Origin of the sequence: Streptomyces sp. NPDC012769 (assembly GCF_042901205.1) — a bacterium.
GTDB lineage: Bacteria > Actinomycetota > Actinomycetes > Streptomycetales > Streptomycetaceae > Streptomyces.
Map to the genome: position 1 here is coordinate 1,832,275 of NZ_JBIBCP010000001.1, position 55,991 is coordinate 1,888,265.

Sequence of the window (55,991 nt, forward strand, 5' to 3'; positions counted from 1 at the left end):
AGCGGCGCTCGAATCGCGTCCTCAGCCGATCGCCACGACGTACACGCTGGCCCACTTACGCCTCGGGTTGGCCATCGTCGGGTCGAATTCCCACGGCTCGACGCTCTCGCGAAGCCGGCCTCCGCGAACAACTGGGGGATCTTATCCAGGACGTGGGCCCAGTGATGAGGCGTGTACGTCACGTCGTCGTCCTGGTCGCGGAAGACGTAGTTGATCAGGTCGAGGTAGGTGTTGATGTCCTCGCGGCAGGTGCGCTTCGTGTACCAACGCTTGATCATCTCCCGGGCGTCCTCCGGACCCGCCGGGTAGTGGCCGAGGACGAAGGCCGCATCCGGCACGCCCGTGATGAGCTGACCGCCGGGGGCGAGGACACAGTAGGAGCGGCAGGCCGCCGTAGTGCGCCAGGCGCTCCCCGGCCTGGCCGAGCAGATCCTCGCCGAACCCGCCTGGCCCACTCTCGCCACCACCCTCAACGACGCCATCACAGCCGGCCACGACCCCGCCGCGCTCCTCACCCAAGCCGCCCGCCACCGCGAACTCGACACCGCCCCCAACGTCACCGAAGTCCTCACCTGGCGCCTGGGGCGCCTTCCGGATCTGGCAGTCGGGAAGCCCCCCACACACAACAGGCCAGCAGACAGAGATCAGCATGGTCCTGCCACACCCACGCCAAGGGCGACGTGGTCGGGCTCCCTTCCAAGGAGCCGCTGACACAGACACTGCCCCGATCGGCACATCCCACGTTCACCCGGTGAACAGGTCGCAGCTCGCTCTCAGGGATGCCGTTCCGCACCGGAACAGCGAACCCGTTCCAAAACGGAATACGCCCGCCACGATGGTGAGAAGGGGGCGAGATCGCGTTCAGTCGAGCTTGCCCTCCAGCAGCTCCAACGCTTCCTCCCACCGGAAACGGTCCGCTCCCCCACCCGCCTTCGGCCGGTGCGGCTCGTACGCCCCGACCAGCACGCCCATCTCCCGCAGCTGCTCCAGGTTCCGGCCGTACGCCGGATGCGCGGCCATGGCTGCATTCACGTATGGCAGCACGACCGTCGGGATGCCCATCCCGTACGCCTCGCACAGGATGCCCAGCGCGAGGGTGTCGGCGATGCCGGCCGCCCACTTGTTGATCGTGTTGAAGGTGGCCGGGGCGACGGCGATGGCGTCGGCGGGCGGGAGGGGACGCGGGTCGCTGGGGCTGCGCCAGGCCGAGCGGATCGGATAGCCGGTCTGGGCCTCGATCGCCTCGGTGCCGAGGAAGCCGAGGCCCTGAGGCGTGGCTATGACGCCGACGCCCCAGCCCTGCTCCTGCGCGGCGGTGATCAGCTTGTGGGCGTCGCCCGCGATGCCGGCGGCGCAGACGACGACGTACAGGAACGGCTGTGCGGTCACGCGGGGACTCCCAGTCGGCGGCTGAAGTGGTGGAGTTCGGGCAGCGTACGTCGCCGATCGCGGGCGGCCATGTCGGCGACCAGGTCGCGGACGGCGGGGCGGCGGACGTCCTGGGCGGCACAGGTCTCGGCGATGCGGAGGGCCTGGTATCCCTCGGCGAGGCGGCCCTGCTGGTTGTAGGCGCGGGCGGCCTCGACCCACAGCGCTGCCCGGCGTTCGGGGACGGGGATGTGGCGGCGCATGAGGGGCGCGGCGGTGTTCAGGGCGATGCCAGCGTCGCCGAAGGCCACGGAGGCGCTCACCGAGTGGAGGGCGACGTTCGTGGGGCTGAAGTTGGCCCAGGCGTCGGGGCGGTCGAGTGCGACGTAGCGGGCGATGTCCCGTGCCTCGTCGAGGAATTCGCGGGTGGCGGCACGGTCGCCGGCCGTGCTGGCGGCAGTCACGCCTCGCAGGAGAAGGAGTCCTACTGCCGCGAGGTAGCGCGGGGAGCGTTGGTCGTATGAGCCTGCGAGCTGTCCTGCGGTGTGCCGGACCAGGGTGACGGCCTGGGCGGTGTGCTTCTCGCGGGTCAGGACGTGGGCGTGGACGCGGACGCTGGAGGCGAGAACGACGGGGTCGCCACAGCGTTCTGCTTCGGCCATGGCACGACCCACGGCGAGCCAGGCGTTGCCGTGGTCTCCCTGCTTGAGCAACAGGCTTGTGGAGGTCTGGTAGGCAGTGGCGAGGAGCCCGGCCATCGCCGCGTCGCCGTGGTGATCGCCGCCCGCAGCTTCGCGCAGGTCGGCGATGAGGCTGGGAAGAGTTGCCTCCAGCGCTGCGTAGTCGCAGGTGTAGAAGAGGCGCCGAGCCACGGCGATCCGTGATTCCAGGGACTCCTTATCCATGCCGTCCACTCGGGCGGAAGCCGTGCGTGGGCCGGGGAGGAGTGCGCGGACGAGGTCGTCGTGGGCAGCCGTGGCAGGTGCGGTGGGGGCCGCGAGGGACGCGATGCTCGCGGCGAGGAAGGTGCGGCGGCGCATGTCTTCTGTCTCGGGATCGTCTGTCGGTTCTGCGGACGGGCTGGGGCCGCTCAGGCCGAGGAGGTGGAGTGGGATGCCGAGTTCGGCAGCGACGGCGCGTAAGACCCGGGTGTCCTCCGTGCCCCGTCCGCTCTCCAGGCGGCTGATCTTCGACTGGTGGTAGCCGAGCGCGGTGGCGACGTCCGCCTGCGAGCGACTGGTGCGCAGACGAGCGCGTTTGATCGTCTCGCCGATCTTCTCGGCTTCGGTCTTCACGTCTGCCATCCATGCCCTTCCGTCCGCGTCGAGCATGCCCCTCCGGACGCAGCGTAGGCGAGTCGTACGAAGGCTTCATGCAGCTTCTGCATGAACGATGCAGTACGGGCACAGGCCGTCGCGAAGTGCGCTGGCGGCGCTGTTCCTTGGGGTGGTCGATCCGACTTCTGGAGGCCGCTCGTGGAAGCGCACCAGCTCATCTTCTCCCTCCCGCCGATTCCGGCCGCCGTGCCCGTGGCACGACGCCAGGTAAGGGAGGCCATAGCCGCCTGGCCGGCGGTGCCCGCGGCGTCGGAGGCCGTCCACACGGCCGAGCTGGTTGTCAGCGAGCTCGTCACGAACGCGGTCCGTTACGCCGGTCATCAGCCGATCAGTGTCGTAGCCCAGCTCTCCGACGCGGTTCTGCGAGTGGAGGTCAGCGACGCGAGCCCCACTCTGCCGACGGCCGCGCTGCCGGACGAGGACAGCGAGGGCGGACGCGGGCTCTTCCTGGTCGGCGTGCTCGCGGACCGCTTCGGTACGGCGCCGACGGGCTCTGGCAAGTGCTGCTGGGCCGAGATCGACGTCGCCGGCGCATCCCCGACCAGATCAGCCTCCGCCTTATCCGTTCCCACGCAGAGGAGTTGTACGTGAGTACCCACGTCCCCGCCGTTACGTCCCAGGTGATCGCGATCCGGCCCGGCCGGCCCCTCGCCGGTGCCGTGACGGTCGACGGTTCGAAGAACGCCGCGCTCCCGCTCGTCGCGGCTGCGGCCGCCCTCCTTCGCCCCGTACGTCTCAACAATGTTCCCGCCAGCTCCGACGTCCAGACGCTGCTCGACCTGCTGCGGCAGGCGGGATGGAACACCGCCCATTCGGTCGGTGACAGCCGCACCGTCCTCGTCCTCCCCGGCGAGGCGGCCCCGAAGGCCAACGGGCTCAACGAGGACGCTTCCAGCATCCGCGCCTCGTACTACCTCGTCCCCGCCCTGATCGCCCTGTGCGGTCGAGCCGGGCTCCCCTGGCCCGGCGGTTGCCGGATCGGCGACCGCGGGATGGAGCAGCACTTCAAGGTGTACGAAGCCTTCGGCGACCGCGTCCGCGTGGACGATCGCGGGTACGTGGTCGAAGCCGGCAAGGCGGTCCCTGGCACGGTGTCGCTGGCCCTGCCGTTCCGCTCGCGCGGGGCGACGATCGCCGCGGTCCTGCGTGCCGTGGTCGCAGGTGCGCCACTGCGGCTCGGGCGGCCGAACCTCTCCCCGGAGGTCCTCTGCGTTCTGGACGCTCTGACGGCCGTGGGGTACGCGTACCGTGCGGGCGAGCGCGTCCTCACGCTCGCCCCGCCATCTTCGGTCTCAGGGGACGCGCCCGTATGGAAAGTGCCGGGAGACAAGATCGAGGCCGGAACCCTGGCCTGTGCCGTGGCCGCCACCGGCGGCACCGCGCGGATCGAGGGCGTCCACGGATCTGACATCGGTCCGCTGATCGCGGCGCTGAACCGGATGGGCATCCCCACGGCCGAGGAGACCGAGGCGCTGGCCGTCCACGGTCGGGACACCCAGCCGACCGGTCGGCCCCTCCGGGCCATGGCCACCCTCGCCCCCAACGGCCTCGACGCCGACTTCGAACCACCGCTGCTCGGGCTCGCCCTGGGCTTCCCCGGCACGCACCTGTTCTCAGACCCGATCAACCCCGGGCGCCACAGCAACCTCATCCCCCAGCTCGTCCGCATGGGCGGGGAGATCACCGAACTGTCCTCGACCGAGTGCCGCTTCACCGGCCCCCAGAGGCTGACGGGTGCCGGAGTGGAGGCGACCGACATCCGCACGGGTTCCGCGCTGATGGTCGCTGGCCTCACTGCCCGTGGCGTCACCACGCTCGGCGGGGTCGACCAGATCCGCCGCGGCCACGCCGACCTGCCCGGCAAGCTCCTCGCCCTCGGCGCCGACGTCTGCGAGGTCACCCCATGACCGCAGCCAGACACCTCCGCCGGATCATCGCCACCACCGACTTCCACTCGGCCTTCGACGACGCCGTACCGATGCTCACGCACCTGCACGCCAGAAGGCACGACAGCCTCGTCGTCGACTGCGGGGACTTCTTCGAGGGCACGGGCTACTACCGGCTCGGACAGGGCCGCATCGAGCGGGACGTCCTGGTCCGCCTCTACGACGCCGTCGCCCCTGGCAACCACGGCTGGGTCCACCACTTCGAGTCCGACCTCCATGGCATCACGGTGTGCGCGAACGCCGTGGACGCCGAGACCGGCAATCCGCTCTTCCGTCCGGCCCGCCTCGTGAATGTCGGCACCCGCCGCGTCGCCGTCACGGGCGTCATCGGTCCCCAGGCGTTCAACGCCATCCCCGCCGACCAGCGCGCCGGACACCGTGTCACCGAACCGGTCCAGGCACTGCGCGAGCTGATGCTGACCCATCACCACCAGGCCGACTCCTGGGTGGTGCTCAGCCACTCCGGGTTCGACGAGGATCTCAAGCTGGCTGCTGCCTGCCCGTTCCTGGATGTCGTCTTCGCCGGGCACTGTCACAGCGAGCGGCCGGGGCCGGTGCCCGTGGGAGACACGCTCCTTCTCAAGGGGCGTGAACTCGCGGCCGGGTATGCGCTGGCCGAGCCCGTGGGCGCCGGCTGGGCAGCCCGGGTGGACTCCTTCCCGCCTACAGCCGACCTCCCCCGAGAACTCGCCCCCGTACGGGAGGCCATCGACGCCATCCGCGAGGAGCTGCGCACGCCGCTTGGTCCGCTCCGGGCCCCGTACGCGAACGGCCTGCTCGACCGTCGCGCCCTGCTCACCGACGTCGCCGGCCGCCTCCACAACGGTCTGGGCGCCGAAGCCGTCCTGCTGAACGAGACCGCACTTCGGTCTCCCAGATTGGGGACCGTACTCACGCAGGGCGGCCTCCTGGCCATCGAGCCCTTCAACAACGAGCTCGTACACGCCCTCGTGCCGGAGCGCTTCCTCGCAGATCCTGCGGCCCTCCTCGCCCACCTCACCGAGCAGGCGGGCCCGGTCGTGTCCGCGCCCCGTCCCCTGCCCGACCGCCTGCCGACCGTACTGACCACCGGCTATCTCGCCGACGCGTACCTCGGAGGCCGTACCCGGCAGGCCGGCGTCCGTCTCAGCCAGGCCGTGCAGCGCACGCTCACCGATGGAGAATCCCGATGATCCTCACCGGCCCCGAGATCACCCAGGCCACGGCCGACGGCCGCATCCGTATCTCCCCGTTCGAGCCGACGCAGGTGAACCCGAACAGCTACAACGTCCGTCTCGGCGGGACCCTGCTCACGTACACCGGACACGCCCTGGACGCCCACCGGCCGAACGCCACCGAGTCGATCGAGATCGGTCCGGACGGCTTCGAGCTTCAGCCCGGCCAGCTCTACCTCGGCCACACGATCGAGGAGGTCGGTTCGGACACCTTCGTACCCCTGCTCTTCGGACGTTCCTCAATCGGCCGCCTCGGCCTGTTCGTGGAGATCACCGCTCCCATCGGGGACATCGGCTTCCACGGCCAGTGGACGCTCATGCTCTCCCCGATCCGACCGCTCCGCGTGTACCCGGGTATGCGGATCGGCCAGATCATGTTCTTCGTGTCGGTCGGCCCGGTGGCCCTCTACGCGGGCAAGTACCAGTCGTCCGCCGGCCCCCAGCCCTCCGCGTACTGGCGCGACCTCGCCGCCCTCGGGGCGGTGGCCTCGTGATCCTCACCGGCCCCGCCATCGCCGCCGCCAGGGCCGCCGGCGAGATCACCATCGAACCGTACGAGCCGCGGAGAATCTCCCCCAACGCCTACGACTGGCGTCTCGGCGACACCCTGCGCTTACACGACGGCTCCCTGGACGCCGCGAGGCCGACCGAGTTCCAGGAAGTGCCGATCCCCGCCACCGGCTACGTGCTGCGGCCGGAGGTCCTCTACCTGGGGACGACGTACGAGCGGACCGGCTCGGAGGCGTACGCGCAGTTCCTCAACGGCGACCGGACGATCGGGGCGCTCGGCATCTGGGTCCACGTCTCCGCTCCCCTCGGGCACCAGGGCCACGCCATCCGATGGACGCTGGAGATCCGGGCGAGCCGACCGGTCCGGGTCTACCCGCGCATGACGTTCGGCAAGTTGGTCTTCCTCCAGGCCCTCGGCGCCACGGCCAGCTACCAGAACCACGGCCTCAAATACCGGGCCAGCCAGGGCATCGAAACGTCCCGCCTCTACGAGGAGAACCCGGGAGGCCCCGCGTGAACCCCACCGTCGTCACGGCCCTCGACCTGCCGTTCCCGAGCCCCGGCGGAAGCGTCGAGCTCTTCCTCGATCTGTACACCGGCCGCGCTCCCCTCCTCCCCGCCCGGGCCTTCATGCTTGCACCCGAGCACAGGGGACTGCAGCCGTCCATGCCGCCGGGTCTGGAGCTGGTGCATGCGCCAAAAAAGTGCCTGACGGGGTACGCCTTCTGCCGCTATGTCGTCGCCCTCCAGCAGGCACTGGCCGAGGCGGTGGATAGGGGCGACGCCGGAGTCCTGCATCTGCAGCATCTGGCCTTCGGCGCCACACCAGCTCTGCTCAGAGCCTTCCCGAAGCTCCCTCGGATCGCCCTGGTCCACGGGACCGACCTCCTCTTCGCCGAAACGTATCCCGAACAGTTGGCCACCCTGCGCGAGGCAGCCTGGGCCGCCGACGCGATCGTGGTACCGACCGGCGCAATGGCGGACCGACTGCTCCTCCTCGCCCCCGACACCCGACGCCGCAAGATCGAGAAGATCCCCTGGGGCATCCCCGACCACCTCATCGCCACCCCTCCCCCACGACGCCGGAACCAGCCCTCCAGCCACCTGCGGATCCTGTACGCCGGCCGCCTCACCCCCGAGAAGGGCTTCGACACCCTCCTCTCAGCCCTCCCGCTCACTCAGTCCGCCGAGCTGTCCATCGCCGCACCCCGAGCCGAATTCCATGCCCTTCGCCCCCGCCTTCACGAGCGCGGGGTACACGTCCACTACCTCGGCTGGCTACGCCGGCCACAGCTCTGGAGGACCTTCGCCGACCACGACGTCCTGGTGATGCCCTCCACGACGCTGGAGGCCATGGGCCTCGTCGCGCTCGAAGCCCAGGCATGCGGCCTCCCTGTCCTCCACCAACCCGTCCCCGGCCTCACCGAGGCACTGGGAGGCACCAGCCTCGCCACCGACTTCGCCGACCCGCACGCCGTCGCCCGCGAACTCGACCGCCTCCGCACCAGCCCCGGCCTCCTGCCGGCGCTCCGCGCGGCCGGCGCCACCAACGCAGCCCGGTTCCCTCTGAGCGCCACCGCCAAAGCCCTCGCCGAGCTCGGCAGGCGACTCGCCTGATCACCCGTGGCGCACCCCCACCATGACCGGCCCTCTCACTACGATCGGAACACCATGACGCTCGACATCCCGCGCATTGAGCAGCTCCTCCAGGACGGTGTCCGCGACCGGGTCTACCCGGGAGCCGTCTGGGCCGTCGGCAACGCCTCTGGCACGACGGCGAGCGGGGCGGTCGGCCTCCTCGACCCGACTCGTCCCGACGAGCCGACGCGGCTCGACACCGTCTTCGACATCGCCAGCCTCACCAAGATCGTCGCCGTGTGGGCCGTCATCGGCACCCTTGTCGAAGAGGGCAAGCTCCAGCTCCACACCCCGCTCGGCACCTTCTGGCCCGAGGTCACCGGCCACCCGCTTGCCCAGGTCACCACCCACGAGCTCCTGACCCACACGGCCGGCCTGCCTCTACGTGCCAACCTCAAGAACCTCTACGGCACCGATCCCCAGGACATCCGCGACGGCGTCCTCCATGAGAGCCTCCATCGCGCCCCCAGCGAGGCCGTCGAGTACACCGACCGAGCTGCCCTGACCCTCGGTTACCTGGCCGAGTACCTCGCCGACCAACCCCTCGGCCGCCTGGCCGCAAGCCGAATCTGGGACCCCCTCGGCATGACCGAGACCCGCTTCGGCCCCCTGCCTGCAGCCACGATCGCCCGCTGCGCCCCCACAGAACTCGACGAGGAGACCGGCGCTCACCTCAAAGGCACCGCCCACGACTTCTCCGCCCGCCTCCTCGGCGGCACCTGCGGCATCGCCGGCGCCTTCTCCACCCTCACCGACCTCAGCCGCTTTCTCCAGCACATGCTCGCCCCGACGCAGGCCGCCTTCGGCCCGACCTGGATCGCGGACTCCCTACGCATCCGCACCGGCGAACTCACCCCTGCACGCGGCCTCTTCTGGCACCCCGCTCCTGACACCGAACTACGCGAGGACATCTGGATCCACTACGGCTTCACCGGCACAGGTATGTGGATCAGCCCGAAGCAGCAGCGCTGGGCAATCCTCCTCACCAACAAGCTCTACTTCACCCGCGACCGCGAACCGCTCACCGCCGTACGCAACTCCTACCGCGAGACCGTCTTCGCAGACGGTGCCCTGCTGGGACGGGCACAGACCGGTCGATGATCCACGCTCTAACTCCCGCCCAGTGCGTTGTGCTCTCGCGAGGGCAACCACGGGGTGATCACCTTGTCGGTGCTCAACCGCAATCACCAGGAGTGGGCGAGCCGGTGCGGGCGCCGAGTGCAGGGGCGTGCTGGGGTGCGATGGACTGCGCCAAGACCATCCCTCGTGGTCGGCCCGCACACCGACCGACACAAGGACCAAGCCCGCGCCCGAGAGCAACATGAAGATCCAACGGCTACACGTCTTTCCCAAGCCACGACGGAGCCGTCGCCGGCACCTCTGGCCCGATGATGTCACCCGTGCCGAACGGTAGGTTCCCCATGTAATCGCCGACTCGGAACGGCCGCATGAGCGTCGACTGGAAGACAGCCTGCAACTGCATGGTCATGAGCGGCAGCGGAGATCCTCCTGGCGGCGGCGAAATCCGCCGCAGCCACGGGTCGCCAGCCTGCGCAGTCAACCACTCGCCGGCCGCCGAGAGCCACGTGAGCGATCCCTTGTCGAGGATCCACACCCCATCCAGACGATGCTCAGGGTCCGTGTTCTGGGCAAGCTCCCACATGACTTCGCTCAGTCTCTGCAACGACGTTGGCGTGGTGAAGGCAAAGACGAAGCCCAAAGTCGGGAAGTAGTCGTGCTCCTTGCCATACCGCTGGAGCACCGGTTTGAAGATCGGCTCGGTCGCCCTGGGGATCCAAGCTGTCTTCGCGTATCGCTTGATGGCGGCGGCGTCCTTCCACGCCTTCCGCAGCTCGCCTTCCGTCAGGACGGACTTCACTTCAATCAGGCCGTGCACGCACTCAACGGGAACAACATCAACGCCATGTGCAGACCACATCGGTGGCGTCGAGGGATCACAGATGAGTACGTCGCACTCGGTGGAGTGGTCGCCTGCGCTGCTGATGATCTCCACGTTCTGACGTACCAGCACGGTGGCAGGGAGGTACCTACGGAGGAATTCGGTGACCAGGTTGTTCTCGGCGGCTTTTCCCCTCAGCCCTTTGTGTTTCACCAAGGCGCGCGTCGTCTCAAAGTCGTCCTGCATGCGCCTAGCGATGGAACCGAAGATCGCATCCATTTTGTCCTGCTGGCTCATTCACACAGTCTGCACGTTTCCAGGGGGCTTCGGCTCGAACAGCCCGCAGCCATCCAGCCCGAACCAGCCCGAACCAGCGTGGCGAGGCCGCATCGGCAACGGGTGAAAGACCAGGTCAGGGGCCCTATCCGCGAGAGCGGGTCGGGTCCCTGAGTGGTCTCTGGGGCCGTTTGGGAGCCGAGTGCGAGATCCTCCTCCAGCCCCGGCTCCACATGCCTCCTGATCGGGCAATGGATGCGCTCCCCAGCTTCAGGTCAGTAGCCCGCCGATGGCCGTGGCGAGAGCTTGTCCGCTCTGCTGGACAGCGGTCCCGAGGACAAGTGCGGGCAGTGCCTGTGCGATCCCCCTCAGCGTGTGCGCCTGCTCGGCCGGAGCCGCAAGTGAGTCGTCCGCGGTGCCCGCCATGGATCTCAGAGCTTCCATGTGCGGCAGACCCGCCGCGTTGCGCTCCAGATCCACCCGGAACGCGACGAGGAGGGCTCGTACGGCGTCGACGTCGGTGACCCCGTGGGCCGATGCAGCCTGGTGCACATGAGAGATGTTCTGCCCGACGACGTTCTGGAGTGGAGCGTTGTTGTTGCCGCCGATGCTGATGCCCGTGCCGTGTCCCGACTCGGGTGTGGGGTCAGGTCGACGTCGTCCAATGGCCATCATTTTCCTCCTTGGCTGGTAGAGCCTTGACCGATGTTGCTGTTGCCGTTACCGACGACATTCTGGATCGGCGCGTTGTTGTCGCCATAGATCTGGATGTTGTTGGTCACAGCAGCCACCTGCTGGTCGTAGGCGGTTGTGTCGATGCCCAGGTCCCGCAAGTAGGCAGCGACGGTGCGGAACACGCAGGTCTCTATGAGGACGACATGCCGCTTGGCGTCATCACTCTGATGCATGTCAGTGACTTCCTCGGTCGAGTAGCGGTCCCGCAGGCTCACAGGGTCCTCTTCCTCGGCCCGACCCTCGATGCTCTCTCCGAGCGCGATCCGGGCGACCAGGCGCCACAACGTCAAGGGGCCGACAGCCGCGTCCAGGAGGGCTTGGACCGTCACCCACCTGAGCAGCCGCGCACCACGCTTGCCGACGGGGACCGCTGTCACCTTCAGCTCGTTGTAGAGCGGGGTCATGACGTGCGGCCGTACGGTCAGACGCAACTCGCCTGCCTCCAGGGCAGCGTGAACGAACACGCTGACCACAACCTGGCCGTCCCAGGTGATGCACTGCGCGCGCAGATAGAGTCGCGTCGGCTCACTGGAGGGCGACTTACGACCCCGGCCAGTCAGATCCGGCGCTTCCCCGTTCGCCTCCCGGGTCCGCTGTAGCCAGAGGTGGGCCGGCAACCCGAGAACTCGCTCCATAGAGAACCCTGGCAGCGGGTCCGTGATCTCCCGTGCACCCCGTCCCAGTTCGTCGAGTGCCGCACCCACGCGCCGCAGCAGTTCCGCCTCGCCGAAGGGCTTGACCGACTCCTCGGGGTCCATGGGTTTCAGAGGGATGTTGATGTGGGCGGCTCCCCAGAGATCGCGCCCGGCGCCGATGAAGTGCTGCGAGGCGTCATAGGGCAGCTGGCGCCCCTCCTGCTCCTCCCCGATCTTCGCGAGCCTCCGGGTAGCCCTCGGCGACGTCCACGGCAGCGCGTCGCGGGAGACCCGCTTGCGACTCAGCACAGACAGAGCGGCCCTCGCCACCAACCGGTCCCCGACGTACACCACTGCCATCCCAGCAAGTAGGCCGACCGGCACCGCGACCAGCCCAAGTCTCACCTCCGGCACCGGTTCGTACGGCACCAGCGCCAGCATCCACGGAGCGACAAGAGGCAGACACGCCAACCATGGGCGGCGGGCCAGCCGACTGTTGAGATTCTTCTTGCGCTGCGCTCGAAACGCCGCCCACCTCATGGTGAGGGCGACCACGACCGCGGTCACCCAGATCGCCGTCGCCCACGGAGAGACATACCCGGCCGCCGTCAGGAGCAACAGGAAGCAAAGACGCCGTAACCACCGCCCGCGACGTGCACGCAAGCTGTGCGCCACCATCGGGACAAGATCGAACCCATACGACGGCACAGGCACCAGCGGACCGTTCAACACATGGTCGACAACCCATTGTGCCGTCGGCTCGCCCAGCGGAGGGCAATCGTCACTGCCCTCCAGGTAGATGGGCCTGCGTGTACTACGCCGCGGCTTCTTCGGAGCCGCGCTCTTCCCCCGAAACTTGCGCCACCACGCCTTAAGCTCCTTCACTCGATCCGGCCGCGCATAGACCGCCTGGCACAGTAACCGCGTCACCTCGGTGGCAGTCGGATCCACCTCCGCGGGACGAGGTGTGTCGGCCGTCCGGGCAGCCCGCTGGACGGGCACACCGGGCCACCCGTCCGTGCATGCCTCCTCCTGCTTCTTCTCCCCAGCTTTGGTGCCCCAGGCGATTCCCATGCCGCTTCCCCGTTCGCTCGTACGGCGGGCATCTTCACGACGAACGGCGGAAGCCGCCAGACCACAAAGGCGACATTGCGTGTAACAGGTCGCTAGACAGATGGATTGGCCGAAACCTGATCAGGCAAGCTGGACGAAGCCATTCCGCAGAGGCACATGACAGCGACCCAGGCCATCAAACCGTCGACAGCTCACCGCAGGAATCACCACCAACCTCATGATCTCCACGGCGGCAATCACCCGCAGCGCGTCCTCGCCACATCCCCGGACCCGATAGCCACCACGTCGGCCACCTATCCGCCTCGCTGAGCACCCCGTCCAACGGGGAGCCAACCTACTCCCCGAGCCTCCGCCAGACCACGCCTCACCGAACCTCGATGCCAGCCCAGCGGGGTGCACTCGCTGGGCTGGCAGGCCCAAGGTCCTCCGATCAGATCGACAAACGTCGCGTTCGGTTGACCTCTGCCAGGTGCAACAACGGCTTGAGGGGAGGTCAGCTCGTACAGCTGCCGGCCGTGCCCCAGCGAAGGAACTCCGTACCTCCAGCACCGTCAAGCACCGCCACGGCGTACTGCGCGTAGCCCCATCCCTGCCCCGCGCGAGATTCCGCGAGAACAGTCTGGCAGGCCACGCCGGCGGCGGCCTCTGCCCATTCCTCTCGCGTGCTCTGGTCCCACTCGGGCTTCGTGGCCCACACGTACATCACGCCTTCGTGCGGAGCGAAGCCGATGCTGGTGTTCTCGTCGCTGATATAGCGGGGGTCTTCGAACAGACGGGAGTTGGCGTTCCAGTCGGCAAAGAGCTGGTGGACCGCCTCGGTTGCCACCCTGATTTCGCGTTTGTCGACGCTGGGGATCTGGGCCGCGGCCAGTCCTCCTTCAGTGGGGTACCAGCTCGGGGCCTGCCCGGGGTCGGCGGCGGTGCGGTCGATGGTCTGCGTGATGCAGCCGGTGTTGACGCGGAAGTCGTCCTCCCACACGATCGCCGGCGCCGTGGACGTGGTGTTGTCGACCAGGACGTACTCGTCGTACGGAAGGGACTTGTAGATGCCCGCCATCATGCGCAAGGTGAGGCAGGCGTTCTTGGCCACTCCCTGCACGACGCGTGACTCCACGGCCGGACCGCTGATGGCTATGTAGAGCTCTCTCCGGGCCGGGGCGTAGCCCACGTCGTACTGACCGCTGTAGTTGTAGTCCTCGCCCATGCCGTAGCTGAGGTCGTGCCCGAGTGCGGCCTCGGTCTCGATCTCCGCTTCTCCCTTGGCACGACGAGCTGCACGCCACGTGGCGATCGTGGCCTCGTCCACGTTCGCAGGAGTAGGGGATGACGCGGCGTCCACCACAGCCTGGGAGCTTGCTGCGGGTGAAGCGGAAGCCGGCATGGTGGCGGTCTTGCTGGGGGATGCGCTGGCAGGAGGACGGGAACTCGTCGAAGCCGTCTCCGTTTTGTCGGGCTGCAGGGCCAGCGCTCCACCCGCCAGGCCGCCTATGACAGTGCCCACCACCGCCGCGATGCCGACGAGTCGTCTGCTGGAGCGGGCAGGACGTCTCCAGTTCGGGTCGTCCAGAGTGGGGACGGCCCACTGGGCAGCGACGAGACCGCCCACCAGTGTCGGCTCCGCACCCGTCGGCGCGACCTGTGTGGCCTGTGCTGCGAGGAGGACGGCACATGTCTCGGCAGCGTCCCACGCGGTGACTCGATCCCCCGGCTCCTTGGCGAGAGCGCTGCGCACGATGGCGTGGAGTTCGCCAGGAAGGCCACGCAGATCAGGATCCTCGGACATGACCCGGTAGGCGACCGCGTCGGGGGCTCCCCCGCCGAAGGGCGCGCGACCGGTGGCGGCGAAGGCTATGAGAGCGCCCCAGACGAACATGTCGCCCTCGGGACCCGCCGTACCGGTGCGGTAGTGCTCGGGGCTGATCCATCCTGGGGTTCCGGTCAGAATGCCGGTGAGTGTCACGGATGTGCCGTCGGCGGCATGAGCGATGCCGAAGTCCAGGACTCGGGGACCGACCGGGGTCAGGATGACGTTCTGCGGCTTGACGTCCCTGTGGACGACACCCGCGGCGTGAATGGCCGCGAGAGCCTGGGCTGTGCCCGTAGCAAAGGCGTAGAGGGTTCCACCGGCCAGCGGCCCGTGCGCGGCGATGTACCGATCGAGGGTGAGCCCTGGGGCATAGGCAGTGGCCAGCCACGGTGACGGTGCTTCGGCGTCAGCCGCGATCAGGGGTACGAGGCAGGGGCCCTGGATACGGGCGGAGAGCTGGACTTCTCGGCGGAAGCGCGCCCGGAACTCCGCGTCGTCCGCCTGGGCAGGGTGGACGACCTTGACCGCGACCCGCAGACCGGCGGCGTCGAGGCCGGCGAACACCGTGCCCATGCCCCCTGAGCCGAGGCGCCCGATAATCCGGTAGGGGCCGACGCGCTTGGGGTCACCGGGGTGGGCAGCCAGCACCCGCCCACCAGAACGAGCACTGCTCACCGGGCTTCCGATCTCCATCAGACGTGCAGCAGGCCAAAGGCCGGACGCATGCCGGTACCTGAGAGCTGGATATTAGCCGCGCACCGAGGCGATAGGCACTGCCTTCTCAGGCAATGGTCGGCAACGCTTCCTCATCGAGCGCACAAGAGCGAAACGGAGCCGACGAGCCTCGCTCGCCGTGCTCCGTCGCCTTCGCCGCAGCGCGTCTGTTCATCGGTGCGCGCCGCGGCCTGGCCCTCCCCGACAATCGACTGACGCCCCATCAGAACGAGCGTCAAATGAGCGTCACGAGCGTCATTTCAGCGTCAAGATATCGCCCGTAACACCCACACCGCACATACCGCGCACCCGCAAAACCCCAGGTCAGGCGCCCTACTTCACCGGCTCCAGGATCGCCACGCACTCCACGTGGTGCGTCATCGGAAACAGGTCGAACGCCCGCAGCGTCCGTACCCGGTAGCCGCCCTGGCGGAAGTACGCGAGGTCGCGGGCCAGGGCGGCCGGGTCGCAGGCGACGTAGGCGATGCGGCGGGCGCCGAGGGCGGCGAGGTGGTGGACGGTCTGCTTGCCGGCGCCGGCGCGCGGGGGGTCGAGGACGATGAGGTCGACGTCGGTGATGCCCGTGCGCGGGAGGACCGATTCGACCTTGCCCTGCTCGATGCGGACGCGCGGGAAGTCGGCCAGGTTGTGGCGGGCGTCCTCCACCGCGCGCTTGCCGGATTCGATGCCCAGGACGGCGCCCTGGTCGCCGAGGCGGTCGGCGAGGGCCCCGGCGAAGAGGCCGACGCCGCAGTAGAGGTCGAGGGCGGTCTCGCCCTTGCGCGGGAGGAGGCCCTGCATCACGGCGCGGACCAGGGTGTCGGCCGCCTTCGGGTGGACCTGCCAGAAGCCGCCGTTGCCCACGCGGTAGGTGCGGTCGTCGGCGCGCTCGCGGACGAAGGGGCGGCCGTGGACGCGGTGGAGGGAGCCGTCGCGCTCGTGGACCCGGAGGATCGACACCGGCTTGTCGAGCTCGACGATGGGCAGCTGGGCGCCCGGGCGCGGGGTCAGGACGACCTGGCGGTCCTGGGAGCCCGTCGCCGCGATGGCCTCGATCGACGCCATGCCCTCCCAGGAGCGGGCCTCGATGCCGAGTTCCGAGACGCCCTGCGCCGCGATCATGCAGTGGTCGATGACCTGGACGTCGTGCGAGCGGTGCTTGCGCAGCCCGGCCCGGCCCTCGGCGTCGACCGCGTACTGCACGCGGGTGCGCCACTGGGGGACCTCGCCCGCGGGAAGCTTGTCGCCCTCGGCCGGCACGACGGTGCCGTCCCAGCCGGCCTCCTCGGGCGTGAGGCCCGCGAGCCGCTTCAGCTGCTCGGCGATGACCTCGGCCTTCAGGCGGCGCTGGGCGCCGGGCTTGGCGTGCTGCCAGTCGCAGCCGCCGCACTTGCCGGGGCCGGCGAAGGGGCACGGCGCCTCGATCCGGTCCTTGGAGGCCTGCAGGATCTCGACGGCGTCGGCGCGCAGGAACCGCGAGGTCTCCTCGCCCTCGGTGACCCGGGCCCGGACCCGCTCGCCCGGCAGGGCGTGGCGGACGAAGAGGACGCGGCCCTCCTCGGTGCGGGCGATGCAGTGACCGCCGTGGGCGACCGGGCCGACCTCGACCTCGTACTCCTCCCCGACCAGGGACGAAACAGGGGTGTTCTGCATGATCGGGGGCTCCAGAGGAAAGAAGAGGCGGGCTGCCGTTCCGACAGCAGCCCACCAGTCTAGTCGTCTTTGGCGGCGACTCCCCCAGCCACAGTCTCAGCCGTGCCCTCAGCCGTTCTTTCCGGCGGCTTCCTTCTGGCCCTTCTCGACGGGGCCGCGGCGCACCGAGCCCGGCGCGTTCCACTCCTGGCGCTTCCTGGCCCGCTTCTTCGCGGCCTCGGAGGACCGGAGCTGGTACGGCACGGAGGTCACCATCACGCCCGGCGTGAACAGCAGCCGGCCCTTGAGGCGCAGGGCGCTCTGGTTGTGCAGCAGGTGCTCGTACCAGTGGCCGACCACGTACTCGGGGATGTAGACCGAGACGGCGTCGCGCGGGCTCTCCTTGCGGAGGTTCTTCACGTACTCGATGACCGGCCGGGTGACCTCGCGGTACGGCGAGTCGAGGATCTTCAGCGGCACGTTGATGCCCCGCCGCTCCCACTCCGCCTTGAGCGCCTTCGTCTCGGACGGGTCGACGTTGACGGTGAGCGCCTCCAGCTCGTGGGCGTGCAGCAGCTTGGCGTAGGCGAGGGCGCGCAGGGTCGGCTTGTGGAGCTTGGAGACCAGGACGACGGAGCGGACCCGGGACGGGCGGACGTACTCGTCGGGCCGCTCCTCGGCCGCGGCGATCTCTGCGGCCACCGAGTCGTAGTGCTTACGGATCGCGGTCATCGTCACGTAGAAGATCACCATGCCCAGCAGCGCGACCCAGGCGCCGTGGGTGAACTTGGTGGCGAGGACGACGACCAGGACGAGGCCGGTGAAGAAGCCTCCGAAGGTGTTGATCGCGCGGGAGCGGATCATGTGGCGGCGCTTGGCCGGGTCCCGCTCGGTCTTGAGGTGCCGGTTCCAGTGCCGGACCATGCCGATCTGGCTGAGCGTGAAGGAGACGAAGACGCCGACGATGTAGAGCTGGATCAGCCGGGTCGAGTCGGCGTCGTAGAGCCAGACCAGCAGGGCGGCCGCGCCGGCGAGGAGCACGATGCCGTTGGAGAAGGCGAGGCGGTCGCCGCGGGTGTGCAGCTGGCGGGGCAGGTAGCGGTCCTGGGCGAGGATCGAGCCGAGGAGCGGGAAGCCGTTGTACGCCGTGTTGGCGGCCAGGAAGAGAACGAGCGCGGTGGCGGCGGCCAGCAGCACGAAGAAGAAGGTGTGCTCGCCGAAGACGGCGGCGGCGACCTGCGAGATGACCGGGTCCTGGACGTAGCCCTCGCCGACCGGCTTGCCGTCGAGCAGCAGGTCGTGGGCCGGCTTCTCGGCCATCCGGACGTCGGTGGCCATGGCCAGGAAGATGATCCCGCAGAACATGGTGACGGCGAGGCCGCCCATGAGCGCGAGGGTGGTGGCGGCGTTCTTCGACTTGGGCTTGCGGAAGGCGGGCACGCCGTTGGAGATGGCCTCGACTCCGGTGAGCGCGGCACAGCCGGAGGAGAAGGCGCGCAGCAGCAGGAAGAGCAGCGCGAAGCCGGCCAGGCCCTGGTGTTCGGGCTTGATCTCGAAGTCGGCGGTGGGGGCGCGCATGGTCTCGTCGAGGACGATGCCGCGCCAGGCACCCCAGAGGATCATGGCGAAGACGCCGAAGACGAAGACGTACGTGGGGATGGCGAAGAGGCCGCCGGACTCCTTCACCCCGCGCAGGTTCATGAGGGTCAGCAGCACGATCACCGCGATGGCCGAGAGCACCTTGTGCTCGACGACGAACGGCACGGCGGAGCCGAGGTTCTCGATGCCGGAGGAGATGGAGACGGCGACGGTGAGGACGTAGTCGACGAGCAGGGCGCTGGCGACGGTGAGTCCGGCCTTGGGGCCGAGGTTGGTGGTGGCGACCTCGTAGTCGCCGCCGCCGCTCGGGTAGGCGTGGACGTTCTGCCGGTACGACGCGACGACGGTGAACATCAGGACCACGACGGCCAGCGCGATCCACGGGCTGAAGTGGTAGGCCGACAAGCCCGCGACGGAGAGGACGAGGAGGACCTCGCCCGGCGCGTACGCCACCGAGGACAGCGGGTCGGAGGCGAAGACGGGTAGGGCGATCCGCTTCGGCAGGAGGGTCTCGCCCAGCTTGTCGCTGCGCAGGGCCCGCCCGATCAGGATCCGTTTGGGCACGTCGGTCAGTTTGGACACAACAGAGGATCGTAAGCGGTCGAAAAGAGCCACGCCGACCGGCACCCCCGATCCGCACGGAATCTCCGTGGGTTGCCGCCTCGGATGCGGTCCCGATCACCGTTGACGCATAAGCTCGGACCGGGCAGCGCGGTGATGCGCTGTCCGCCGCGGCCCGGGCGAGTCGGGCGAGGAAAGTTGTGAGCAGGGTGTTTTCGCAGGTCAGCAAGACGATCAGGAGTGCGGGGTAAGGGGACGTGCACATCGTCATCATGGGCTGCGGGCGAGTGGGAGCCGCTCTCGCGCAGACCCTGGAACAGCAGGGGCACACGGTCGCGGTCGTGGACCAGGACCCGACGGCTTTCCGCCGTCTGGGCTCGGGTTTCGGCGGGCGCCGGGTCACGGGCGTGGGCTTCGACCAGGACACGCTGCGTGAGGCGGGCATCGAGGAGGCCGGCGCGTTCGCCGCGGTGAGCAGCGGCGACAACTCCAACATCATCGCGGCGCGGGTCGCGCGCGAGATGTTCGGCATCGAGAACGTCGCCGCCCGTATCTACGACCCCCGGCGCGCCGAGGTCTACCAGCGCCTGGGCATTCCGACGGTCGCGACGGTCCGTTGGACCGCCGACCAGATGCTGCGGCGGCTGCTGCCGTCGGGCGCGGAGCCGCTGTGGCGTGACCCGAGCGGCGGAGTGCAGCTCGCCGAGGTGCACACCGCACCCGCCTGGATCGGTCACAAGATCAGCCGGCTCCAGGAGGAGACCGGGGTGCGCGTGGCGTTTCTCACCCGGCTGGGCGAAGCGATTCTGCCGACCTCTCAGACGGTGCTTCAGGAGGGCGATCTGGTCCACGTGATGATGCGGACGGACGAGATCGCCAAGGTCGAGGCGGCCTTCGCCGAGGGTCCCGAGGAGGGCGGTCACTGATGCGTGTCGCAATTGCCGGCGCCGGTGCGGTGGGGCGTTCCATCGCGGGCGAACTCCTGGAGAACGGGCACGAGGTCCTCCTCGTGGACAAGGCCCCGACCGCCATCTCGGTGGAGCGGGTGCCGCAGGCGGAGTGGCTGCTCGCCGACGCCTGTGAGATCACGTCGCTGGACGAGGCGGCGTTGCAGCGCTGCAACGTGGTCATCGCGGCGACCGGCGACGACAAGGTGAACCTGGTCGTGTCGCTGCTCGCCAAGACCGAGTACGGCGTGCCGCGCGTGGTCGCCCGGGTCAACAACCCGAAGAACGAGTGGCTGTTCAACGAGGCGTGGGGAGTGGACGTCGCCGTGTCGACGCCGCGCCTGATGTCGGCCCTGGTGGAGGAGGCGGTGAGCGTCGGCGACCTGGTCCGGCTGCTGCGCTTCAGCCACGGCGACGCCAACCTGGTGGAGCTGACGCTTCCGCCGGAGTCGGCGATCGCGGGCACGCAGGTGGGCGATGTCGCCTGGCCTCAGGACACCACCCTGGTCACCATCATCCGCGGCTCGCGGGTGCTGACCCCGGGCCCGGAGGAGACCCTGGAGGCGGGCGACGAGCTGCTGTTCGTCGCCACCCAGGCGCGCGAGGAGCAGCTGGAGGACCTGCTGTCGGTCCGCCGGGAGAGCACCGAGTCCTGACCCGTACGGCACGGGGCTCGGACCGGGGCCGCGCTCGGATCCGTACGGTACGGGGCTCGGCCGGGCCCGACGGGACGGTACGACGAAGGGGCCCGGGACCTGTCACAGGTCCCGGGCCCCTTCGCGCGTCGGCGGGCGGCGGCCCTTCGCGCGTACGCGGTCCTACGGCTCCGAGCGGCCTTGGCCCTGGGCCTGAGCCTGGGCCTTGGCCTCCGCCTTGCGGGCCTTCTCGGCCTGCTCCTCGGCCTCCATCTCGGCGAAGACGTCGATCGGCGGCGGCGCCTTGGCGAGGAACACCCAGGTCAGATACACCGCGAGCAGGAACGGCGGGATCTTCAGGGCGACCAGGACCCAGCCGAGCTGGGTGGTGTCGGCCCACCAGTACAGCGGGAAGAGGATCGCGCACTTGGTCAGCAGGATCAGGCCCCAGGCATAGCTGGCCTTCGCGTACGCCTTCTTGCGGCCGGGGTTGCGGGTGCGCCAGGAGAGGTTCTCCTTGAAGACCGGACCGAGGATCAGGCCGATCAGGGGCACGCCGGCGAGGGTGGTCACGATGTAGGCGAGGCCGAGACCGAGCGTGTAGAGCATGCCCGGCAGGTAGAAGTCCTTGGCGTTGCCGGTCATCATCGCGAAGACGACACCGAAGGCGACGCCGAAGACGCCGCTGAAGGCGTGCTTGACGGTGTCGCGGCGGACCAGCCGGACGGCCACGAGGACGAGCGAGACCCCGAGGGCGGCGACGGCCGAGACGTGCAGGTTCTTGTTGATCGTGTAGATCGTGACGAAGAGCAGGCCCGGCAGGACCGTCTCCACCATGCCGCGCACTCCGCCGAACGCCTCGAAGAGCGCGGCCTCGGTCACCGCCTTGTCGGTGACGGGGCCGGTCTCGGCACCCTGGTCGGTGGTCGGCTTGTCGACTGACGTCACCGGCTACTCCTGTCCGAGCGGTCGGAGCTCGTATTTGGGGTTGAAGAGGACCCGCCGGCCGTGGCTCATCGAGATGCGGCCGGAGGCGATCAGCTTGCGGCCCGGCTCGATGCCCACGATGGACCGGCGGCCCAGCCAGACGACGTCCAGCGGTGCCGTGCCGTCGAACAGCTCGGCCTCCAGCGCGGGCACGCCCGCCCGGGGACGCAGGGTGACCGTGCGCAACGTACCAGTCACCTTGACTATCTGGCGGTCGGCACAGTCGGAGATGCGGGTGCACCCCGATGCCGCGGAGTCCTCCCGGAGCTCCACCGACTCCAGTTCCTCCTGCGAGGTGGAAAGGCGGTCGAGCATACGGCGGAAGCGCCCGGCCGGCTTCTCTGTACGCGGTGCAGCACTCATACAGAAAGCGTACCGGCCACCGTCGTGACCGGAACCGGCACCGAACTCAGTGTTCGAAGCGGTAGCCCATGCCCGGTTCGGTGACGAAGTGACGCGGGTGCGAGGGGTCCTGCTCCAGCTTGCGCCGCAACTGCGCCATGTAGACGCGGAGGTAGTTGGTCTCGGTGCCGTACGAGGGTCCCCAGACCTCCTGGAGCAGCTGCTTCTGGCTCACCAGGCGGCCGCTGTTGCGGACCAGGACCTCCAGGAGGTGCCACTCGGTGGGGGTGAGCCGGACGTCCTTGCCGGCCCGGTGCACCTTCTTGGCGGCCAGGTCGACCGTGAAGCCCTCGGTCTCGACGACCACGACGCCGTCCTCGGCGCCGCCGACCGGCTCGGCCCGGCGGACCGCGGCGCGCAGGCGGGCCATGAGCTCGTCCATGCCGAAGGGTTTGGTGACGTAGTCGTCGGCGCCGGCGTCGAGGGCCTCGACCTTCTCGTCGGAGGTCTGCCGGGCGGAGAGCACGAGGATCGGCACCCGGGTCCAGCCGCGCAGGCCCCTGATCACCTCGACGCCGTCCATGTCGGGCAGGCCGAGGTCGAGGACGACGACGTCGGGATGGCGCTCGGCGGCGAGCCGGAGGGCCGTGGCGCCGTCGGGCGCCGCGTCGACCTCGTACTTCCGTGCCTTGAGGTTGATCACCAGGGCACGGACGATCTGCGGCTCGTCGTCGACCACGAGGACCCGGGTCATGGAGGGGGACCTTCCTTTTTCGTCGGTGTTACGGAGATGGTGCGGCGGTCGCGGGGTGCGGGACTCACGGGGCGGTGCCGGAGCGGGCCTGGGACGGGCCGTGAACGGAGGCCGGGGTCGGCCGCGGGTCAGGTGAAGGTGGGCACCGACCTCGTGGCGTCGGGGCCGTCCGGCGGCCGCGCGACGCCGTGGGCGGCGGTGGGGAGGGTCAGCACCATGGTGAGTCCGCCGCCGGGGGTGTCCTCGGCGGCGAGGGTGCCGCCCATGGCCTCGACGAAGCCGCGGGCGACGGCGAGGCCGAGGCCGACGCCCGAGCCGCGCGGCGCGTCGCCGAAGCGCTGGAACGGCTCGAAGATGCCGTCCTTGCTGTCGTCCGGCACGCCGGGGCCGCGGTCGGTCACGCGCAGTTCGAGGCGGCTGCCGAGGACGCTGGCGCCGACGGCGACGGGGAGGCCGTCCGGGCTGTACTTCACGGCGTTCTCGACGATGTTGGCGACCGCCCGCTCCAGGAGGCCGCGGTCGACGGCGACCATGGGCAGGGTCTCGGGGATGTCGAGTTCGACGCTGCCGTCGGGGACGCCTCCGAGGGCCATCGGCACGACCTCGTCGAGGTCGGTGGGCCGGATGAGCGGGGTGACGGTGCCGGTCTGGAGCCGGGACATGTCGAGAAGGTTCCCGACGAGGTGGTCGAGCCGGTCGGCGCCCTCCTCGATGCCCTCGAGGAGCAGCGCCCGGTCCTCCTCGGACCATTCGACGTCGTCGGAGCGCAGCGAGGAGACGGATGCCTTGATGCCGGCCAGCGGGGTGCGCAGGTCGTGGCTGACGGCGGCGAGCAGCGAGGTGCGGATCTTGTTGCCCTCGGCGAGCTTGCGGGCCTCCTCGGCCTGGTCGACGAGCCGCTGGCGGTCGAGGGCGACGGCGGCCTGGGCCGCGAAGGCGCCGAGCACCCGGCGGTCCTCGGCGGGCAGCACCCGGCCGCTCAGGGTGAGCGCGAGGTGGTCGCCCACGGGCATGTCGACGTCGGCGTCCTCGGGCCGGGCCACGGGCCGGGCACCGACGCTCGCCGCGCAGGTCCAGGGTTCGACGTCGCCGGCCCGCTCCAGGAGGGCGACGGACTCCATGGAGAAGGTCTCCCGGACCCGTTCGAGCAGGGCTTCCAGGCTGGACTCGCCGCGCAGGACGCTGCCGGCGAGATGGGACAGGAGCTCGGACTCGGCGCGCAGCCGGGCGGCCTGGTGGGTGCGGCGGGCGGCCAGGTCGACGACGGAGGCCACGGACACGCCGACGCCGAAGAAGACGGCGATGGCCACGATGTTCTTGGGGTCGGCGATGGTCAGCCGGTGCAGCGGCGGGGTGAAGAACCAGTTCAGGAGGAGGGAGCCGAAGGCCGCCGACGCCAGGGCCGGGAGCAGTCCGCCCAGGAGGGCGGCGGCGACGGTCAGGGCGAGGAAGAGCAGCATGTCGTTGGCGAGGCCGAGGTCCGCGTCGACATGGGTGAAGAGCAGGCTGAGGAGCACGGGCCCGGCGACGCCGACGGCCCAGCCCCAGAGGATGCGGGCGCGGCCGAGCCGGGCGCCGCGGGCGACGGGCAGGCCGCGGCCCTTGGCGGCCTCCTCGTGGGTGACGATGTGGACGTCGAGGTCTGGTCCGGAGTCGCGGGCGACGGTCTGGCCCACGCCGGGGCCGAGGACGTACTGCCAGGAGCGGCGGCGGCTGGAGCCGAGGACGATCTGGGTGGCGTTGACGCCCCGGGCGAACTCGAGGAGGGCCGAGGGCACGTCGTCCCCGATGACGTGGTGAAAGGTTCCACCGAGGTCCTCGACCAGGGTGCGCTGGTCGGCGAGTTCCTTCGGGGAGGCGGCGGTCAGACCGTCGCTGCGGGAGACGTAGACGGCGAGGACCTCGCCGCCGGCGCCCTTCTCGGCGAGGCGGGCGGCGCGCCGGATCAGGGTGCGGCCCTCGGGACCGCCGGTGAGTCCGACGACGATCCGCTCCCGCGCCTGCCAGGTGGAGCGGATGTTGTGCTCGCCGCGGTACTGCCGGAGGTACGCGTCGACCCGGTCGGCGGTCCACAGCAGCGCCAGCTCCCGCAGCGCCGTCAGGTTCCCGGGCCGGAAGTAGTTGGAGAGGGCCGCGTCGACCTTGTCGGGCTGGTAGACGTTGCCGTGGGCCATGCGCCGCCGCAGGGCCTGTGGCGACATGTCGACCAGCTCGATCTGGTCGGCCCGGCGGACGACCTCGTCGGGGACGGTCTCCCGCTGCCGTACGCCCGTGATCGACTCGACCACGTCACCGAGGGACTCCAGGTGCTGGATGTTGACGGTCGATATGACGTCGATGCCGGCGGCGAGCAGCTCCTCGACGTCCTGCCAGCGCTTGGCGTTGCGCGAGCCGGGGACGTTGGTGTGGGCGAGCTCGTCGACGAGGGCGACGGCGGGCCGGCGGGCCAGGACGGCGTCGATGTCCATCTCGGGGAAGGTGGTGCCCCGGTAGTCGATCCGGCGCCGGGGTATCTGCTCCAGGCCGTGCAGCATCACCTCGGTACGCGGCCGGCCGTGGTGCTCCACGAACGCGACCACGCAGTCCGTACCGCGCTCGACCCGCCGATGTCCCTCGGACAGCATGGCGTACGTCTTGCCGACGCCCGGCGCCGCGCCGAGGTAGATCCGAAGTGTGCCGCGTCCCATGGCTCGACCTTACGTCCAGCGAAACGGACATTCCGCACGGGTGTGGGCGGCCCTGAGCCGTCTTGACGTGATCCTGATGTCCTCCGTCCGAAGAAGCGGTCAGTGCTCGATGATCTCGCCGTCGCGCAGCTCGAGCACGCGGTCCGCGAGGCCGAGGAGCTGGTGGTCGTGGGTGGCGACCAGGGCCGTGCAGCCCTCGCTGCGGACCACGGCCCGCAGCAGCTCCATGACCGCGAGGCCGGTCTCGGCGTCGAGCTGGCCGGTGGGCTCGTCGGCGATCAGCAGCGCGGGCCGGTTGGCGAGGGCGCGTGCGATGGCGACGCGCTGCTGCTGACCGCCGGAGAGCTCTCCGGGGCGCTGGGCGGCGTGGTCGGCGAGCCCGACCAGGGCGAGCAGCAGGGCGACCCGCTCCTCGCGCTCCTTGGGGTCGGCCTTGCGCAGCCGCATCGGCACGCCCACGTTCTCGGCGGCGGTGAGGATCGGTATGAGTCCGAAGGACTGGAAGATGAAGCCGATCCGGTCGCGTCGCAGCTCCAGCAGACCGTCCTCGCCCAGCTCGACGAGGTCGGTGCCGTCGATGACGATGCCGCCGCGGTCGGCGGTGTCGAGGCCGCCCACGAGGTTGAGCAGGGTGGTCTTGCCGGAGCCGGAGCGGCCCTTGAGGGCGACCAGTTCGCCGCGCGGGATGTCGAAGGAGACCCCCCGCAGGGCGTGGACGGCGGCGGCCCCCGTTCCGTACGAGCGGTGGAGGTCCTCGACCCGGACCATCGGCGCGCCGGCCGGGTCCTCGACGACGGCCGTGCCGGTCCGTGCGCTGCTCTCACTCACCGCGTACCCCCCTGGTTCGAACGTGTGCGCCGTCAGTATGGGCCGACGGCCGCGGCGGGTGCCAGGGCTGTGGAAAACCGCCTGTGGAAAACCGGCGGGGCGGTGCGACGGGGGCAGGTGTGGCGGAAGGGGAGCGGAGGGGGAAATGCCCGTCGGGCCGCTCCCGGGAGGGAGCGGCCCGACGGACCTCGATGAGGAGGGTCTGCCCCTCGACAGGGCGGTCTAGCGGATCTCGGAGATCTCCGGTCCGCGCTGCAGCTGGCCCATGCCGCCGGAGAAGCGGGAGCCGGCCTGCTCCTCCTGCTGCACGCCGTCCGGCACCATCTGGGCGTCGTTGGGCAGCTTGAGGACGATCGGGTCGCGCGGGGCCATCGGGCCCTCGCCGCGGACGACCACGGTGTCCCGGACGATCTGCTCCAGCAGACCGGCGGCCTCGGGCTGCACCGCGCCCTGGCCGGAGATCACACCGCGCAGGAACCAGCGCGGGCCGTCGACGCCGACGAAGCGCACCAGCTGGACGCCCCGGTTGCCGTCCGGCAGCTGCACGGGCACCTGCGCCCGCAGCTCCCAGCCCAGCGGTCCCTCGACCTCGTCGATGACGCCGCCCTGCTGGGTGATGCCGGTGGCGATCTCCTCGCGGACCTCGCCCCAGATGCCCTCGTTCTTCGGCGCGGCGAACGCCTGGAGCTGTACGGCGCTGTCGCGCAGCACGACGGTGGCCGCGACGATCGCGTCGCCCGCCACCTCCACGCGCAGCTCCATGCCCTCGACGCCGGGCACGAAGAGGCCGCCGAGGTCCACTCGGCCCTCCTCGGGCTTGCCGACCTCGGAGATGTCCCAGGGACCGTCGGGCCGGGGCGCCGGCGGAAGGTTCACCCGGCGCGACCCCCCGGCCGTCTCGGCCGCGTCATCGGAGTCCACCGCCTCGACGACCTGCTCGGCATCGACCGCTGCGTCGGCAGCGGCACCGCTCTTCTTGCGACGTCCGAACACGTCACTGTCCTTCCCGGTCGGATACGACCGAAGCGTATCGATTCCCACCCGTAGTGCCGTCCACGGCGGCATGACCGCCGGTGGACCCGAAGCCCCCCTCGGCCCGCGCGGAGCCGGGAAGCTCCGCCACCTCGTGGAAGCGCACCTTCTCGACCTGCTGGACGACCAGCTGGGCGATCCGGTCGAACCGTTCGAACCGCACGCTCTCGCGCGGGTCGAGATTGACCACGATCACCTTGATCTCTCCACGGTACCCGGCATCGACCGTCCCCGGGGCATTCACGAGCGCGACGCCGCAGCGGGCCGCGAGTCCGGAGCGCGGGTGCACGAAGGCGGCGTAGCCGTCGGGCAGGGCGATGGAGACGCCGGTGGGCAGCACGGCCCGCTCCCCCGGGGCGAGCTCGGCGGCCTCGGTGGTCACCAGATCGGCGCCGGCGTCGCCGGGGTGGCCGTAGGCCGGGATCGGGACCTCGGGGTCCAGGCGCCGGATGAGTACGTCGACGGGATTGCGCATCAGGGGTTCACCTCGAAGGCGCGGGCGCGCCTGACCTGGTCGGGGTCGGACATGGCGGCCTGGATCTCCTCCGGGCGGCCGTTGTCGATGAAGTGGTCGACCTTCACCTCGATGAAGAGGGCGTCGGCGCGGACGGCGACGGGGCCCTCGGGCCCGCCGATCCGGCCGACGGCGGTCGAGAAGATCTTGCGGCCGCGTACGGCGGTGACCTCGGCCTCCAGGTGGAGCACGGTGCCGACCGGGACCGGCCGCACGAAGTCGGTCTCCAGACGTCCGGTCACGGCGATGACCCGCAGCAGCCAGTTCAGGGAGCCGAGGGTCTCGTCGAGCGCGGTGGCAAGGACGCCTCCGTGCGCGAGGCCCGGGGCGCCCTGGTGGTCGGGGGTCACGGTGAACTCGGCGGTGACGGTCACGCCCTCGCCCGCCCGCGCCTCCAGGTGCAGCCCGTGGGGCTGCCCGCCGCCGCACCCGAAGCAGTACTCGTAGTGCGCGCCGAGCAGCTCGCCGGGGGCGGGCGCGTCGGGGTGGCGTACCGGCGGTATGGCGTCGGGCGGCGGTGTGAGAGCGGCAGATGTTCCAGTCACAGGCGCAGACCTTACCCGCGCGGGTGGGCGCGGGTCGCGCCGTGCCAAGCTTGGACGCATGCAGCAGCCTTCCGTGCCCCCGACCGCGCCGAGCTTCGACGAACGCCTGACCGCACCCCGCTCCTGGTGGGTGATCGTGGTGCTCCTGGGTCTGTCCGGCGGCCTGATCACGTTCCCGCTCGGCACGGTGCCGACGTTCGTCGGTCTGATCGCGGCGGCGGCGCTCGCCGCGGTGGCGGTCTCCTCGTACGGGTCCGTCCGGATCCGGGTGGTGGCGGGCTCGCTGGTCGCGTCGGACGCACGGATTCCGGTCTCGGCGCTCGGTGCGCCCGAGGCACTGGACGCGGAGGAGGCGCGCGCCTGGCGCACGCACAAGGCCGATCCGCGCGCCTTCATGGTGATGCGCAGCTATGTGCCGACGGCGGTACGGGTCGAGGTGACGGACCCGGCGGACCCGACCCCGTACGTCTATCTGTCCACGCGGGATCCGGAGGGGCTCGTGGCGGCCCTGGAGGCGGCCCGGAGCGAGGCCCGCGCGGGCTAGAACGCGCGGGCCGGAGCGGCACGGTCCGGAGCGGCGGCGGCGCTGTCGAGCAGCGACGTGGCCCCGAGCGGCGCCGCCTAGAAGTCGATCTCCTTGGGGTTCTCCGGCTGCTCCAGCGGGGGCTGGGCGGGCAGGGCGTCCCAGGGGATCTGGCGGCCCCGCAGGTCCTTGCGGACGTGCGCGGCGAGCTTCTTGGTGTCGCGCCGGTTCATGACGGCGCCGACGGCCGCGCCCACCATGAACGGGGTGAGGTTCGGCAGGTTGCGCACCATGCGCTTCATGATCTGCTGGCGCAGTTCGCGCTTGAGCTGTCCGCCGAGGGCCGCGTTGACGGTGGTGGGTTTGGTGGGGTCGATGCCGCGCTCCTCCGCCCAGGAGGTCAGGTAGGCGGTCGAGCGCTGGGTGAGGGTGCCGGGCGGCCGCAGGCCGTAGACCTCGTGCAGCTCGGCGATGAGCTTCAGCTCGATGGCGGCGACGCCGGTGATCTCCGCGGCCAGCTCGGCGGGCATCGCGGGCGGTACGGGCAGCATGGCGGCGGCTCCGATGCCCGCGCCGACGGTGGCGCTGGCGTTGGCCGCGCCGTTGATCAGCTTGTCGGCGAGCTGTTCGGGGCCGAGTCCGGGGAACTGCCGGCGCAGGGTGGCCAGGTCCCGTACGGGGACGCGCGGGGCGATCTCGATGACGCGGTCCGCGAGATACCCGAGGCCGGCCTTGGCGCCCTGGCCGCCGCGCCTGACTCCACGCCGTACGGCTTCGATGCGGGCGCTGTCGAGTTTGAGGCGGTCGAGCCGGGCGCGCGCGGGGTCGGCCACGCGCCGCAGGACGCCGCCCTGGGGGCGGTCGCCCTCGGGGTCGCTGTCCCGCCGGTCCTGGGTGGGCCGGTGGTCGGCCCGGTGCGCCGCTGCTTCGAGCGAGGCCGAGGGGCCTCGCTCGTCGTCACGTGCGCCGGAGATGGGCAGGGGGGCGGAGTGCTCGGCGGAGGATGCGTCCTGTGCGCCCTCTGCCGGGCCCGAGCCGCCCTTGTACGACCCCGGCTTCCCAGGGAGCCGGAGCCGCCGCTTCCGAGACGGTGTGTCGCCTGCCACGGTCACTCGATCTCAGTCGCAGTCGCGGCAGATCGGCTGACCGTTCTTCTCCCGAGCCAGCTGGCTGCGGTGGTGCACGAGGAAGCAGCTCATGCAGGTGAACTCGTCGGCCTGCTTGGGCAGGACCCGGACGGCCAGCTCCTCGTTCGACAGATCGGCGCCCGGAAGCTCGAGGCCCTCGGCGGCCTCGAACTCGTCGACGTCGACGGTCGAGGTCGACTTGTCGTTCCGGCGGGCCTTCAGTTCTTCAAGGCTGTCCGAGTCGACGTCGTCGTCGGTCTTGCGTGGGGTGTCGTAATCCGTTGCCATGTCGCTCTCCCCCTCTGGGTGGTTTGCGGTGTCTCCAGCGCACGTAACGCGTGAGAGGCCGGACTTGTGCCCGACCCGAGGCGGAGATTTTGCCTCACATCAAGGTCTGTTACTCAATCGACACCCAATCCGCCCTCTCACGAGTGAGCGGCTTTGGGTGGCGAACCGGACCGTACACGGTCCGTCGGCCGCCCCTCTCGGGCGCCACCCCGTGTACTTCCCGTCATTCGGACCCCCGGAAACCCGGACTTTTCAGGGTTTTCCGAGGGAATTCGCGATCACGGAGAGTGGAGGGACGGACACCCATTCCTGTGATCGATCACACAGGACCGTCTCAGGAATGGGAACCGGAAATTCCGCGCAAAGCGAACAAAACCGGTCGGCTCGTGCAGTGTGTCAGATCGGCAGAGTGACACGCATCACGAGGCCACCGCCCTCGCGGGGCTCCGCGATGATACGGCCCCCGTGGGCGCGCGCGACGGAGCGCGCGATCGACAGGCCGAGCCCGACCCCCTTGTCGCTGCCGGTGCGCTCCTGACGGAGGCGCCGGAATGGCTCGAAAAGGTTGTCGATCTCATACGCCGGGACCACGGGGCCGGTGTTGGAGACCTCCAGGACCGCCTGACCGTTGCCGGTCGTGCTGGTGACCTCCACCCAGCCGCCCTCCGGCACGTTGTACCGGACGGCGTTCTGCACCAGGTTCAGGGCGATCCGTTCGAGCAGGACGCCATTGCCCTGGACGACGGCCGGACCCCGCTCGCCGCGGAACTCCACGCCCTTGGCCTCGGCCTCGGCGTGCACCTGGTCCATGGCCCGCGAGGCGACCTCGGCGAGGTCGACGGGCTTGCGCTCGACGATCTCGTTGTCGCTGCGCGCCAGCAGCAGCAGGCCCTCGACCAGCTGCTCGCTGCGCTCGTTGGTGGCCAGCAGCGTCTTGCCCAGCTGCTGGAGCTCCGCCGGCGCCGCCGGGTCCGACAGCTGGACCTCCAGCAGGGTGCGGTTGATCGCGAGCGGCGTGCGCAGCTCGTGCGAGGCGTTGGCGACGAAGCGCTGCTGGGCCGTGAAGGCCCGCTCCAGGCGCTCCAGCATCTCGTCGAAGGTGTCGGCGAGCTCCTTGAGCTCGTCGTCGGGCCCGTCCAGCTCGATCCGCCGGGACAGATCGGATCCGGCCACCTGACGGGCGGTCCGGGTGATCCGGCCGAGCGGGGAGAGCACCCGGCCGGCCATCGCGTAACCGAAGGCGAAGGCGATGATGCTCAGGCCGAGCAGGGCGAACAGGGAGCGGCGCAGGAGGTCGTCCAGGGCGATGTCGCTCTGGTGGCGCAGGCACATGGTGACGGCGTTGTTGAGCTGCTCGCCGGTGGACTTCTCGGGCAGCTCGCACCAGTCGGTGGTCGGCTGGACGGTGCCGCTGACCACCTTGAAGGGCAGCTGGAAGGTGCTGTCCCGCAGGGCCTGCGCGGTGAACAGGTAGATGATCGCCAGCAGCAGGATGCCGGCGATCAGGAACATCCCGCCGTAGAGCAGGGTGAGCCGTATCCGGATGGTCGGACGCAGCAGCGGGCGGACCGGGTCCCTGGGGTCCCAGGTCGGCTTCGGAGGCGCGTGGAGGGGCGCCGGGGTCTGGGCCATCGGCGGTCAGATCCGGTAGCCGGAGCCGGGGACGGTGACGATGACCGGAGGTTCGCCGAGCTTGCGCCGCAGGGTCATCACGGTGACGCGTACGACGTTGGTGAACGGGTCGGTGTTCTCGTCCCAGGCCTTCTCCAGGAGCTGCTCGGCCGAGACGACGGCGCCCTCGCTGCGCATCAGGACCTCCAGGACCGCGAACTCCTTGGGCGCGAGCTGGACCTCCTTGCCGTCGCGGAACACCTCGCGGCGGTTCGGGTCGAGCTTGATGCCGGCGCGCTCCAGGACGGGCGGGAGCGGGACGGTGGTGCGGCGGCCGAGGGCGCGGACGCGGGCGGTGAGCTCGCTGAAGGCGAAGGGCTTGGGGAGGTAGTCGTCGGCGCCGAGCTCCAGGCCCTCGACACGGTCGCTGACGTCTCCCGAGGCGGTGAGCATCAGGACGCGGGTGGGCATGCCGAGCTCCACGATCTTGCGGCAGACGTCGTCGCCGTGGACCAGGGGGAGGTCGCGGTCCAGGACCACGACGTCGTAGTCGTTGACCCCGACGCGCTCGAGGGCGGCGGCGCCGTCGTACACGACGTCGACCGCCATGGCCTCCCGGCGCAGGCCGGTGGCCACCGCATCCGCGAGCAGCTGCTCGTCCTCGACGACGAGTACGCGCACGTCTGTAAGTCCTTTCCTGGGCCCTGGTCCTGGACGCGGACGGGCGGTTTCACGCACTGACTGTGCGTATCCATCCTGCCCCGAACGCGCGTAAACCGGCTGTAAGGCGGCGGTGCGGGGGCCGGCGGCCGCGGGAGCGGGGCGGGGCCGGTAAGGGCCGTCCCCGAGAATCGGCCTGATTCGGGGTCCAGTTGAGGTTTCTCTGAGGAAGGGGCTGGGGAGGACGACTGCACACCCCGCGATCACGCCCTGTAGGTGACACGCCACCTACCGCTCTCTGTCCCCCAGAGGTAGCGGTGTGTGATCCACCCACCCTCGGCACACCCCCGTGCCACCGACCCACGACGAGGGGGCGCACGATGGACGCTTTCACCGCAGGACTGCTGCACCGGATCAAGACCACCCAGTCCGACCTCACGCGCGCTCGTGAGACGGGCGACGACTTCCTCGCGGAGGTCGAGCAGGCCGAGCTCGACGACCTGCACCGCCTGGCCGCCGAACACGGCGTGGAGGTCGGCGCGTCCTGCGCCTGACCCCATCGACGTGAGCGAGCCCCCGGAGTCCCCGACTCCGGGGGCTCGCCCCTTGACGCGCCGACTCCGCCGTCCGGCCGGACGTCCCGTCCCGGTCAGTCGTGCCAGGCCCCCGCGTCCTCCAGGAACTCCTGGAGGACGCCGAACAGCCCCTCCGACGCCGCCAGCGTCAGCTCGCCCGAGGCGGGTTCGCCGGGGCGGCCGCCCGTCAGGGCGCCGGCCTCGCGGGCGATGAGGTCGCCCGCGGCGAGGTCCCAGGGCTGGAGGCCGCGCTCGTAGTAGGCGTCGAGGCGGCCGGCGGCGACGTCGCAGAGGTCGATGGCGGCGGAGCCGCCGCGGCGGATGTCGCGGACGCGCGGGAGGAGACCCTGGACGACGTCGGCCTGGTGGGCGCGGCGGGTCTGGACGTACGCGAAGCCGGTGGCGACCAGGGCCTGGTCGAGCGGCGGGGAGGGGCGGGTGGCCAGGCGGCGGTCGCCGAGCCACGCGCCGCCGCCGAGGACCGCGTGGAAGGTCTCGCCGCGCAGCGGGACCTCGACGACGCCGACGACGGTCTCGCCGTCCCGCTCGGCGGCGATGGAGACGGCCCAGGTCGGCAGCCCGTAGAGGTAGTTCACGGTGCCGTCCAGCGGGTCGACGATCCAGCGGATCCCGCTGGTGCCGGTGCTGGAGGCGCCCTCCTCGCCGAGGAAGCCGTCCTGCGGGCGGTGCTCGGCGAGGAAGCCGGTGATCAGCTTCTCGGCGGCGATGTCCATCTCGGTGACCACGTCGATGGCGCTGGACTTGGTCCTGGCCACGGCCAGGTCGTCGGGGCGCCCGTCGCGCAGCAGCGCTCCGGCCCGGCGCCCGGCCTCCAGGGCCAGGTCGAGGAGGTGGGGCAGCAGGGGGTCGGTCACGGGGCGGTCTCCTTACGCGTACGGACTGTCGGCGCCGGCCGCGGCCGGCCGCTCGGCCCGGGCGGGGCAGCAGCCGATCGGGCAGAGGTCGTGGGAGGGCCCGAGCGCGCCGAGGGCGCAGCGCTCGACGCGCTGTCCGCGTTCGGTCGCCGCCCGTTCCAGGACGAGCTCGCGCACGGCCGCGGCGAACCGCGGGTCGGCCCCGACGGTGGCCGAGCGCCGCACCGGGAGCCCGAGTTCGGCGGCCTTGGCGGTGGCCTCGGTGTCGAGGTCGTACAGGACCTCCATGTGGTCCGAGACGAAGCCGATCGGCACCATGACGACGGCGGGGGCGCCGGCGCCGTGGAGCTCCTCCAGGTGGTCGCAGATGTCGGGCTCCAGCCACGGGATGTGCGGGGCGCCGCTGCGGGACTGGTAGACGAGCTGCCAGGGGTGTGCGACGCCGGTCTCCTCGCGGACCGCGTCGACGATCAGCCGGGCCACGTCGAGGTGCTGCTTCACATAGGCGCCGCCCTCGCCGTGCTCGGAGACGGGGCCGGAGGAGTCGGCGGCGGAGTCGGGGATGGAGTGGGTGGTGAAGGCGAGGTGGGCCCCGGCCCGCACGGACTCGTCGAGCTCGGCGAGCGAGGCGAGCACACCCTCGACCATGGGGCGGACGAAGCCGGGGTGGTTGAAGTAGTGCCGGAGCTTGTCGACGCGGGGCAGCGGCAGCCCTTCGGCCTCCAGCTCGGCGAGGGCGTCCGCGAGGTTCTCGCGGTACTGGCGGCAGCCGGAGTAGGAGGCGTACGCGCTGGTGGCGAGGACGGCGATGTGGCGTCGGCCGTCGGTGACCATCTCGCGCAGGGTGTCGGTGAGGTACGGCGCCCAGTTCCGGTTCCCCCAGTAGACCGGCAGGTCGAGGCCGGTCTCGGCGAAGTCCGCGCGCAGGGCGTCGAGCAGGGCGCGGTTCTGGTCGTTGATGGGGCTGACGCCGCCGAAGAGGAAGTAGTGCCGGCCCACCTCCTTCAGGCGTTCCTTGGGGATGCCTCGGCCGCGGGTCACGTTCTCCAGGAACGGGACCACGTCGTCCGGGCCCTCGGGGCCGCCGAAGGAGAGCAGCAGCAGCGCGTCGTACGGGGCGGGATCGAGCTCGTCGGACATGGCACCGATCCTCCCACCCTTCCCCGGCCCGCGGCGGCGAGGCCCCCGCGGACGGCCACGGCCCCGGCCCGGCCGAAAAAAGGGCGTGACCGATGCAATTCAAAGCCGTAGGCTTTAGCTATTAATTACACGTGTTGAGCGGAAGCCCGGAGATCACTTTGCCCAGTCCCTACCGCGCGATCTTCGCTGCCCCCGGCACCAGATCCTTCTCCGTGGCCGGCTTCCTCGGCCGTATGCCGCTGTCCATGATGGGCATCGGCATCGTGACGATGATCTCGCAGGTCACCGGCCGGTACGGGCTCGCCGGCGCGCTCTCCGCGACGCTCGCCATGTCCGCCGCGGCGCTCGGCCCGCAGATCTCCCGCATGGTGGACCGCTACGGCCAGCGGCGGGTGTTGCGCCCGGCGACGCTGATCTCCCTGGTGGCGGGTGCGGGACTGCTGCTCTGCGTCAAATTCGAGGCCGCGGACTGGACGCTGTTCGTCTTCACGGCCTTCATCGGCTGCGTGCCGAGCGTCGGCGCGATGACCCGGGCCCGGTGGGCGGACATCTACCGGGGCGAGGCCCAGCGGCTGCACACCGCCTACTCGTGGGAGTCGATCGTCGACGAGGTGTGCTTCATCTTCGGCCCGATCATCTCCATCGGCCTGTCGACCATCTGGTTCCCGGAGGCCGGCCCGCTGCTCGCCGGTGTCTTCCTCGCCATCGGCGTCTTCTGGCTGACCGCCCAGCGCGCCACCGAACCGGTCCCGCACCCCCGCGAGGAGCACTCCGACGGCTCCGCGCTGCGCTCCCCCGGCCTGCAGGTGCTCGCCCTGGCCTTCGTCGCCACGGGCGCCATCTTCGGCTCGGTGGACGTCGTGACGGTCGCCTTCGCCGAGGAGCAGGGCCACAAGGCCGCGGCAAGTCTGGTTCTTGCCGTCTACGCCCTGGGTTCCTGCCTCGCGGGCGCTGTCTTCGGGCTGCTCCACGTCAAGGGCGAGCCGTCCGTCCGCTGGCTCGTGGGCGTGTGCGCCATGGCCGTGAGTATGATCCCCCTCCTACTGGCCGGGAACTTGCCGTTGCTGGCCGTGGCGCTCTTTGTCGCGGGCCTCTCCATCGCGCCGACGATGGTGACCACGATGGCCCTCGTCGAAGCGCACGTACCGCGCACCAAACTGACCGAGGGCATGACCTGGACGGGAACCGGGCTCGCGATCGGTGTGGCGCTCGGCTCCTCGGCCGCCGGCTGGGTGGTCGACGCGTCCGGGGCGGAGGCGGCGTACGTGGTGCCCGTGGTCTCGGGTGCGCTCGCGGTCGTGGTGGCGCTCCTGGGCTATCGCCGGCTGCGCAGGCCGGTGCCGACGCGGGAGGGGCAGCGTGACGATGACACAGCGGTCGGGGAACGGCTCGACGGCGAGCAGCACGTGGCGTAACTGGGCGGGGAACGTCACCTCCCGTCCGGTGCGGGAGGTGAGCCCGGCCTCCGCCGAGGAGCTCGCCGACGCCGTGCGCAAGGCCGCCGAGGACGGGCTGCGGGTGAAGACGGTCGGCACCGGCCATTCCTTCACCTCGATCGCCGCCACCGACGGCGTCCTCATCAGGCCCGGGCTGCTCACCGGCATCCGCCGGATCGACCGCGAGGCGATGACCGTGACCGTGGAGTCCGGCACGCCGCTCAAGCGGCTCAACGTGGCGCTGGCCCGGGAGGGCCTGTCGCTCACGAACATGGGCGACATCATGGAGCAGACGGTCGCCGGGGCGACCTCCACGGGCACCCACGGCACCGGCCGCGAGTCGGCCTCGCTCGCCGGGCAGATCCGCGAGCTCGAACTGGTCACGGCGGACGGCCGGCTGATGACCTGCTCGCCGACGGAGAACCCCGAGGTCTTCGCCGCCGCCAGGGTCGGCCTCGGGGCGCTCGGCATCATCACGGCCCTCACCTTCGCCGTGGAGCCGGTCTTCCTGCTCACCGCGCGCGAGGAGCCGATGAGCTTCGACCGGGTGACTGAGGAGTTCGACGCGCTGCACGCGGAGAACGAGCACTTCGAGTTCTACTGGTTCCCGCACACCGACAACTGCAACACCAAGCGCAACAACCGCAGTGCGGGCCCCGCCGCGCCGCCCGGACGGCTGAGCGGCTGGATCGAGGACGAGCTGCTGTCCAACGGCGTCTTCCAGGTCGCCTGCGCGGTGGGCCGCGCCGTACCGCCGCTGATCCCCTCGATCGCCAAGGTCTCCAGCCGGGCCCTGTCGGCCCGTACGTACACCGACATCCCGTACAAGGTGTTCACCTCGCCGCGCCGGGTGCGCTTCCTGGAGATGGAGTACGCGCTGCCGCGCGAGGCGGCGGTGCCCGCGCTGCGCGAGCTGAAGGCGATGATCGAGCGCTCGCCGCTGAAGGTGAGCTTCCCGGTGGAGGTGCGCACGGCGCCGGCGGACGACATGGCGCTGTCCACGGCCTCGGACCGGGAGTCGGCGTACATCGCCGTGCACCTCTACAAGGGCACGCCCCACCGCGGTTACTTCACCGCGGTGGAGCGCATCATGACCGCGCACGGCGGCCGGCCGCACTGGGGGAAGATCCACACCAGGGACGCCGCCTACTTCGAGAAGGTCTACCCGCGGTTCGCCGAGTTCACGGCGCTGCGGGACCGTCTCGACCCGGACCGGCGCTTCGCCAACGACTACCTGCGCCGGGTCCTGGGCGACTGACGGTCACTCGGCCGCCGCCCCGCCGACGCTTCCGGCGTCGGTGTCGGGCGGGGTCGTCGGAGGGGCGGTGGTGGCGTCGTCCGAGGGCTCGGCGGAGCGGGACGGCGTGGGGGTGGGCGTCGGCGTCGAGGTCGGGTCGGGGGTGGCCGATCCGGTGCCGGTGCCGGTGCCGGTGCCGGAGTCTCCGCCCGGCGTCGGAGTGCCACTGCCGGTCGGCTCGCCCCGGTCCCCCCGCCCGGTGTCGGCGCTCGGCGTCGATGAGGGCGTGCCGCCCCCGCCCGGCCGCCGCTCCTCGCCCTTGTCGGCACCCTCGTCCCCGCCGCCCTGGCCGCGGACCACGGAGCCGAAGGTGGTGGTCCCCTTGGCGCCGCTGAGGTCCTGACCCGAGGTCAGCTCGTACGCGGTGATGCCGCCCATCGCGATCAGGAAGACCACGGCGGCGCCGGCGGCGGGGCGCTTCCAGCCCCGCACCCGGGTGCCGTGGGTGGTGGGCTCCCCGAACTCACCGTCGGCGCCGCTCCCGTGGGAAGCGGCCTCGTGGGGGGCGGCCTCGTGGGGGGCGGCCTCGCGCAGGGTGCCGGCCCGCCGCAGCCTCGGCCGGGTGACCGTGGCCCCGCGCATCTGCTCGCCGGTGCGCTTGAAGAGGTGCTGGAGGAGCGGACCGCCGCAGGTGGCGATGACGCTGATCACGCCGGCGCCGACGATGGTGCCGTAGACACCGAGGGTGGAGGCGAGTTTGGCGGCGAAGACCGCCGCGACGGCGCTGCCCGCGACCTGAGGCACGCTCAGGTCGAAACGTTTCTTCTCGTCTTTCTTCGCTTCCCTCTCGGGCACCGTGCCGGTGTCCGGCATGTGACGCATCTCCAACCCCTGCTTGTTCATCTGTTCCACCATGCACCCAGAAGGGACAAATGGGCGAAGGGATTAGTTCCGTTTCTGACGTTTCTGTGAAGAGCGACACGCGGGCCGGAGAGGACGGGGACTCAACTCCCGTACGTCCCGAGAAGTTGGGCGGCGCGCCGGTCCACCCAGGTGGCCCGAATGGAGTACTGTGGCGAACCCTGGGTCCGGATTCCCTCACGGGTGTCCGGAATCGACGGAAGGGGGCCGAAGGTGGCACTCGAACCGGCGGCGCCGCGGCACCGCACGGACTCCCGCGACACAGAGTGACGGTCGATCACTCTACGTCGCAAATGGGTAACCGTGCCATAACGGCGTTCCAGGGTCCAGGCCCGACACGCCGGGCAACTCGGCAGGGTTGTGGCAGGCTGCACCCGGGCAGGCCACACTCGACTAGCGGAAGCAGCGACGCACGTGACGTCGGCAGGCACCACCCGGGAGGTTCCCATGCCCGAACTGCGTGTCGTGGCCGTCTCGAACGACGGCACACGACTGGTGCTGAAGGCTGCTGACAGCACGGAGTACACGCTTCCGATCGACGAGCGGCTGCGAGCCGCCGTGCGCAACGACCGCGCGCGGCTCGGCCAGATCGAGATCGAGGTGGAGAGCCACCTCCGCCCCCGCGACATCCAGGCACGGATACGTGCCGGTGCCTCCGCGGAGGAGGTCGCACAGCTCGCCGGCATCCCCGTCGACCGGGTACGGCGCTTCGAGGGTCCCGTGCTCGCCGAGCGCGCGTTCATGGCGGAGCGGGCCCGCAAGACCCCCGTACGACGGCCGGGCGAGAACACCGGGCCGCAGCTCGGCGAGGCGGTGCAGGAGCGGCTGCTGCTGCGCGGCGCCGAGAAGGACACCGTGCAGTGGGACTCCTGGCGCCGTGACGACGGCACCTGGGAGGTCCTCCTGGTCTATCGGGTGGCCGGCGAGGTCCACACCGCCAGCTGGACGTACGACCCGCCGCGGCGTCTCGTGCAGGCCGTCGACGACGAGGCGCGCGCGCTGATCGGCGAGACCGACGACACGCTCGCCGCGGTGCCGGAGCCCAGCTTCCCGTTCGTCCCCCGGATCGCCCGGCTCCCCCGGGACCGGCCGCTGGACCGCGCGCTCGACCGTCAGATGGACCGGACGCCCGCCCCGGCAGCCGAGCCGGAGGAGGAGCGCGACTCCCTGACCAGCCTCCTGGAGGCCGTGCCGAGCTTCCGCGGCGACCTGGTGGTGACCGAACCGACCGACACGGAGCCCTCCGACGAGGTCGAGGCGGAGGAGCCGCCCGCTCCGGCCGCCTCCGCGGGTGCCGGCTCGGCCTACGCGGACGTCCTCATGCCGCGGGCCGTCTCCGGCCACCGGGACCGGCTGCACGGCGCGACGGACCGTCAGGCCGAGGCGGACGGCGTCCGCCCGGGCCGCCGCGCGGCCGTGCCGAGCTGGGACGAGATCGTCTTCGGCACCCGCCGCAAGAAGCAGGAGTGACGCCCCGTAGGTGGGCCGTAGGTGGGCCGTAGGTGGGCCGTAGGTGGGCCATAGGTGGGCCGTAGGCCGTGAGGCGTACGAGAACTGCGTTAGACGTACGGCGAAGGGGCTCGCGCCCGGGTGGCGCGGGCCCCTTCGGCGTGTGCCCGGAGGCCGTCGTCGGCTACCGCGGGTCGGGGCCCGTGGCCACCGGGCGGGCGGGGTCGGAGGACCACTCGGACCAGGAGCCGGCGTAGAGGGCGGCGTCGAGGCCGGCGACCCGCAGGGCGAGGACCTCGTGCGCGCCGGAGACACCCGAGCCGCAGTAGACGGCCACGTCCGTACCCTCCGCGGCGCCCAGGGCGGCGAAGCGCGCCGCCAGCGCGTCGGCGGGCAGGAAGCGGCCGTCGGCGCCCACGTTCTCCGTCGTCGGGGCCGAGACCGCGCCCGGGATGTGCCCGCCGACCCGGTCGATGGGCTCCACGTCACCGCGGTAGCGCTCCGCGGCGCGCGCGTCCAGCAGCAGCCCCGAGCGGGCCAGCGCCGCCGCGCCGTCCGCGTCCAGCAGCCCCATGCCGCCCGGCCGCGGCTCGAAGTCGCCCGGCTCGGGAGAGGGGACGTCCTTGGACAGCTCCCCCTCCCAGGCGGCGAGGCCGCCGTCCAGGACCCGCACGTCCGGATGCCCGGCCCACCGCAGCAGCCACCACGCGCGGGCCGCTCCCCAGCCCAGGCCGCCGTCGTAGACGACGACCGGGGTGTCCGCGGAGACGCCGGCCCGGCGCATCGCGGCGCCGAAGGCGGCCGGGTCCGGCAGCGGGTGCCGGCCACCGCGACCGGGCGGGCCCGCGAGTTCGGTGTCCAGGTCCACGTAGACGGCGCCGGGAAGGTGCCCGGCCTCGTACTCGGGGCGTCCGGGCGGACCGCCGAGGGTCCAGCGGACGTCCAGGAGGACCGGAGGCCGCGCACCGGCCGACTCGCTCAACAGTTCGCTTGCGGAGATGATGGGCTTCATGGGTGCCATCCTCGCTCAGCGCGCACCCTGAAGACGGCCCCCCTTCCGGAATCGTCCGGGGCGCGCGGCCCGCCCCGCGGTGCGACCATCGGCACGGAACGTACGACCGGTCGATGTGTACGACGGGCGGAGGGTGGGCAGGGACCCGCCGGAGCCCCGCCGTACGGCCCGCCGACCCCACCCTCGTACGGCCACTGGCGAGGAGAGAGTGACGATGACCGAGGCGACTCGGCGCACACCCGGTACACCCTGTTGGGTGAGCTTGATGGTGCACGGACTTGACGCGACGCTGGAGTTCTACGCGTCGCTTTTCGGCTGGGACTTCGTGCCCGGCCCGCAGCAGCTCGGGCCCTATGTGCGGGCGCTGCTCGACGGCCGCGAGGTGGCGGGGATCGGTCAGTTGCCGCCCGACCGCCATCTGCCGATCGCCTGGACGACCTATCTGGCCACGGACGACGCCGACGACACGGCGGAGACCATCCGCTGCTGCGGCGGCACGGTCGCCGTCGGTCCGCTCGACGCGGGCGAGGCCGGGCGGCTGGTGATCTGCTCGGATCCGGCCGGTGCCGTCTTCGGCGTCTGGCAGGCCGAGGCCCACCACGGCACCGCCACCGCCGGCCCGGCCGGCACCCCGGTGTGGAACGAGCTCCTGACGTACGAGACGGGCTCGGTCGGGAAGTTCTACCGGACGATCTTCCGGTACGAGGTCGAGCCCACCGTCTCCACCGACTTCGACTATCTGACGCTCCACCTCGACGGGCGGCCGGTCGTCTCCCTGCACGGCGTCGGCACGGCGCTGCCGCGGGACCGCGGTGCCCACTGGATGACGTACTTCGAGGTCGACGACGTGGACGCGTCCGCCCGGCTGGTCTCGGAGCTGGGCGGTCAGGTGCTCCGCCCGCCGCGCGACGCCACGGCGGGGCGGCTGGCCCTGGTGACCGATCCCGAGGGCGCGGTCTTCACCCTCGTACGGTCGGCGGAGCGGGCCTGAGGCCCCACCGCCCCTGAGCGGCGGGCGCCACGGACGGGCTCGGAAGCCGGTCAGTCCGGACGGGCTCGGAAGCCGGTCAGACCCGGGCGGGCATGCGGGCCGTCAGATCCAGCTCGGCGAGCCGTTCCTCCGGGAAGTGGAGGTCGACGGCCGGGTCGCCCCGGTGCTCCGCGAGGTAGCGGGCGGTCTCGGCGCGCAGCCCGGGGTGGGCGGTCGGCCGCATGCAGTAGCCGACCGCCCGGACCAGCGGCGCCAGGCTCGCGGGCGCGCCGCCCGGCACGGTGGGCTCGGCGCCACCCTCCAGGTCGGGCACGAGGTGGTCGACGACGGTCAGCGGGACGCGGTTGCTGTTCTCGTACGGGGTGAGCCTGGCCAGGACCGTGCCGGTGCCCACGCGCGCGACGGGCACGCGGTAGTAGACGGCTGCGGTGAGCATGGCCGTGGAGAAACAGCCCACGACGAGGTCGGGGCGGCAGCGCTCGTAGAAGGTCTCGGCGAGCAGCGGACCGTCCAGGACGGTGAGGGTGACGCCCGTGCGGGCGGCCTCCTCGTGCAGGGCGGTCGAGTAGCTCGCCGGGGCCGTGGGATGGGGCTTGAAGACCACCGAGCGGTGCCCGGCCGCGGCGGCGCCGCGCAGCATCCGTAGGTGCAGGTCCTCTTCCTCCTCGACGGTGAGGATGCCGAGGACGGCGAGGTACTGGCCGAGCAGCAGCGCGGTCGGCGCGGCCGCGGCCGCGGCGGTGAGCCCCGCCTCCTCGGCCGTCGCCCCGGCGGCCTCCGCGATCTCCCGCAGCACGGCGCGGAAGGCGTCGTCGGGGACCAGCTCCGCCCCGACGCCGTACTCGGTGAGCAGCAGCGGGCTCAGGCCCGGCACCAGGTCGAGGTGGAGGACGCGGCGGATCCGGCAGGCGACGGACTGGGGCAGCTCGTCGCGGGTGGGGCCGTAGCTCATGAGCCCGTCGGCGTAGACGTGGACGGCGCTCTCGGCGAACACGGCGGCGATCGCCTTGGCCGGGTTGACCTGGATGGACTCGACGACGACCTCGACGGTGGCGGAGCCGAGTCCCCACGCGGTGCGGAGGACCCGCTGCCAGAGGGGCACCTCCTCGGGGCGGGGGGCCCAGGAGCTGGGGTGGTGGGGGTGGACGGCCTCGTTCCAGTCGATGACCTCGTCGAAGCGGGTGGCGATCCGCTCGTAGCCGGTCATGGAGTCGATGCGGACGGCGGTCTCGGGGACCTCGGCGTTGTTCGAGACGAGCAGGAGGCGTCGGGCGTGGCCGGGGCCGCCGAACTGCCCGGCGTCGATGGCGGCTGCCACGGTCGCGGCGCCGTAGAGGGTGGACACCTGGAAGATCTGGACGCGCTCCGCGTGCTCGGTGGTCGGCATGGTCAGGCGGCCTTTCCGGTGTCGCGCAGGCTCCTGAGGAGGGTGCTGCGGGGGGTGTCCATCGTCGCGAGGGTCTCGGCGAGGACGGGCTGCGGCATCCGGCGCAGGGCGTCGGTGACGTCGCGGCGGAGCCGCTTGGCCACGGCCGGCTCGTACTGGTCGGCCTTCGCCATGTGGAAGGCGATCATCGCGCAGTAAGTACGGACGGCCTTCGGCAGGAACCGGTCGGCGTCGCGGTCGCGGGAGACCTCGTCGAGCAGCAGGTCGTACGACGGGATGAAGTCGAGCTGCCGGTTGTCGGTGATCTGGGTGAGCGAGGTGGTGACGCCGCGCCGGTAGAAGACGCCGTGGAGGGAGAGCGCCGCGTAGGTGCGGGCGGTGAGGTGGAGCCGCCAGATCCAGAGCCGGTCCTCGGCGGTGCGCAGCTTCGTCTCGAAACGGGAGGCGCCGTTCTCGAACAGCCGGGCGCTGTAGATGCCGAACGGGACGAAGGGATAGTCGACCATCGTCACCATGCTGGCCGGGGCGATGCCGTCCCTGGGGTCCATGACGGTGTCCCGCCGCTTCGCGGGCGCGTAGCGGATCTGGCGGTTGCGGCCGGTCGACAGGACGTGGTCGGTGCGGGCGAAGTCGCAGCCCAGGCGGTCGATACCGGTGACCACCGCGGCCAGGTGGCCGGGGGCGTACCAGTCGTCCCCGTCGAGGAAGGTGAGGTAGTCGCCGGTCGCCGCGTCGATCCCAGTGTTGCGGGCCTGGGCGACGCCGAGGTTGGTCTCGTGCCGGATCACGGTGGCCTGCGGGATGCGGTCCTTCCAGCGGTCGAGCAGGTCCGGCGTCTCGTCGGTCGAGTGGTCGTCGATCAGCAGGAACTCGATGTCGGTGCCGGCGGGATCCGCGTTGTCCGCGAGGCTGCGCAGGGTGTCGGGGGCGTAGGGCCCGACATTGTGGAAGGGCACGACGACGGACAGTTTCGGCACTCGGGCTTCCCAACTCGCGTTTCTGTACTGGCGGGCAGACTAGGCAGTGCTCTTCTCCGCCGGACGAGGCCCGGGTTCACGGGGGGTGAACTCTTGCCGTCCCTCGGGTGCGCGGGCGCGGCGCCGGTGGAGCAGGGCGGTGCCGAGGAGCGCGGCCAGGGCCACGGCTCCGATCGCGCCGCCGAGCCGCAGCCCCGGCGGGCGGAAGGAGCAGGTCACGGAGGTGGCCCGGCCGTCGAGGGGGACGGCGAGCAGACCGAGGCGGCTGCGGGCGGGGGCGAGGGGTGCGTCGCCGGCCGCACAGCGCCAGCCGGAGATCCGGGGGACGGCCAGGACGGCGGTGCCGGTGCTGCCCGGCGGCAGGTCGGCCGTGACGGTGTGGCCGGTGGTGCGGACCTCGGTCGCGCCGGTGGCGGTGAGCTTCCGTACGGCGGTGTCGAGCCGTTCCGCGACCAGGCAGCCGATCGGGTGCGCGGGCAGCTTCGGCCCGGGCTTCGTCCTGGCCGTGGTGCCCCCGGGCTTGGGGCGGAGGTCGATCCGTACGGTGCCGGTGGCCGGAGTGGTGCCGAGTGGCTGCATGGGGGCCAGTACGGACGGCTGCTTGCCCGCGAAGGCGACGGGTTCTCCGTCGGCGGGCCGTGCGTCGACGGGTTCTCCGTCGGCGGGCCGTGCGTCGACGGGTTCTCCGTCGGCGAGGGCGGCGGTGCCCTGGTACTCCGGGGCCCAGAGCCAGACCTGGGAGCCCGCGGGGCAGCTCGCGGCGAGGGTGACGGTGCCGTCGGGGGCGGTCGTACGGAGTGGGGCGTCCGGCACGTCGTACACGGTGTGGCCGAGGAGTCGTTCCTGGCGGGCGAACGCGGAGTCGGCGGCCGGGCCGGCGGGGGGCGCCTGGGCGCTGGGGTGGACGGTGACGAGCGGCGGCACGGGAGTGTCGGTGACGGTGATCCGTGCCTCCGGCGGGCGGTCCAGGTCGAGCGGTGCCTTCGGGGTCGAGCGCATCCGGGTGCCGATGGAGAAGATCGCGTCGGTGACGGGGTTGTCGAGGCTGACGGGGTGCCGGCCCTTGGCGTAGTAGCCGAAGCCGAGGCCCGCGAGGGTTCCGGAGTACGTGGCGGAGGTGAGGCTGCTGTAGTAGTCGGCGCCCTCTCCGCCGACGAGCAGGACGTCGTTGCCGCCCGGCACCTCACCCGGGTCGGTCCGGTGGCGCGGCCAGGCGTCCTTGGCGGCGACGGCGCGGGCCATGTCGGTGTGCCAGGGGCCGACACGGGGGGCCCAGGAGACCTTGCTCAGCTGCTGTTCCTCGATGCGCTTGCCGGTGACGAGGGTCTCGCCGGCCTGGGCGGCGAGCAGCAGGGCGACGGCGAGGACGGGCAGCAGGCGGCTGCCGGGCCGGCGTCCGGCGAGCAGCGCGGCCTGGGCGGCGAGCACGGCCAGGGCGGCGGCTCCCGCGGCGGCCGGGTAGGTCCAGCGGTCGATGTCGGCGCTGCCGCCGGCGGCCAGGGCGGCGACCGCCAGCAGCCCGCCGCCGCCGAACAGAGCTGCGGGCCGGGGCAGTCCGCGGGCCGTGGACAGCCAGGCCGCGATCAGGAGCAGCCCGCACAGCACGAAGGTCTGCCGGTAGGGGATGCCGTTCGGCGAGGCCCCCGCGTGCCAGAGCAGATGCGTGGGCTCCCACTGGAGCGACAGCGCGACCAGCACGATCGCGGTGGTCCAGGCGAGGCGGACGCGGGCGGCGACGGCGGTGTTGAAGGGCAGGGTGAGGGCGAGTGCGAGGGCGGGGGTGCCGACGAAGAGGGCGGGAGTGGCCACGCTCGCGGTGGCCGGCAGGAGGCGGGCGAGGACGTCCGGCCAGGCGGCGGGGGCGAAGGCCGTGGGCGGGGTCGGGTCGGCGACCCTGGTGGCGAGGAAGATGACGACGACGAGCGGGGCGGCGAGCCCGATGCCGATGAGGACGGTCCGGGCGGCCCGCAGCAGGGCGGCGAGCCGGGGGCGACGGCGGGCGGCGGAGTCGTCGTGGGTGTCGTGAGTGTCGCGGATGTCGCGGGTGGTGGACAGCCGGACGGCGAGGACGACGGCGGCGCCGAGGGTGGCCATGTAGGCGGTGTAGAAGTTGGCGAACCAGACCAGGGCGACGACCAGCGGCCCGAGCACCGGCCGGCGCCCCGTGCGGGCCCACTCCGCCACCAGGCACAGCAGCGGGAAGGCGATGAGGCCGTCGAGCCACATCGGCACGGTGGCGCCGTAGTTGAAGGTCCATCCGGACAGCGCGTACGCGGTGCCGAGCACGGCGGCGATCGGCCACGGGCCGCGCCGCAGGGTGAGGAGCAGCGCCGCCATCGCCGCGCCCGCCGTGGAGATCTTGGCGACGGTGATGACGTACAGGGCGAGTTCGGTGCGGTCGGCCGGGAAGAGGACGACGAGCAGGTCGAACGGGCTGCTCAGATAGGTGCCGAAGTCACCGAGGAAGTTGGAGCCGAAACCCGACGTCCAGTTCAGGAAGAGATCGCCGTGGGTCTCCCCCGTGATCAGCTTCCGCCAGTACGCGTGGTACGGAAGGTACTGCTGGCCCAGGTCGACGATGTTGCGGGTGCGGGATCCGAGGGGGTGACTCCCCGCGAGCCGCCCGGCGAGGCAGAACAGCAGACCGGTCAGCAGCGCCGCGCCCGCCGCCGCCCGCAGCCGCGGCCGGGACGGGGAGGGCTCGGTCTGGGCGGCGGGTGGCACACGTCCTCCAAGGTCGGCTCGGCGATGACGGTCGCCGTAGAGACGCATTACCGCCGAGCCGTGCGACTCGCGGCCGATCAGCAGGAGGTCCCCGAGCACACCTCAGGTGAACAGCCGGTGCCCCTGACCGACGGGCTCCGTACCATGCACCTCCGGACATCGCGTTCGCCCACCGACCGGAGATCCCATGAGCACCGTCGAACGACTCGTCGTCATCGTCCTCTTCGAGGGCGTCGACCTGCTCGACGTCACCGGACCGCCCGAGGTCTTCGCCCTCCTGCGCCGCGAGACGGACGACGGGCCGGGCTACGAGGTCGTCCTCGCCGCCGAGACCATGGACCCGGTCACCACCTCCGCCGGCGTGCGCGTCCTGCCCGACACGACCTTCGACGCGCTGGCCACGCGGGCCGTCGACACCCTCCTGGTGCCCGGCGCGGTCGAGATGGACGAGCGGCGCCGGGTGCACGCGCTGGTCGACCCCGGTGTGGTCGACCGGGTGCGGTCCCTCGCCGAGCGGACCCGGCGGGTCACCTCCGTGTGTGTCGGGGCGCACATCCTGGCCGCCGCCGGTCTGCTCGACGGCAGGCGGGCCACCACCCACTGGTCGACCGCGCAGCAGCTCGCCGCCGACCATCCGGCGGTCGAGGTCGACGCCGACCCGATCTTCATCCGGGACGGGAACGTGTGGACGGGCGCGGGCATCAGCTCCTGCCTCGACCTCGCGCTCGCCCTCGTCGCCGACGACTTCGGCGAGACGACGGCGCTGCGGATCGCCCGGCAGCTGGTGATGTACCTGAAGCGGCCCAGCGGGCAGAGCCAGTTCAGCGTGCCCCTCGAACCGGTCTCGACGACCCGGCGGATGGAGGACCTGCGCCACTACATCAGCCGCAACATCGGCGAACGGCTGACCCTCGCGGACCTCGCCGCCAGCGCCCACGTCAGCGAGCGCCAGCTCACCCGGATCTTCAAGGCGGAGCTGGGGACGACACCGAGCGCCTACGTGGAGTCGGCCCGGGTGGAAATGGCCCGCCACCAGCTGGAGTCCACCGACGCCACCCTGGAACGGATCACCACGCTCTGCGGCTTCGGCACGACGGACACGCTGATACGGGCGTTCCGCCGTCGGCTCGACACCACGCCGATGGAGTACCGCCGCCGCTTCCGGGCCACCCCCGGCGACTGACGGGCGCGGCCCTCGCCATCGGCGCCCTCGCAGTCGGTCAGCCCAGGCTGACCGGCAGCACGTCGGGCGAAAGGGCCGCCGCCCGCGCCGTCGCGCTCGTCATCCGCTTGCGGTGGTGTCGGCGGCACAGCACCTCGTACCCGACCTCGTCCCCCGCGTTCACGTCGCCGACCACGACCTGGGCGCCCTCGACGACCATCTCGCCGCCGACGGTGCGCGCGTTGTGGGTGGCGCGGGCGCCGCACCAGCACAGGGCCTCGACCTGGAGGACCTCCACCCGGTCGGCGAGCTCGACGAGCCGCTGTGAGCCGGGGAACAGCTTGGAGCGGAAGTCGGTGGTGATGCCGAAGGCGAAGACGTCGAGCTCGAGATCGTCGACGACCCTGGCGAGCTGGTCGATCTGCTCGGGCGCGAGGAACTGGGCCTCGTCGGCGATGACGTAGTCGCAGCGCCCGCCCTTCGACAGATGGGCGACGAGGTACGCGTAGAAATCGAAGCCCTCGGCGGCCTCGACGGCGTCGGTGACGAGACCGAGCCGGGAGGAGAGCTTGCCCGCTCCGGCCCGGTCGTCCCGGGTGAAGATCATGCCCTGGAGGCCCCGCGCGGAGCGGTTGTGTTCGATCTGAAGAGCGAGGGTGCTCTTTCCGCAGTCCATCGTTCCGGAGAAGAACACCAGCTCGGGCATGGGAGGTCGATGACCTTTCACGATCGGGGGAGGGACGGGGGCGGGAGGAGCGGGGCGCGTCAGGAACGGACTTGGAGGAGCGGTACGAGCTGCTCCGCCGCGGTCATGGACCCGTGCATGCCCGCCATCGCGGACTCGTTCGGCTCGTTGACGGAGGCCGTGATGGCGAGGTCTCCGTCGGCGGCGGCCACCACGTCGCCGATCCGTCCGTACACCCGCTCGTCGACCCGGTCGCCGAACCAGCCGAGCTCGATGGCCTCGTCACGGCCCGCCACCCAGAAGCGGTCGCCGAGGACCTCGCGCCAGCAGGTCAGGACGTCCGCCTGGGCGCCGGGGACGGCGTAGACGTGCCGGGCGCGGCCCTCGCCGCCGAGGAGCGCGACACCGGCGCGCAGCTCCCAGTCCTCGTCGAAGTCGATCCGGTGGTCCTCGTCGAAGGGGATGTCGACCATGCCGTGGTCGGCGGTGACGTACAGCGCCGCGCGGGGCGGGAGCTGTTCGGCGAGCCGCTGGACGAGCCGGTCGACGAACATCAGCTGGCCGCGCCAGGCGTCGGACCCGATGCCGAAGCGGTGTCCGGCGCCGTCGAGCTCGCTGTAGTACGTGTAGACCAGGGAGCGGTCGCCGGCGGCGAGCTGCTCGGCGGAGAGGTCCATGCGCTCCTCGCCGGAGAGCCGTCCGTGGAACGTTCCGCCGCTCAGCGCGATCTTGGTGAGCGGGGTGTCCCGGAAGACCGGCGAGGAGACCTGGGCGGTGTGGATCCCGGCCTCGTCGGCGAGCCGGAAGACGGTGGGGTACGGCTGCCAGACCTGCGGCGAGGTCCACGGCTTCCAGCGGAGCTGGTTCATCAGCTCGCCGGTGTCCGGGTTCCGCACGGTGTAGCCGGGCAGGCCGTGGGTGCCGGGGAAGAGCCCGGTGCCGACCGAGGCGAGGGAGCTCGCGGTGGTGGCCGGGAAGCCGGCGGTGAGGGGGCGGCCGGTGCCGCCGCGGGAGGTGGCGAGCAGCGAGGTCAGATAGGGCGCCTCGTCCGGGTGGGCCTTGATCTGCTCCCAGCCGAGCCCGTCGATGAGGAAGACGCAGTTGCGGTCGGCGGGCTCGAGCTCCGTGATCCGCGCCTCGCAGCCGGGCACGCCCTGGCCGGCGACGAGGGTGGGGAGGAGGTCGGCGAGGGAGCCGGAGCCGTACTCGGGGACCGGCGCGGTGGCGGGGTCGAGCGGGACCGGGTCGTCGGGCCAGCCCTGGGTCAGGGCCACGGGCTGGACCATCAGCGGGTGGCCGTGGTCGACGCGGTGGCCTCGGAGAGCGCCTGGGCGAAGGCGAGGGTCTGCCGGACGGTGTCCGGGCCGTCGCCGGCGTCGCTGACCCGGAGGCTGAGGTCGTCGGCGGTGGAGCTGCCGGTGTAGCCGTGGTCGGCGTCGCAGTTGGGGTCGCCGCAGGCGGCCGGCTCCAGGTCGATGCGGGAGACGGCGCCCCAGCCGATGGTGAGGACGACCTCGCGGGGCAGGGTGCCCGGGGTGTACGACTCGGGGTTGGCGACGACGCGGCTGACCACGATCGAGGAGATCCGGTCGAGCTTCACGGACTCGGTGGAGGTCGTCGCGTACGGCGTCGGGGAGCTGCTGTCGGCGGCCTGCTCGTCGGTGTGGCTGACGATGAAGCGGTTGGCCGTCAGGACCAGGACGGTGACGTGGCGACGGACCTCGTTCGCGTCGAAGGTGGTCTCCTGGTGGACCACGTACGACGCGACGGCCTCGCCGCCGACGGCGGACTCCACCGCCTCGGCCACGAGGGCCGGGTAGTAGCCGCTGCGCTCGATCGCCGCGCGCAGCCCCTGGGTCGTCGTACCGGTCTTCGCCATGGACTCCATCCTACGGGGCGACGGGGGCCCCTCCGGCCCTCCGCCGCTGCTCGGCGACTCGCTCACGGCACCCTCCTTCCCCCGCTCGGCCGGTCGCGAGGCTAGTAGCTCGGGAGCCGGCGCGGCCCCAGGTCGGTGCGGGGCGGGGGCGGGGCGAGGCGGACGGTGGCGCCGAGGACGGAGAGGCCGCGGGGGGCGACGACGACGGGTTCGAGGGAGATGGCGACGACCTCGGGGTGGTCGTCGACGAGCCGGGAGACCCTCAGCAGCAGTTCTTCGAGGGCGGGTGTGTCGACGGGGGCGGAGCCGCGCCAGCCGAAGAGGAGGGGGGCGGTGCGGATGGAGCGGACGAGGTCGGCGGCGTCCCGGTCGGTGGCGGGGACCAGTCGGTGGGACATGTCGCCGAGGAGCTCGGAGGCGGCTCCGGCGAGGCCGAAGGAGAGCACGGCGCCGACGGCGGGGTCGATGGCGGCGCGGACGACCGTGTCGACACCGCGGGGGACCATGGCCTGGACGACCGGCTGGAGCTCCTCCGGCTTTCCGAGGGTCTCGGTGAGCTCGGCGTAGGCCGTGCGCAGCTGTTCCTCGGTGGCGAGGTCGAGGCGTACGCCGCCGAGGTCGGGGCGATGGCGCAGGTGGGGGGCCGTGGTCTTGAGGGCGACGGGGAAGCCGAGGCGGGCGGCGGCCCGTACGGCGTCGTCGGGGGTGGGCGCGGGTAGCGTGGGCAGGACCTCGATCCCGTACCGCCCGAGGAGTGCGAGGGTGTCCTCGGTGCCGAGGGTGACGCCGCGCGCGTCGACGGCGGGCTCGCCGAGGATCCGCTCGATGAGGGCGGCGGCCCCGGTCTCGTCGATGTGCTCGAACTCCGGGACCCGGCCGGGGTCGGCGGCGGTCTGGCGGCGCCACTGGGCGTAGCGGACGGCCTCGGCGAGGGCGCGGACGGCCCGCTCGGCGGCGGGGTAGGCGGGGATGGGACCGCGGGCGGGTGGCTGCCCGGCGGCTTCCTCCGATGCGGCGGCCGCCGGCTCGGTGGCGGGGGCCGGGGCGGGGGCGACCGGGGTCGCGGGGCCCGCGGGGCGGGTGCGGGTGGCCGCGGACAGGGCCTCGGCGAGGGCGCCCATCTCGACGTGGACGACGACGACCGGCTTGGCGGGGCCGGGGGCGGCGGCGACCGCGGAGCGGAGGGCCGCGGCGAGGACCTCTCCGTCGCCGGACTCGGTGGCGCCGTTCTCGCCGACCCAGGGGATGGCGGTGACGACCACGGCGTCGCAGGCGTCGTCGGCGAGGGCGGCCGTGAGCGCGGCGCGGAAGTCGGCGGGGCCGGCTCCGGTGGTGAGGTCGAGGGGGCGCAGCGGGCGCAGGCCCTCGGTGAGGCAGGCGTCGTAGGTGAGCAGGCCGAGGGACTCTGAGTTGCCGAGGATGGCGACGCGGGGGCCCGCCGGCAGGGGCTGGTCGGCGAGGAGCAGACCCGCGTCGACGAGCTCGGTGACGGTGTCGACGCGGATGACTCCGGCCTGCCGCAGCAGGACGGAGACGGTGGCGTGCGGGATGCGGGTGACCGGGACGCGGTGGCCGGGCGGGGCGCTGCCGCTGTGCCGGGCGCCCTTGACCACCACGACGGGCTTGACGGCGGCCGTGCGGCGGGCGAGCCGGGTGAACTTGCGGGGGTTGCCGATCGACTCCAGGTAGAGGAGGACGACGTCGGTGGCGGGGTCGTCGTACCAGTGCTGGAGGAGGTCGTTTCCGGAGACGTCGGCGCGGTTGCCGGCCGAGAGGAAGGAGGAGAGACCGGCGCCGCGCCGGTGCAGGCCGGCGAGGAGCGCGATGCCGATGGCGCCGGACTGGGTGAAGAGCCCGATCCGCCCGGCGACCGGCATCTGGGGGGCGAGCGAGGCGTTCAGCCGGACGGACTCGGCCGTATTGATGATCCCGAAGGCGTTGGGCCCGATGATCCGCATGCCGTACGAGCGGGCCTGGCGGACCAGGGCGCGCTGGCGCTCGCGGCCCTCGGCGCCGCTCTCCGCGTATCCGGCGGAGAGCACGACGAGGCCGCGCACGCCGTGCTCGCCGCAGTCGGCGACGGCTTCGGGGACGCGCTCGGCGGGGACGGCGACGACGGCGAGGTCGACGGGCTCGCCGATGTCGGCGACGGAGCGGAAGGCGGGGACGCCCTCCAGTTCGTGCGGCCCCTCCCCCAGTGCGGCGTTCACCGCGTGGACGCGGCCGGTGTAGCCGGAGTCGAGGAGGTTGCGCAGCACGGTCCGGCCGACGCCGCCGGGGGCCCGGCCGGCGCCGATCACGGCGACGGAGCCGGGGGCGAGGAGGCGTTGCACGGAGCGGGCCTCGGCGCGCTGTTCGCGGGCGCGCTGGACGGCGAGGGAGCGGTCGGTGGGCTCCAGATCGAGGTGGAGGCGGACGGCGCCGTCCTCGAAGCTGCGCTTCTGGGTGTAGCCGGCGTCCGTGAAGACCTTGATCATCTTGTTGTTGGCGGGCAGCACCTCGGCGGCGAACCGGCGGATCCCGCGCTCCCGGGCGACGGCCGCGATGTGTTCGAGCAGGGCGGAGGCGACACCCCGCCCCTGGTGGGCGTCCTGGACGAGGAAGGCGACCTCGGCCTCGTCGGCGGGTGCGGAGGCGGGGCGCCCCTGGTCGTTGATGCGGTCGTAGCGCACGGTGGCGATGAACTCACCGCCCACGGTCGCGGCGAGTCCCACCCGGTCGACGAAGTCGTGATGGGTGAAGCGGTGGACGTCCTTGGCGGAGAGGCGCGGGTAGGGCGCGAAGAAGCGGTAGTACTTCGACTCGTCCGAGACCTGCTCGTAGAAGCTGACCAGTCGCTCGGCGTCGTCGACGGTGATGGGCCTGATGCGCGCGGTGCCGCCGTCGCGGAGCACCACGTCCGCTTCCCAGTGGTCGGGATACGCGTGCTCCGGCTGTGGCGACTGTTCCGACGCGCTCTGCATGGGGCAAGACTACGGCCGGGGTCCGACAGTGGCACCGGTCGTGACCGTGGCAGCGGTCGCGCCGCAGGTGCGCTCCGGGCAAGGTGGGGAAGGCCGAAGGGCCGCCCCCGCCGGGGCCGAAGGTCGGTACGAGCATGTCGTCACCCGTGAGAGACTGGTCTAGACAACCGCTGAAAGTTGAAGGGCAACCACCATGGCTGAGCGCCGCGTCAACGTCGGCTGGGCCGAGGGCCTGCACGCCCGCCCCGCCTCCATCTTCGTCCGTGCCGCCACGGCCGCCGGCGTCCCCGTGACGATCGCCAAGGCCGACGGCAACCCGGTCAACGCCGCCTCCATGCTCGCGGTGCTCGGCCTGGGTGCCCAGGGCGGCGAGGAGATCGTGCTCGCTTCGGACGCCGACGGCGCCGAGGCCGCGCTCGACCGCCTGGCGAAGCTGGTCGCCGAGGGTCTCGAGGAGCTCCCCGAGACCGTCTGACCCGTCTCCTCCCCGACGACGGATCGACAAGAAGCCGTAGCCGCCGGAATTCCGGTGGGTACGGCTTCTTTTTTCGAGGAATTCAGGACTGCCGGAATTCGGGCAGCCCGAAGGACGCCCCGGAATTCCCACCTCTTTGTATACGGTGCCCGTGTTAATTCGGCCGGCCCACGATGTTGACGACATGTTGCGAAACCCTCACACGCGCCCGCTCCGGTCGTTTCAGCCGGTGCAGCGGCAGCGTGTGCTCCACGTGCAGCGCGGTCAGGGCCCGGGCCCGCTCGGCGTCCCCGCGCGCCACGGCGTCGACGATCGCCCCGTGCTCGGCCCACGCCTCCACGGGCCGGTCGGCCGGCTCGACCGCGTACATCCAGGCGATCTTGTGCCGCAGCTGGGTGAGCAGCGCCGTGAGCGGCGGGCTCCCGGAGGCCTGCGCCAGGGTCTCGTGGAACCAGCCGCCCAGCGAGGCCAGATCCTCGCCCCGGCCGCGCCTGGCCCGCTCCTGCCCCAGCCTGACCAGGCCGCGCAACACCTTGAGGTGGGCGTCGGTGCGCCGCTGCGCGGCGCGGGCGGCACCGAGCGGTTCGAGCAGCGACCGCATCTCCAGCAGATCGGCCGCCTCCTGCTCGGTGGGCTCGGCGACATGGGCGCCGGCGTGGCGGCGGGTGACCACGAAGCCTTCGGACTCCAGGGTGCGCAGGGCCTCGCGGACCGGGACGCGGGAGACGCCGTAGCGGCGGGCGAGCTGTTCCTCCGTCAGCCGGGCACCGCGCTCGAACACCCCGGAGACGATGTCGTCCCGGATCGCCGTGCATACCGAGTGCGCGGGAATGCGCATGTCCGACCTCCCCTTTGATCCGCGCGAAACCCCATCGAGCGGCGCTTGTTCCGGCGACTCTATTGCAGGACGCCGGAATTTCCGATGCCGCCCCGGAATTCGGGGACGAAAAAGGCCCCGGCTCTCAGGAGCCGGGGCCTTTTCGGTCGTGTGAGCGGGTCCGTCGGATCAGACGTCGACGCCGCGGGCGCGGAGGTAGGAGATCGGGTTGATGTCCGAGCCGTACTCGGCGCTGGTGCGCGCCTCGAAGTGGAGGTGCGGGCCGGTGGAGTTGCCGGACGAGCCCGAGATGCCGATCTGCTCGCCGGGGGTGACCTTCTGGCCGACGTAGACGCTGATCGCGGAGAGGTGGCCGTACTGGGTGTACGTGCCGTCGTGCATCCGGATGACGATGTTGTTGCCGTACGCGCCGCCCCAGCCGGCCTCGACGACGGTGCCGGTGCCGACGGAGACGACCTTGCTGCCGTAGGAGGCGTGGAAGTCGATGCCGGAGTGGCTGCCGGAGGACCAGAGCGAGCCGCCGGTCTTGTAACCGGTGGACACGTACGTGCCGGCGACGGGGAGCTGGAAGGAGTTCAGGCGCTTGCGCTCGGCCTCACGGGCCGCGCGCTCCTTGGCGGCGCGGATCTCCTTGGCGCGGGCCTCGGCCTTGCGCTTCGCCTCGGCGGCGGCCTTGGCGCGGGCGGCGGCCTCGTAGGCCTCCTTCTCCTGCGCGGCGGCCTGGGCGTCGACCCGCTCGGAGAGGGACTCCTCGGTGATCACCTGAGTGAGGCCGGTGTCCTCGGGAGAGGGCTCCTCCGTGTCGGCGGCGAGCGCCGGGGAGGCGAGGGTGCCGATGA

At 71.5% G+C, this 55,991-nt stretch carries 50 protein-coding genes and 1 pseudogene (1 of these 51 running past the window's edge); 17 read left to right on the forward strand and 34 right to left on the reverse strand.

Going from position 1 to position 55,991, the window contains the following annotated elements; genetic code table 11:
* Positions 1 to 21 precede the first annotated feature (21 nt).
* The 3 genes and pseudogenes from ACFY7C_RS08150 to ACFY7C_RS08160 all read right to left on the reverse strand — a co-directional run.
* A pseudogene (locus tag ACFY7C_RS08150) lies at positions 22 to 371 on the reverse strand (glycosyltransferase); the annotation flags it as partial.
* Positions 372 to 861: 490 nt separating this feature from the next.
* Positions 862 to 1,389, reverse strand: a complete 528-nt coding sequence (locus tag ACFY7C_RS08155) for a flavoprotein (RefSeq protein WP_389645495.1) — start codon at positions 1,387 to 1,389, stop codon at positions 862 to 864.
* On the reverse strand, positions 1,386 to 2,672 hold the full coding sequence (locus ACFY7C_RS08160) for a helix-turn-helix domain-containing protein (protein ID WP_389645498.1): 1,287 nt from the start codon (positions 2,670 to 2,672) through the stop codon (positions 1,386 to 1,388). The genes ACFY7C_RS08155 and ACFY7C_RS08160 overlap by 4 nt, the downstream gene beginning before the upstream one ends.
* 171 nt (positions 2,673 to 2,843) lie before the next feature.
* Between ACFY7C_RS08160 and ACFY7C_RS08165 the strand changes: the two genes are divergently transcribed.
* Genes ACFY7C_RS08165 through ACFY7C_RS08195 form a run of 7 tightly spaced genes read left to right on the forward strand, consistent with a single transcriptional unit; the run spans position 2,844 to position 9,114 of the window.
* The gene (locus tag ACFY7C_RS08165) at positions 2,844 to 3,296 is read left to right on the forward strand and encodes an ATP-binding protein (protein WP_389645501.1); all 453 of its coding nucleotides are present in this window, start codon (positions 2,844 to 2,846) and stop codon (positions 3,294 to 3,296) included.
* Positions 3,293 to 4,612: a UDP-N-acetylglucosamine 1-carboxyvinyltransferase gene (locus tag ACFY7C_RS08170; RefSeq protein WP_389645503.1), complete on the forward strand. Its 1,320-nt coding sequence runs from the start codon at positions 3,293 to 3,295 to the stop codon at positions 4,610 to 4,612. The genes ACFY7C_RS08165 and ACFY7C_RS08170 overlap by 4 nt, the downstream gene beginning before the upstream one ends.
* Positions 4,609 to 5,823 carry a metallophosphoesterase gene (locus tag ACFY7C_RS08175; protein ID WP_389645506.1) on the forward strand — a complete coding sequence of 405 codons (1,215 nt, stop codon included), beginning with the start codon at positions 4,609 to 4,611 and terminating at the stop codon, positions 5,821 to 5,823. The genes ACFY7C_RS08170 and ACFY7C_RS08175 overlap by 4 nt, the downstream gene beginning before the upstream one ends.
* The gene (gene dcd / locus ACFY7C_RS08180; protein ID WP_389645508.1) at positions 5,820 to 6,359 is read left to right on the forward strand and encodes a dCTP deaminase; all 540 of its coding nucleotides are present in this window, start codon (positions 5,820 to 5,822) and stop codon (positions 6,357 to 6,359) included. The genes ACFY7C_RS08175 and dcd overlap by 4 nt, the downstream gene beginning before the upstream one ends.
* Entirely contained in the window at positions 6,356 to 6,892 is a 537-nt protein-coding gene (locus tag ACFY7C_RS08185; protein WP_389645510.1) for a deoxycytidine triphosphate deaminase, read from the forward strand. The genes dcd and ACFY7C_RS08185 overlap by 4 nt, the downstream gene beginning before the upstream one ends.
* Positions 6,889 to 7,992, forward strand: coding sequence for a glycosyltransferase family 4 protein (locus ACFY7C_RS08190; protein ID WP_389645513.1), 1,104 nt, complete (start codon positions 6,889 to 6,891; stop codon positions 7,990 to 7,992). Before ACFY7C_RS08185 ends, ACFY7C_RS08190 begins: the two co-directional genes overlap by 4 nt.
* A 54-nt stretch (positions 7,993 to 8,046) precedes the next feature.
* The gene (locus tag ACFY7C_RS08195; RefSeq protein WP_389645516.1) at positions 8,047 to 9,114 is read left to right on the forward strand and encodes a serine hydrolase domain-containing protein; all 1,068 of its coding nucleotides are present in this window, start codon (positions 8,047 to 8,049) and stop codon (positions 9,112 to 9,114) included.
* Positions 9,115 to 9,349: 235 nt separating this feature from the next.
* On the opposite strand, the gene ACFY7C_RS08200 is transcribed toward ACFY7C_RS08195, so the two are convergent.
* The 6 genes from ACFY7C_RS08200 to ACFY7C_RS08225 all read right to left on the reverse strand — a co-directional run bounded on the left by ACFY7C_RS08200 (position 9,350) and on the right by ACFY7C_RS08225 (position 18,967).
* Positions 9,350 to 10,210 carry a DUF6602 domain-containing protein gene (locus tag ACFY7C_RS08200; protein ID WP_389645517.1) on the reverse strand — a complete coding sequence of 287 codons (861 nt, stop codon included), beginning with the start codon at positions 10,208 to 10,210 and terminating at the stop codon, positions 9,350 to 9,352.
* A 249-nt stretch (positions 10,211 to 10,459) separates the two neighbouring features.
* On the reverse strand, positions 10,460 to 10,864 hold the full coding sequence (locus ACFY7C_RS08205) for a hypothetical protein (protein ID WP_389645519.1): 405 nt from the start codon (positions 10,862 to 10,864) through the stop codon (positions 10,460 to 10,462).
* Entirely contained in the window at positions 10,861 to 12,633 is a 1,773-nt protein-coding gene (locus tag ACFY7C_RS08210) for a hypothetical protein (protein WP_389645522.1), read from the reverse strand. Before ACFY7C_RS08210 ends, ACFY7C_RS08205 begins: the two co-directional genes overlap by 4 nt.
* A 493-nt stretch (positions 12,634 to 13,126) precedes the next feature.
* Complete coding sequence (locus ACFY7C_RS08215) at positions 13,127 to 15,133, reverse strand: serine/threonine-protein kinase (RefSeq protein WP_389645525.1); 2,007 nt, start codon at positions 15,131 to 15,133, stop codon at positions 13,127 to 13,129.
* A 354-nt stretch (positions 15,134 to 15,487) separates the two neighbouring features.
* Positions 15,488 to 16,807, reverse strand: coding sequence for a class I SAM-dependent RNA methyltransferase (locus tag ACFY7C_RS08220; RefSeq protein ID WP_389645527.1), 1,320 nt, complete (start codon positions 16,805 to 16,807; stop codon positions 15,488 to 15,490).
* Between the two features lie 108 nt (positions 16,808 to 16,915).
* Positions 16,916 to 18,967 carry an APC family permease gene (locus ACFY7C_RS08225; protein ID WP_389645529.1) on the reverse strand — a complete coding sequence of 684 codons (2,052 nt, stop codon included), beginning with the start codon at positions 18,965 to 18,967 and terminating at the stop codon, positions 16,916 to 16,918.
* Between the two features lie 236 nt (positions 18,968 to 19,203).
* Here ACFY7C_RS08225 and ACFY7C_RS08230 point away from each other — a divergent pair, with 236 nt between their 5' ends.
* Together ACFY7C_RS08230 and ACFY7C_RS08235 are read left to right on the forward strand one after the other, a co-directional pair.
* Complete coding sequence (locus ACFY7C_RS08230) at positions 19,204 to 19,872, forward strand: potassium channel family protein (RefSeq protein WP_389645531.1); 669 nt, start codon at positions 19,204 to 19,206, stop codon at positions 19,870 to 19,872.
* Positions 19,872 to 20,549, forward strand: coding sequence for a potassium channel family protein (locus tag ACFY7C_RS08235; protein ID WP_389645533.1), 678 nt, complete (start codon positions 19,872 to 19,874; stop codon positions 20,547 to 20,549). Before ACFY7C_RS08230 ends, ACFY7C_RS08235 begins: the two co-directional genes overlap by 1 nt.
* A gap of 162 nt (positions 20,550 to 20,711) precedes the next feature.
* On the opposite strand, the gene ACFY7C_RS08240 is transcribed toward ACFY7C_RS08235, so the two are convergent.
* The 8 genes from ACFY7C_RS08240 to ACFY7C_RS08275 form a co-directional block, all read right to left on the reverse strand.
* Entirely contained in the window at positions 20,712 to 21,476 is a 765-nt protein-coding gene (locus ACFY7C_RS08240; protein WP_389645536.1) for a DUF3159 domain-containing protein, read from the reverse strand.
* A 3-nt stretch (positions 21,477 to 21,479) separates the two neighbouring features.
* Positions 21,480 to 21,878: an OB-fold nucleic acid binding domain-containing protein gene (locus ACFY7C_RS08245; protein ID WP_345485069.1), complete on the reverse strand. Its 399-nt coding sequence runs from the start codon at positions 21,876 to 21,878 to the stop codon at positions 21,480 to 21,482.
* Positions 21,879 to 21,924: 46 nt separating this feature from the next.
* Positions 21,925 to 22,611, reverse strand: a complete 687-nt coding sequence (locus ACFY7C_RS08250; RefSeq protein ID WP_356691263.1) for a response regulator — start codon at positions 22,609 to 22,611, stop codon at positions 21,925 to 21,927.
* 128 nt (positions 22,612 to 22,739) lie between these two features.
* Positions 22,740 to 25,298 (reverse strand): DUF4118 domain-containing protein, encoded by a 2,559-nt coding sequence (locus tag ACFY7C_RS08255; RefSeq protein ID WP_389645541.1) that lies wholly within the window; start codon positions 25,296 to 25,298, stop codon positions 22,740 to 22,742.
* Positions 25,299 to 25,397: 99 nt separating this feature from the next.
* Entirely contained in the window at positions 25,398 to 26,066 is a 669-nt protein-coding gene (locus ACFY7C_RS08260) for an ABC transporter ATP-binding protein (protein WP_389646078.1), read from the reverse strand.
* Between the two features lie 282 nt (positions 26,067 to 26,348).
* Complete coding sequence (locus tag ACFY7C_RS08265) at positions 26,349 to 27,119, reverse strand: DUF3710 domain-containing protein (RefSeq protein WP_389645543.1); 771 nt, start codon at positions 27,117 to 27,119, stop codon at positions 26,349 to 26,351.
* Position 27,120: 1 nt separating this feature from the next.
* Positions 27,121 to 27,633, reverse strand: coding sequence for a dUTP diphosphatase (gene dut / locus ACFY7C_RS08270; protein ID WP_389645545.1), 513 nt, complete (start codon positions 27,631 to 27,633; stop codon positions 27,121 to 27,123).
* Positions 27,633 to 28,217: a PaaI family thioesterase gene (locus ACFY7C_RS08275; RefSeq protein ID WP_389645548.1), complete on the reverse strand. Its 585-nt coding sequence runs from the start codon at positions 28,215 to 28,217 to the stop codon at positions 27,633 to 27,635. Before ACFY7C_RS08275 ends, dut begins: the two co-directional genes overlap by 1 nt.
* A 58-nt stretch (positions 28,218 to 28,275) precedes the next feature.
* On the opposite strand from ACFY7C_RS08275, the gene ACFY7C_RS08280 reads away from it, so the two are divergent.
* On the forward strand, positions 28,276 to 28,761 hold the full coding sequence (locus tag ACFY7C_RS08280) for a DUF3093 domain-containing protein (protein ID WP_389645551.1): 486 nt from the start codon (positions 28,276 to 28,278) through the stop codon (positions 28,759 to 28,761).
* Between the two features lie 77 nt (positions 28,762 to 28,838).
* Here ACFY7C_RS08280 and ACFY7C_RS08285 read toward each other — a convergent pair whose 3' ends face one another.
* The 4 genes from ACFY7C_RS08285 to ACFY7C_RS08300 all read right to left on the reverse strand — a co-directional run bounded on the left by ACFY7C_RS08285 (position 28,839) and on the right by ACFY7C_RS08300 (position 32,447).
* Positions 28,839 to 29,846 (reverse strand): hypothetical protein, encoded by a 1,008-nt coding sequence (locus ACFY7C_RS08285; protein ID WP_389645553.1) that lies wholly within the window; start codon positions 29,844 to 29,846, stop codon positions 28,839 to 28,841.
* Between the two features lie 12 nt (positions 29,847 to 29,858).
* Positions 29,859 to 30,155: a DUF4193 domain-containing protein gene (locus tag ACFY7C_RS08290; RefSeq protein WP_003955561.1), complete on the reverse strand. Its 297-nt coding sequence runs from the start codon at positions 30,153 to 30,155 to the stop codon at positions 29,859 to 29,861.
* Between the two features lie 396 nt (positions 30,156 to 30,551).
* Entirely contained in the window at positions 30,552 to 31,787 is a 1,236-nt protein-coding gene (locus tag ACFY7C_RS08295) for a sensor histidine kinase (protein WP_389645556.1), read from the reverse strand.
* A gap of 6 nt (positions 31,788 to 31,793) precedes the next feature.
* Entirely contained in the window at positions 31,794 to 32,447 is a 654-nt protein-coding gene (locus tag ACFY7C_RS08300; RefSeq protein ID WP_345485078.1) for a response regulator transcription factor, read from the reverse strand.
* A gap of 359 nt (positions 32,448 to 32,806) precedes the next feature.
* Here ACFY7C_RS08300 and ACFY7C_RS08305 point away from each other — a divergent pair, with 359 nt between their 5' ends.
* Positions 32,807 to 32,980: a hypothetical protein gene (locus tag ACFY7C_RS08305; protein ID WP_352079527.1), complete on the forward strand. Its 174-nt coding sequence runs from the start codon at positions 32,807 to 32,809 to the stop codon at positions 32,978 to 32,980.
* A 95-nt stretch (positions 32,981 to 33,075) separates the two neighbouring features.
* Here ACFY7C_RS08305 and ACFY7C_RS08310 read toward each other — a convergent pair whose 3' ends face one another.
* Entirely contained in the window at positions 33,076 to 33,876 is an 801-nt protein-coding gene (locus tag ACFY7C_RS08310; RefSeq protein WP_389645561.1) for an inositol monophosphatase family protein, read from the reverse strand.
* Positions 33,877 to 33,888: 12 nt separating this feature from the next.
* The gene (locus ACFY7C_RS08315) at positions 33,889 to 35,016 is read right to left on the reverse strand and encodes a ferrochelatase (RefSeq protein ID WP_389645564.1); all 1,128 of its coding nucleotides are present in this window, start codon (positions 35,014 to 35,016) and stop codon (positions 33,889 to 33,891) included.
* A 158-nt stretch (positions 35,017 to 35,174) separates the two neighbouring features.
* On the opposite strand from ACFY7C_RS08315, the gene ACFY7C_RS08320 reads away from it, so the two are divergent.
* Positions 35,175 to 36,431, forward strand: a complete 1,257-nt coding sequence (locus tag ACFY7C_RS08320) for an MFS transporter (protein WP_389645567.1) — start codon at positions 35,175 to 35,177, stop codon at positions 36,429 to 36,431.
* Complete coding sequence (locus ACFY7C_RS08325) at positions 36,382 to 37,710, forward strand: D-arabinono-1,4-lactone oxidase (RefSeq protein WP_389646081.1); 1,329 nt, start codon at positions 36,382 to 36,384, stop codon at positions 37,708 to 37,710. The genes ACFY7C_RS08320 and ACFY7C_RS08325 overlap by 50 nt, the downstream gene beginning before the upstream one ends.
* 3 nt (positions 37,711 to 37,713) lie before the next feature.
* Here ACFY7C_RS08325 and ACFY7C_RS08330 read toward each other — a convergent pair whose 3' ends face one another.
* On the reverse strand, positions 37,714 to 38,592 hold the full coding sequence (locus ACFY7C_RS08330; RefSeq protein WP_389645570.1) for a hypothetical protein: 879 nt from the start codon (positions 38,590 to 38,592) through the stop codon (positions 37,714 to 37,716).
* 432 nt (positions 38,593 to 39,024) lie between these two features.
* On the opposite strand from ACFY7C_RS08330, the gene sepH reads away from it, so the two are divergent.
* A complete protein-coding gene (gene sepH, locus ACFY7C_RS08335) occupies positions 39,025 to 40,080 on the forward strand; it encodes a septation protein SepH (RefSeq protein ID WP_389645572.1) in 1,056 nt (351 codons plus the stop codon).
* A gap of 163 nt (positions 40,081 to 40,243) precedes the next feature.
* On the opposite strand, the gene ACFY7C_RS08340 is transcribed toward sepH, so the two are convergent.
* A complete protein-coding gene (locus ACFY7C_RS08340) occupies positions 40,244 to 41,071 on the reverse strand; it encodes a sulfurtransferase (protein ID WP_389645575.1) in 828 nt (275 codons plus the stop codon).
* Positions 41,072 to 41,285: 214 nt separating this feature from the next.
* Between ACFY7C_RS08340 and ACFY7C_RS08345 the strand changes: the two genes are divergently transcribed.
* Positions 41,286 to 42,062: a VOC family protein gene (locus ACFY7C_RS08345; protein WP_389645578.1), complete on the forward strand. Its 777-nt coding sequence runs from the start codon at positions 41,286 to 41,288 to the stop codon at positions 42,060 to 42,062.
* A 76-nt stretch (positions 42,063 to 42,138) separates the two neighbouring features.
* Here the strand turns inward: ACFY7C_RS08345 and ACFY7C_RS08350 are convergent, their stop codons facing one another.
* Genes ACFY7C_RS08350 through ACFY7C_RS08360 form a run of 3 tightly spaced genes read right to left on the reverse strand, consistent with a single transcriptional unit; the run spans position 42,139 to position 47,198 of the window.
* Positions 42,139 to 43,449: a polysialyltransferase family glycosyltransferase gene (locus tag ACFY7C_RS08350; RefSeq protein WP_389645581.1), complete on the reverse strand. Its 1,311-nt coding sequence runs from the start codon at positions 43,447 to 43,449 to the stop codon at positions 42,139 to 42,141.
* A 2-nt stretch (positions 43,450 to 43,451) separates the two neighbouring features.
* On the reverse strand, positions 43,452 to 44,426 hold the full coding sequence (locus ACFY7C_RS08355) for a glycosyltransferase family 2 protein (protein ID WP_389645583.1): 975 nt from the start codon (positions 44,424 to 44,426) through the stop codon (positions 43,452 to 43,454).
* 39 nt (positions 44,427 to 44,465) lie between these two features.
* A complete protein-coding gene (locus ACFY7C_RS08360; protein ID WP_389646083.1) occupies positions 44,466 to 47,198 on the reverse strand; it encodes a YfhO family protein in 2,733 nt (910 codons plus the stop codon).
* A 139-nt stretch (positions 47,199 to 47,337) separates the two neighbouring features.
* On the opposite strand from ACFY7C_RS08360, the gene ACFY7C_RS08365 reads away from it, so the two are divergent.
* A complete protein-coding gene (locus tag ACFY7C_RS08365) occupies positions 47,338 to 48,333 on the forward strand; it encodes a GlxA family transcriptional regulator (RefSeq protein ID WP_389645586.1) in 996 nt (331 codons plus the stop codon).
* Between the two features lie 37 nt (positions 48,334 to 48,370).
* Here the strand turns inward: ACFY7C_RS08365 and ACFY7C_RS08370 are convergent, their stop codons facing one another.
* The 4 genes from ACFY7C_RS08370 to ACFY7C_RS08385 all read right to left on the reverse strand — a co-directional run bounded on the left by ACFY7C_RS08370 (position 48,371) and on the right by ACFY7C_RS08385 (position 53,839).
* Positions 48,371 to 49,018, reverse strand: coding sequence for a thymidine kinase (locus ACFY7C_RS08370; RefSeq protein ID WP_389645589.1), 648 nt, complete (start codon positions 49,016 to 49,018; stop codon positions 48,371 to 48,373).
* Between the two features lie 59 nt (positions 49,019 to 49,077).
* On the reverse strand, positions 49,078 to 50,283 hold the full coding sequence (locus tag ACFY7C_RS08375; RefSeq protein WP_389645592.1) for an alkaline phosphatase family protein: 1,206 nt from the start codon (positions 50,281 to 50,283) through the stop codon (positions 49,078 to 49,080).
* Positions 50,283 to 50,876 (reverse strand): DUF5998 family protein, encoded by a 594-nt coding sequence (locus tag ACFY7C_RS08380; protein WP_389645595.1) that lies wholly within the window; start codon positions 50,874 to 50,876, stop codon positions 50,283 to 50,285. The genes ACFY7C_RS08375 and ACFY7C_RS08380 overlap by 1 nt, the downstream gene beginning before the upstream one ends.
* Positions 50,877 to 50,977: 101 nt before the next feature.
* The gene (locus tag ACFY7C_RS08385; RefSeq protein WP_389645598.1) at positions 50,978 to 53,839 is read right to left on the reverse strand and encodes a GNAT family N-acetyltransferase; all 2,862 of its coding nucleotides are present in this window, start codon (positions 53,837 to 53,839) and stop codon (positions 50,978 to 50,980) included.
* 193 nt (positions 53,840 to 54,032) lie between these two features.
* Between ACFY7C_RS08385 and ACFY7C_RS08390 the strand changes: the two genes are divergently transcribed.
* Positions 54,033 to 54,314, forward strand: coding sequence for an HPr family phosphocarrier protein (locus tag ACFY7C_RS08390; protein WP_046910823.1), 282 nt, complete (start codon positions 54,033 to 54,035; stop codon positions 54,312 to 54,314).
* A 154-nt stretch (positions 54,315 to 54,468) separates the two neighbouring features.
* Here ACFY7C_RS08390 and ACFY7C_RS08395 read toward each other — a convergent pair whose 3' ends face one another.
* The gene (locus ACFY7C_RS08395; protein ID WP_389645601.1) at positions 54,469 to 55,152 is read right to left on the reverse strand and encodes a GntR family transcriptional regulator; all 684 of its coding nucleotides are present in this window, start codon (positions 55,150 to 55,152) and stop codon (positions 54,469 to 54,471) included.
* Positions 55,153 to 55,320: 168 nt separating this feature from the next.
* A protein-coding gene (locus tag ACFY7C_RS08400) for a M23 family metallopeptidase (RefSeq protein ID WP_389645604.1) crosses the window boundary here: on the reverse strand, positions 55,321 to 55,991 show its 3' portion. The gene runs 100 nt beyond the window's last position; only the last 671 of its 771 coding nucleotides appear in the window; its start codon lies beyond the right edge, outside the window — the gene reads right to left on this strand; it ends in the stop codon at positions 55,321 to 55,323.

Excerpts from the sequence above, each read along its gene's own strand:
- ACFY7C_RS08280 (WP_389645551.1), top strand. The coding sequence starts at position 28,276 with ATGCAGCAGCCTTCCGTGCCCCCGACCGCGCCGAGCTTCGACGAACGC.
- ACFY7C_RS08345 (WP_389645578.1), top strand. The coding sequence starts at position 41,286 with ATGACCGAGGCGACTCGGCGCACACCCGGTACACCCTGTTGGGTGAGC.
- dut (WP_389645545.1), bottom strand. The coding sequence starts at position 27,633 with ATGCGCAATCCCGTCGACGTACTCATCCGGCGCCTGGACCCCGAGGTC.
- ACFY7C_RS08260 (WP_389646078.1), bottom strand. The coding sequence starts at position 26,066 with ATGGTCCGGGTCGAGGACCTCCACCGCTCGTACGGAACGGGGGCCGCC.
- ACFY7C_RS08375 (WP_389645592.1), bottom strand. The coding sequence starts at position 50,283 with ATGGTCCAGCCCGTGGCCCTGACCCAGGGCTGGCCCGACGACCCGGTC.
- ACFY7C_RS08305 (WP_352079527.1), top strand. The coding sequence starts at position 32,807 with ATGGACGCTTTCACCGCAGGACTGCTGCACCGGATCAAGACCACCCAG.
- ACFY7C_RS08205 (WP_389645519.1), bottom strand. The coding sequence starts at position 10,864 with ATGATGGCCATTGGACGACGTCGACCTGACCCCACACCCGAGTCGGGA.
- ACFY7C_RS08295 (WP_389645556.1), bottom strand. The coding sequence starts at position 31,787 with ATGGCCCAGACCCCGGCGCCCCTCCACGCGCCTCCGAAGCCGACCTGG.
- ACFY7C_RS08235 (WP_389645533.1), top strand. The coding sequence starts at position 19,872 with ATGCGTGTCGCAATTGCCGGCGCCGGTGCGGTGGGGCGTTCCATCGCG.
- ACFY7C_RS08365 (WP_389645586.1), top strand. The coding sequence starts at position 47,338 with ATGAGCACCGTCGAACGACTCGTCGTCATCGTCCTCTTCGAGGGCGTC.
- ACFY7C_RS08245 (WP_345485069.1), bottom strand. The coding sequence starts at position 21,878 with ATGAGTGCTGCACCGCGTACAGAGAAGCCGGCCGGGCGCTTCCGCCGT.
- ACFY7C_RS08340 (WP_389645575.1), bottom strand. The coding sequence starts at position 41,071 with ATGAAGCCCATCATCTCCGCAAGCGAACTGTTGAGCGAGTCGGCCGGT.
- ACFY7C_RS08360 (WP_389646083.1), bottom strand. The coding sequence starts at position 47,198 with ATGCGTCTCTACGGCGACCGTCATCGCCGAGCCGACCTTGGAGGACGT.
- ACFY7C_RS08330 (WP_389645570.1), bottom strand. The coding sequence starts at position 38,592 with ATGAACAAGCAGGGGTTGGAGATGCGTCACATGCCGGACACCGGCACG.
- ACFY7C_RS08325 (WP_389646081.1), top strand. The coding sequence starts at position 36,382 with ATGACACAGCGGTCGGGGAACGGCTCGACGGCGAGCAGCACGTGGCGT.
- ACFY7C_RS08390 (WP_046910823.1), top strand. The coding sequence starts at position 54,033 with ATGGCTGAGCGCCGCGTCAACGTCGGCTGGGCCGAGGGCCTGCACGCC.
- ACFY7C_RS08380 (WP_389645595.1), bottom strand. The coding sequence starts at position 50,876 with ATGGCGAAGACCGGTACGACGACCCAGGGGCTGCGCGCGGCGATCGAG.
- ACFY7C_RS08175 (WP_389645506.1), top strand. The coding sequence starts at position 4,609 with ATGACCGCAGCCAGACACCTCCGCCGGATCATCGCCACCACCGACTTC.
- ACFY7C_RS08250 (WP_356691263.1), bottom strand. The coding sequence starts at position 22,611 with ATGACCCGGGTCCTCGTGGTCGACGACGAGCCGCAGATCGTCCGTGCC.
- ACFY7C_RS08290 (WP_003955561.1), bottom strand. The coding sequence starts at position 30,155 with ATGGCAACGGATTACGACACCCCACGCAAGACCGACGACGACGTCGAC.
- ACFY7C_RS08370 (WP_389645589.1), bottom strand. The coding sequence starts at position 49,018 with ATGCCCGAGCTGGTGTTCTTCTCCGGAACGATGGACTGCGGAAAGAGC.
- ACFY7C_RS08315 (WP_389645564.1), bottom strand. The coding sequence starts at position 35,016 with ATGTCCGACGAGCTCGATCCCGCCCCGTACGACGCGCTGCTGCTGCTC.
- dcd (WP_389645508.1), top strand. The coding sequence starts at position 5,820 with ATGATCCTCACCGGCCCCGAGATCACCCAGGCCACGGCCGACGGCCGC.
- ACFY7C_RS08255 (WP_389645541.1), bottom strand. The coding sequence starts at position 25,298 with ATGGGACGCGGCACACTTCGGATCTACCTCGGCGCGGCGCCGGGCGTC.
- ACFY7C_RS08200 (WP_389645517.1), bottom strand. The coding sequence starts at position 10,210 with ATGAGCCAGCAGGACAAAATGGATGCGATCTTCGGTTCCATCGCTAGG.
- ACFY7C_RS08385 (WP_389645598.1), bottom strand. The coding sequence starts at position 53,839 with ATGCAGAGCGCGTCGGAACAGTCGCCACAGCCGGAGCACGCGTATCCC.
- ACFY7C_RS08350 (WP_389645581.1), bottom strand. The coding sequence starts at position 43,449 with ATGCCGACCACCGAGCACGCGGAGCGCGTCCAGATCTTCCAGGTGTCC.
- ACFY7C_RS08210 (WP_389645522.1), bottom strand. The coding sequence starts at position 12,633 with ATGGGAATCGCCTGGGGCACCAAAGCTGGGGAGAAGAAGCAGGAGGAG.
- ACFY7C_RS08220 (WP_389645527.1), bottom strand. The coding sequence starts at position 16,807 with ATGCAGAACACCCCTGTTTCGTCCCTGGTCGGGGAGGAGTACGAGGTC.
- ACFY7C_RS08215 (WP_389645525.1), bottom strand. The coding sequence starts at position 15,133 with ATGGAGATCGGAAGCCCGGTGAGCAGTGCTCGTTCTGGTGGGCGGGTG.
- ACFY7C_RS08195 (WP_389645516.1), top strand. The coding sequence starts at position 8,047 with ATGACGCTCGACATCCCGCGCATTGAGCAGCTCCTCCAGGACGGTGTC.
- ACFY7C_RS08160 (WP_389645498.1), bottom strand. The coding sequence starts at position 2,672 with ATGGCAGACGTGAAGACCGAAGCCGAGAAGATCGGCGAGACGATCAAA.
- ACFY7C_RS08395 (WP_389645601.1), bottom strand. The coding sequence starts at position 55,152 with ATGCGCATTCCCGCGCACTCGGTATGCACGGCGATCCGGGACGACATC.